Consider the following 55,521-nt stretch of genomic DNA (forward strand, 5'->3'; position numbering starts at 1 on the left):
TTGCTAGGCAAAGAAGCACTTGATATTTTAAGTCAAGAGATCTCAAAAAGTGAAGTAGATAACTACATTTCACAAATCAAATTTAGCGAAAAAGGCTCAAACTCTCAAAGAGTCGTTTTTATCGCTCCAAATGAGCTTATAGCTAAATTTATACAGACAAAATATGCAAATAAACTAGCTAACATATATGAGATTCATACTGGTTCAAAACCACAAATTCTCATCACTACACAAAAAGCAGATCTAAACAAAAAATCAAAAGAGGTAAATGTCAAAGAGATAAGAAGTCAAAGCTCTTTATTAAACCCTAGCTATACATTTGATAATTTTGTCGTTGGAGATTCAAATCAATTTGCATTTATTAGCTCTAAACAAGTAGCAAATAATCCTGGAAAAGCATATAATCCACTATTTATTTACGGTCCTACTGGACTTGGCAAAACGCATCTTTTGCAATCAATTGGCAATGAGTGTTTAGAAAATGGCAAAACTGTAATTTGTATCACAAGTGAGCAATTTACAAGTGATTTTATACGCCATCTTGAAAATCGCACAATGAATAAATTTAAAGAAAAATATCGTAATTGCGATGTTTTACTCATTGATGATGTGCAATTTTTTCATAAATCAGAAAAGACTCAAGAGGAGTTTTTTCACACCTTTAATGAAATTCACGCCAAAAAAGGTCAAATCGTAATGACCTCTGATAAACCACCAAAGATGTTAAAAGATTTTGAAGAGAGACTAAAGAGTCGATTTGAGTGGGGATTAATGGCTGATATTACGCCGCCTGAACTTGATACTAAAATCAGAATTATTAAAACAAAATGTGAATTTGATAAGATAGAACTAAGTGATGATATTATCGAATATATCGCCTCAAATATGGGTGATAACATAAGAGAGATAGAAAGTGCAATAATAAATATAAATGCATTTGCTAATATCATGCGTCAAGATATCACTTTAGAATTTGCTAAAAATGTAATAAAAGATCAAATAAAAGAGAAAAAAGAGGCAATAAGCCTAGAAAATATCATAAAATATGTATCTCATGAGATGAATATTAAACCAAGTGATATAAAGAGTAAAAACCGTACAAAAAATATTGTAGAAGCTCGTAGAATTTGTATATATCTAGCCAAAACTCTCACTCCAAACTCTATGCCTCAGCTTGCATCACACTTTGGATTAAAAGACCACAGTGCAGTAAGCCACAATATCAAAAAAATAAATAATTTAATGGAGAGTGATAGCTACTTTAAAGCTAGATTAGAAGAGTTAAAAAATAAAATATTATCAAAGGAATAGTGAATATGTGTGAAAATTCTCTTATGAGTTTTTCAATAAAATTTATCAGATATTACGGCGTTTTGTGTAGTTATTCACAAAATCAACTAAACAACTAAAAATAAAAAATAAAATTTAAAAATAAAGGCAAAAAATGAAAGTTTTAATCAAAAAAAATATTTTAGAAACAATAATAATAAATACAAATTCATATCTAGATAAAAAGGATCTAAGTTCTATAACATCTCATATATTTATTAGTGCTAAAGATTCACTTCTTACAATTAAAGCTACAGATAATGAAATAGGCTTAAGCTATAAAGCTTCTAATGTAAATATTATTGATGAAGGTATAGCTACTGCAAATGGTAAAAAACTTCTTGATATAATCAAAAGTCTAAAAGATGGCGAAGTAATGCTAGAGACAGTACAAAACCATCTATATATCAAACAAAATAACTCAAAATATAGATTACCAATGCAAAAAGCTGATGATTTTCCAGATTTTCCTACACTTGAAAATAAAAAAAGATTTAATATAAATGCAGCAAATTTAAGTAAAAGTCTAAAGAAAATTACAAATTCAATTGAAAATACAAACTCTAAAATAGAATTAACTGGTGCATTAATAGATATAAAAAATGATAGTATAAATTTAGTTGGAACAGATACCAAAAGACTTAGCTTATATACTTTAGATATAGAATCACAAAGTGAGCAATTTAGTATAATAATCCCTAAAAAAGCTATAGTTGAAATTCAAAAAATATTCTATGAAAATATTGAAATTTACTATGATGAAAATATCTTTATAGCTATTAGTCAAAATTTTGAATTCTTTACAAAATTAATAAATGGCCGCTATCCAGACTATACAAGAGTAATACCAAAAGAGTCTAAAATAAATATAAACCTAAATAGAGAAAAGATGATAGAAGGAATTAAAACTATCTCAATGTTATCTGAAATTATCAAAATTACTATAACTCCAGAAAATATAGCATTTGAAAGTATTAATAATGACAATAGCGAAGCAAAAACTGTAATAGAACAAAACTTCGATATAGATGAAAATATAGTCTTAGGTGTAAAAAATAGATTTATATTAGATTTCTTATCAAGTATTGAAGATAGTGAATTTACTTTATCTTATAATGATCAAGGTCTTCCATTTGTACTTAGCTGTGCAGAGTTAAAAACAGTAATAATGCCTATAAATGTTTAAGGATTAAAATGCAAACAAATCAAAATTTAGATGAGCAAATGAAAAAAGATTATGGTGCTGGAAATATTAAGGTTTTAAAAGGGCTTGAAGCTGTTAGAAAACGTCCAGGTATGTATATTGGTGATACTAATATAAATGGCCTTCATCATATGATCTATGAAGTAGTAGATAACTCTATAGATGAAGCTATGGCTGGACATTGTGATACAATTGATATTGAACTTACTACTGATGGTTCAGCTATTATTACTGATAATGGTAGAGGTATTCCAGTAGATATTCATCCAACTGAAAATATATCAGCAGCCACTGTTGTTTTGACAGTTTTACATGCTGGTGGTAAATTTGATAAAGATACATATAAAGTAAGTGGTGGTTTGCACGGTGTTGGTGTATCAGTTGTAAATGCTCTATCTAAAAAGCTTGTTTTAAATATCAAAAGAGATGGCAAACTTCATCGTCAAGAATTCGCTGCTGGTATTCCTCAAACTGATTTAGAGATTATAAAAACAACAAACCGCACAGGTACTAGCGTGGAATTTTGGCCTGATGAGACTATATTTGAAGTAACTCAATTTGATAAAGATATTTTAGCTAAAAGATTTAAAGAACTTGCATATTTAAATCCAAAAATTACTATAAATTTTAAAGACCAAAGAGATGGATTTAAAGAGTCATATCATTTTGAAGGCGGGCTTGAAAGTTTTGTAACTGATATGAATAAATCAAATCCAGTAAGCAAAGCTGTAAGCTTTAGCGGTGGTGAAGATGATGTTATAGTTGATTTTGCTCTTTTATATAATGAGACATATAGTGAAAATTTATTAAGCTTTGTAAATAACATTAAAACTCCAGATGGTGGTACTCATGAAGCTGGATTTAGAGCTGGGCTTACTAGAGCTATTACAAACTACATTGCAGCAAATGCTTCAGCACGTGAAAAAGATACTAAAATAACTGGAGATGATATTAGAGAAGGGCTTATTGCTGTTGTTAGTGTAAAAGTTCCTGAACCTCAGTTTGAAGGACAAACTAAAGGTAAGCTTGGTTCAAGTTATGTAAAACCAATTGTTCAAAAAATGAGTTTTGAAGTATTATGTAAATATTTTGAAGAAAATCCAAATGAAGCTAAAGCCATTATGAATAAAGCTTTAATGGCAGCTCGTGGTAGAGAAGCAGCTAAAAAAGCTAGAGATCTAACACGCAAAAAAGATAGCCTAAATAGCGTAGGTACTCTTCCTGGTAAATTAGCAGATTGTCAAAGTAAAGATCCAAGTGAGAGTGAAATTTATTTAGTTGAGGGCGATTCTGCTGGTGGTTCAGCCAAACAAGGTCGTGATAGAGTATTCCAAGCTATTCTTCCACTTCGCGGTAAAATTTTAAATGTAGAAAAATCAAGATTAGATAAGATTTTAAAATCTGAAGAGATTAAAAATATGATAACTGCATTTGGTTGTGGAATTGGTGATGAATTTGATGCTAGTAAGTTAAGATACCATAAGATTATTATTATGACCGATGCTGATGTAGATGGTAGCCATATTCAAACTCTACTTCTTACATTTTTCTTTAGATTCCTTACACCAATTATAGAAAATGGTAATGTTTATTTAGCTCAACCACCACTATATAGATATAAAAAAGGCAAAAAAGAGATCTATTTAAAAGATGAAAAAGCTTTAAATGAGTTTTTAATTGAAACTGGAATCGAAAGTGAAGATTTTGAAGGAATTGGTAATAATGATTTAATAGATTATCTAAAATTAATTAGTGCTTATAGAACAGTTTTAAATGAACTTAAAAAGCGTTTTAATGTATTAACTGCCATTAGATATATGATCGAAAATCCTGATATTATCAGCAAAGAATTTAAAGAGCTATTTGAAATTATCAAAAGTGAGCTTGAGAGTCAAAATTATAATATCTTAAATTCATATGTAAATGAAGATGAGATTAGAATATATGTCCAAACACCAAATGGACTTGAAGAGTTAATTATCAATGATAGTTTATTTGTTAATCCTTTATATATAGAGGCTGTGCATATATATTCTAAGATGAGAGAGCGCGATATAGATCTTGATGGAGATCCTTTAGAAGTTTTAGAAAATATAGAAAAAAGTGCTAAAAAAGGTGCTTATATACAGCGTTATAAAGGTTTAGGTGAGATGAATCCAGAGCAGTTATGGGAGACTACTATGAATCCAGAAAATCGCCGTTTGCTTAAAATTGATGTAAAAGATATACAAAGTGCAAGTGGTGTATTTGAATTATTTATGGGTGATGAGGTTGAACCAAGACGCGAATATATTCAAGCTCATGCTAAAGATGTTAAACATCTAGATGTTTAAGGATTAAAATGGAAAATTTAAAATACGGTGAAAAAATTATAGCTGAATTTGATCTTGATAAGGATTTTGAAATATGGCCAAATAGTGCAAATAAAGACTATGCAATCCATATTACTCTTCCTGAATTTGCTTGTTTTTGCCCAAGAAGTGGATATCCAGATTTTGCAACAATTTATGTAACATATGTTCCTGATAAATTCGTAGTAGAGTTAAAAGCACTAAAACTATATATCAATAGTTTTTTAAATCGTCATATTAGTCACGAATCAAGCGTAAATGAAATTTATGATACTTTAGATAGTAGATTAAAACCAAAATATTTAAGAGTTGTAGGTGATTTTAACCCAAGAGGCAATGTCCATACAGTAGTTGAAGTTGATAGCAATATGTCAAGAGAAGAAAAATATGATACAAGTTCTATCACCACTCAAAGTAGTAGGAAATTTAATTAATGATAAACTCAAAGCTTATTGAGCATATTTTTAAAGCAGCTAATATCTCAAGATGGAATGACTATCCTAAGATGGTTGATCTAGTAGAGTTAGATAAACAAGCTCATAAATTTATCATCGCATATTTTATCGCAAAGCTTGAAAATGATGTAGATATGCGTTATATAATTGAAGGTGGAGTTTTTGAGTTTTTAAGTAGAGTTATAGTAACTGATATTCGCCCAGATGTATTCCATTATATACAAAAGAATAAGGCTGATCAGATAAATAGCTGGATTTTGACAAATTTAGAGCCATTAATAGAAGATATTGATGAAGGTAAATTTTTAGAGAGATTTAAAAGCTTTCAAGAAGATAAAGATCATCAAAAAGAGAAATTAATCTTAAAAGCTGCAAGCTATTTAGCTACAAAATGGGAATTTAGTATAGTATATCAAACTAGCAAATTTTTAAATGATATAGATGAATTAAAACAAAAAGTAGATGAAGAATTAGAGGATTATTATGAGCTAATTGGCGTAAGGAAAATCGCTATGAATCAAAAATTAGCTCGTATAATTGATTTAAGTGGTCGTTTAAGATTTCAAAAGCGTTGGGCGCAAACTGAGCGAATTCCAAAGACCGCAGTTCTTGGTCATATGCTTGTAGTAGCAATATTTGGATATTTTTATTCATTAAAAGTTGGTGCAAATTCAAAAAGATTAGAAAATAATTTTTATTGTGCTTTATTTCATGATCTTCCTGAGAGTTTAACTCGTGATATCATTAGTCCTGTTAAATATGGTATAGATGGATTAAATGAGATAATTAGCGAGTATGAGATGAGACTCATTGAAGAGAGAATTCTTCCATATATACCACAAAGTTTTAGGGCAGAGTTTAGCTATATTTTAGGCGTTAGAGATGAAAACGGAGTATTAAAAAAAGATGAATTTGAAAATAGAATTTGTCGCACAACTTCGCAGCCATATCATGGAAGTATGAATAATGTAAATAGTGATGAGTATAATAGTATCGATGGCAAAGCACTTAAATATTGCGATAATTTAGCTGCTTTTGTAGAAGCTGGATTGTCTATTAGCTACGGGGTTAAAAGCAAAGATTTAGTTAAAGGGTTTAAAAATATAAGAGCTAAATTTAAGAAAAATCCAAAAATCGAAGGTGTAGATTTTGATAAAATTTGCATAGAATTTATGAAAGATTTAGATATAGAAAACCTCTCCCCAGATGACTGCGGCACACACCTGTAAAAAGTGCTCTGCTATGTTCCCATCCTGAAGCGGTGCTTTTTAAAAGCATTGCACAGGTCTAAGGAAAGGCAACTTGGATTATATCTATATTTTACTTAAAATAGGATTATGATGAGCTATAAATTACATTTTTTATCTATTTTTCGTGAGTTATTTGTCCCACATTATCGATCACTAGAGTTTAGAGCTAAGATTTTAGCAGCTATGTTAATTGCTAAAAAAAACCTTGTAGATAGTGATTATGAAGATGTAGCACAAATAGCAAAAGATATTTACGGTGATGATAAAAAGCGAATCCATATTCTAGTTCAAACGGTCAAAGAGTATGTAGATAAGGCTACTCAAGGCGGTGAGTTAAATTTAGATAGTTTATTAAAAGATATAGATTATGAGCTAAAAAATATCAAAAGATATGTAAAAAAGATTGATTTTGCAGACCTTAGAAGATTAATGATTAATAGCGATGAAGTTGATGCGCATTTCCAGCAGCAAGTTTATGAGTTTTTCTTAAATGAAGTTAAAATTTATTCGAATAATTAATTTTTAATTATTTAAATTTAAATCATATTATATTGCATAAGTTTATAAAATATAGCTTTGATATTAAAATTTATTATATAAAAATCCATAATCACTATTAATTTAGTAGATAGTAATCTTTATCTATTTTTACTTAAAATAATATTTGACTTTTAGTATCGTATTGGATTTGTAGTTAACTAAGCCCTACAGCCCACTGCCAAAATGGCATTACATTATATGTGATTTTTTCAAATTTAGCTGTTTGACTTTGTGAATTTGAGATTATATCTACTCTTTTTAGACCTAGTTCATTGCAGTGGTTGCTTAGTTTTTTAGCTTTTAGTATTGCAAGTTCAGATGGCAAAAATGGCAAAATCAAAATCCCATAACTCATATTAGGGATGATAAAATCAATTTGATTGCTATACTTTATCTCTTTTTTAAGCTTTAAAAGTTCGCAAAATACCATATTTGCTATTGTTGCTTTGGGATCTTTATGTAGGCTAAGAGCTGATTTTAAAGCAAAATCACTAAAATATACACGCTTTAGAGTGATACTATCATTGATATGCAAGATAGTTTTTATGAGATTTTGATCTTCTAAATCAGCTATATTTTGATAAAGTTTATCTTTGCTAAGCTTTATATGAGCTTTTAAATTTTTATAAATTTTAAATGAATTTAGTGGTTGATGCATAAAATTTGCGATATTTGCTAATATCTTGATATTTAAATCACCTTTTGATGCTTTTATATGCTTTTGTAAAAATGCTGTAGTTTCAAATTCGCTTAAAAATGGACTAAAAGCCAAATTCCCACGAATTAAAAAGTGACTAAAAAGCGTTCTAGCTTCATAATTTTTACGATAAAATAGTATAAACTCTTCATAATCTAGCCCGAATATTTTAAGCTGATTTAATCCATCTATATGCAAAGAATTTAGATCAGTAGAGATGATAATATTATCACAAATAGGCAGTTCTATTTTGGATTTTAGATTTTCAATTGCTAAGGCTTTGATATTTTTAGCCTTGATAAACTCATTTAAGTTATTAAGTTCTATACCAAAACTTCGTATATCATCTAAGTCTATATATAAAAAATTATCAAATTTACTTAAATGATTTAAAATTAATGAGCTTTTGCCACTTCCATTGGCCCCTTTTAGTAGAATTTTAGAGCCTTCTATGTGTATTTTTCGCTCTAAAAACTCTCTTGATTTTGGCGGGTTTTGATATAAATTTTCTAAGATATTCAAATTTCATCCCCAAATAGCGAAGCCTCAAGTGCTTTTGGTTTAAAACTTTGTCTAGTTAATTCATTTGGGCCATATTTTTGTAGTGCTTCTATATGAGCTTTGACTCCATAGCCTTTATGTTTTGCGTAGCCAAAGTATGGATAAAAGCTATCAAAACGGCACATTTGCAAATCTCTACTAACTTTAGCAATTATACTAGCAGCGCTAACTTGTGGAATTTTAGCATCAGCTTTAATAATTGTCTCAATCCCATCAATACCATAATTACAGTTTCCATCATATATTATTTGATATTCTCTAAAGTGAAATTTAATCACCCTTAAAGCTCGTCTTAGACAATTACTAAGCCCGATTTCATCTATAATTTTATTATTAAAATATATGGTTATAAAATCGCATTGTTGGATTAAGCTTGTATATATTTGTTCTCTTTTTTTAGGAGTTAGCTTTTTAGAATCAGTTAAATTTAACTTACTTACATCGCTATTAAAAGCACATCCACATACAACTAGCTCACCAGCTAAAGCGCCTCTACCGGCTTCATCTACACCACAAATATTAGCCATGAAATTTTCTTTTATACAAAGAGTGAATAAAAGCCAAAGCTATAAAAATCAAGCTAGTAGTCCCAGTAATAATCTCGCTAACTTCATGAAATACTTTTATAAACATTATTATCGCAAGAGCTAAAATTGCATAGTGAGCACCGTGTTCTAGGTATATAAAGCTCTCAAGAATCTTTTGCCTAACCATATAGATAGTAAGACTTCTTACAAACATAGCCCCAATACCAAGCCCGATCATAATAATAAAAATATCTTGACTCATAGCAAAAGCTCCAATAACTCCATCAAAGCTAAAGCTAGCATCTAAAACTTCAAGATATAAAAAACCCATTATCCCGCTTTTTACTCCACTAGTGCTAAACATCTCATCAAACATCTCTAACCCAAGATGAAGTAACACAGCGCTAAAATATGCTATAGCATAGGTTGGATTTTGAGTTAATGCAATAAGAACTATACCAGCTAAAATGGCAATAGATAAGATTATATTTTTAGATTTAGTAAGGATTTTGATTAGATAATTATCCTCTAATATTCCAATCCATTTAATCTCTTTTTCTTCAAAGAAAAATGAGAGAAAAACCATAAGCAAAAAAGCACCACCAAAGATATAAATTTGATTTTTATTATTAGAAAGAGCATTGTGATACTCATCTGGATTGTTAAGAGCTAAATTTAGCGTTTGAATCATCTGCATATCTGCAGCTATTGAGACTATTAATATAGGAAATAAAAATCGCATACCAAAGACAGCAATAGGAATTCCATATATGATAAATCTTCTTTGCCACGCAGCACTCATACCACGAAGAACCCTAGCATTTACTACAGCATTATCAAAGCTTAAACTCACTTCTAAAATAATAAGAAGTATGCATATATAAACAGCTATAAACCCGCCTAAAAAATATGCAGCTACAAGTCCTAAAAATGTCAAAATAAATGATGAATAAAAGTACTTCATATAAGCCTTTTGGGTAATTTAGCCTTAAGCTAAAGGCTAAATTTATCTAAGTGTTAATGTATATCCATTGCCACTTTGGCGAATAGCATAGTGGTAATTACCATCTAAAAATAAAACAACTCTATAATAGCCTTTGTGAGCTCCAATTGTTGCTTTTTTTAGTGGGCCTTTATTGACTTTTATAGTTTGTGTGCTAAATTCAACATTTTTCTTAAAATCAATTACAATTTTATCAGGTTTATTAATGATAAAATCTCTTATCATCTGATCTTTATTGATAATCTCAATTTTTGAATTAAATATATCAAATTTTATCAAATCCATAAATGCCACACTCTTTAGTGGTGGTTCTATCTTTGGCGGTATGCTAAGAGGCTTTGGCGCAGCTTGTTTGGCAGCAGCTTGTTTGGTCTGTTCATCAGTAGTTGTTACTGATACATCAAGAGCTGGAGTGGCTTCATCTGTTACTGGTGATTGTGATGAGATTACGATATCATCATGCCAGTCAAAGCTTGCATTAATATCAATACTTTTTTGTTTAATGCTACCATCTACTGATTTATAGCTAAAAGTCGCACTTACTAACTCTCTAGCATCACTTGGGAATTTAGCTATTACTTTATCTAGCTGTGGAGCGTTTTGGTTTATATTTGTTGAGTCTAATGTAGTGATATTGATATCATCAGGGACAAAAGGATTTTCTCTAGCTATTAAGGCTAGAGTACAGCTTGCTATTAAAATAATTTTTTTCATTTATACTCACTTATAGCTATCTGGATCAAGTCCAATTAGCTCAAAATACTCTTTTTGTAGAGCCGAATTTAGCTCTTGATATTTTTTTACCTCATTATTTAGGGTAGCTTTTTGCTTTTTTAAGTCGTATAACACAGTTGCTGAGCGACTCCCAAAAAAGACATTGCCAACATATATTGCAAATATTACTGTTGCAAGTACTAACAAAGAGTATGCCACAACCTTTCTAAGGGAGCTAGATTTTTTGCTATCTAGCTCAGCTAAGATTGGATTCAAATTTTATCGCCTAGATACTCGCTAGTTTCGCACTCGATTTCTAGTAAGCGATTGTATTTAGCATTTCTTTCGCTTCTACTAGTTGCGCCAGTTTTAATCTCGCCAGTATTTAAAGCCACAGCAAAATCAGCAATAAAGCTATCTTCGCTTTCTCCACTTCTATGGCTCATAATACAGCGATATCCGTTCCTTTGTGCTAATCTTACTGTTTGCATTGTTTGGCTTACTGTGCCTATTTGGTTTGGTTTGATTAGTATAGCGTTTGCGATTCCTTTTTCAATTCCCTCTTTTAGGATTTTTTCATTTGTTACAAATAGATCATCGCCTACTAGTTGAACTTTGTTACCTAGCTTATCAGTTAGAATTTTCCAGCCGTTCCAGTCATCTTCACTTAGACCATCTTCGATTGAGAATATAGGATATTTTTCACATAGTGCTGCGTATTTTTCTACCATTTGCTCACTTGTAAATTCTCTACCTTCAAGTTTATATACTTTACCATCATAAAGTTCGCTAGCAGCAACATCTAAAGCTAGTTTGATCTGTTCGTTTGGTTTATATCCAGCTTTTATTATAGCTTGCATAATTAATTCAAGTGGCTCTTCATTATCTTTTAAATTTGGAGCAAATCCACCCTCATCTCCAACTGCAGTGCTATGTCCAGCATCGTTTAGTAGTTTTTTGAGAGTTTGGTATATTTCAGCTGCAGCACGAAGCGCATCGCTAAATTTATCAAAACCAAATGGCATAATCATAAACTCTTGAAAATCAACGCTATTATTAGCATGTGCGCCACCATTTATGATGTTAAACATCGGAACTGGTAAAATAGTAGCATTAGCTCCACCAAGGTATCTATATAGTGGAAGTTTGCGTGAATTTGCTGCTGCTCTAGCTACTGCCATAGATACGCCTAAAGCTGCATTTGCACCGATTTTACTAAAATTTTCAGTACCATCTAGGGCAATTAGCGCATCATCAATTGCTTTTTGATTTAAAGCATCTTTACCACATAACTCTTCAGCTATCATTGAATTTACATTTTTAATTGCTTTTAAAACGCCTTTACCACCAAATGCATCACCGCCATCTCTAAGCTCTAAAGCTTCTCTTTTTCCTGTGCTTGCGCCACTTGGTACAATTGCTGAGCCAGTGCTTCCATCACATAGAGTTACAAAGGCTTTTATTGTTGGATTTCCACGACTATCTAAAACTTCAATTGCTTTTATATCTTTAATTACTGGCATTATTCTTCCTCGCTTTCATTTTCATCATCGCTTCCGCTACTCATAATGCTATCGCCCATATTTTCGCGAATTTTATTTGTTATCTCATCAGCAACATTTAAATTCTCTTTTAAAAAGGCCTTAGCATTTTCTCTACCTTGACCTAGTTTGGTGCTTTCATAGCTAAACCACGCACCGCTTTTATCGATTATATCTAGTTTTACACCATAATCTACGATTTCACCTTCTTTGCTAATTCCCTCACCAAACATTATATCAAATTCAGCTACTTTAAATGGCGGAGCTACCTTATTTTTTACTACTTTGACTTTAACTCTATTGCCAATTGGCTCATCGCTTTGTTTTAGAGTAGCTACCTTGCGTACATCTAAACGGACTGAAGCGTAAAATTTAAGTGCATTACCACCTGTAGTAGTCTCTGGAGTACCATATCCCATAGCACCGATTTTCATACGAATTTGGTTAATAAAAACAACCGTAGTTCCCATTTTATGGACGATACCAGTTAGTTTTCTTAGGGCTTGACTCATTAGTCTTGCTTGTAAGCCTACATGTTGATCACCCATATCGCCTTCTATCTCGCTTTTTGGCGTAAGAGCTGCGACACTATCTACTATGATTAAATCTACTGCGCCACTTCTAGCTAGAGTCTCTACAATATCAAGAGCTTGCTCACCAAAATCTGGCTGAGATATATAGAGATTATCAGTATCTATACCTAGATTTTTAGCATATTTGACATCTAGTGCGTGTTCTGCATCGACAAAGGCACAAACTCCGCCATTTTTTTGACATTCGGCGATTAGATGAAGAGTAAGAGTAGTTTTACCACTACTTTCAGGGCCATAAATCTCTATAATTCTACCTTTTGGCACTCCGCCGATACCAAGAGCAATATCAAGACCGATTGAGCCAGTACTAATTGCATCTATAGACTCTATCTCTTTATCTCCTAGTCTAAGCACAGTACCTTTACCAAAAGCTTTATCTATCTGCTTCAGAGCTAAATCAAGGCTTTTTTTCTTATTTTCGTCCATAATTTTCCTCATTGTTTTGGTTATGAAAATAGGGTTATTTTATCTTAAAAAAGCTAATAGGCTAATAAAATTTGATATTAAATTTAAATTTATAAAGAGTTTTTAGATTGAAGTGTTGATTTTGAATTTAATATTTTATAGCATTTGATTGAATTAAAAATTATTACAATAATAAATAAAATAAAATATTTAACCCCAAAGAGACTAGATTTAGTCTCTTTGGGTATTTAATTAGATTACTGAAGCAGTCTTAAGATGTTTTGTTGTACTGAGTTAGCTTGACTCATAGCATAGCTACCACTTTGAGCTAGGATATTAAATTTAGAGAAGTTTGCACTCTCACTAGCAAAGTCTACATCTCTTATTTGAGATTCAGCTGATTTTACATTTACTTGGGTAACTGTAATATTGTTTATAGTAGCTACAAGCTGATTTTGAACCGAACCTAGATCAGCTCTTAATTTATCTAGAGTTTTTCTAGCTGCTTCAGCTACATCTATCATAGCTTGAGCGCCACCATAGCTATTTACACCACCTACTTGATCTACCCAACCATCAACTGAAGCTCCACCATTAAAGAAGCCCATAGCTTTAGCCATAGCAGCACTAATCGTGCCAGAGTTCATATATTTAAGATTTACACTTGATTGATTATATGCATCAGAAGCATCAGAAGCATTTGTTATTGCTGCATTTCCACTAAAAATAGCTGAAGCAACAGTAGACATACCATTTAAACCCACTTTAATATCTCTAGCATCTTGGCGTATAAATGTAAGCTGCCCTAAATATAATGCTCCTCCGGCCGTATTTCCAGTTGGCTTTCCAGCAACTTGACTAAATCCACCAGTTGATTTTGTATCAATTCTAATAGCTCTACCATCTTTAGCTGCTAGAACTAATTTACCATTTTCTACGCTAGCTTCCACGCCAGTTTCATCTTTTTTAGCGTTGATTGCTCCGATTAGTACAGCGTCGCTATCGTTTGCTTTAACAGTTACATCGCCTATCATTACACCATTTATCTCTAAACCGTGCAATACACCACCAGTTATAGCACCAGACATAATTTGAGTATTATTAACTTTAACTTTTACACCAGTTTTATCTGAAACTCCGTTCATCATCTCAGCTACAGCTTTATAACCATCTGTTTTTAACACGCCATTGCTAATAGCTTGAAACACATAGCCATTAGGATATCCATCTATACCACTAAGTTTTACAGTTAAATCACCAACAGCAGCACTTACGGCTGATACATGAGTATTTAAAGTAGTCTCAAACCTAGTATGTCCAATAGTATTTGAGTTTGTAGCACCTATACTTACTTTAGCTGTTTCATTACTATAAGCACCAATTTGGAAGTTTTTATTTGAGAAATTTCCATTTAGTAGTTGTTGGCCATTAAAGCTTGTAGTAGTAGCTATCATATCTAGCTCTTCAAGTAGTCTGCTAATATCATTTTGAAGTGCTCTTCTAGAGTCACTATTTTGACCATCTTGTGCTGCTTGGATAGCTTTAGTTTTAATAGTATCAAGTATTTTAATCTGTTCATCCATAGCTTTATCTGCAGTTTGAACAATACCAATTGCATCATTACCATTAGCAATTGCTTGACCTAAAGAGTTAGCTTGGCTTTTTAATGAATCAGCAATAACAAGACCAGATGCATCATCAGCTGCTGTTTGAATTCTAAGACCTGAACTTAGGCGACCAAGTGAGCTAGTAAGCTCTCTATCAGTAATAAGTGAGTTAGCATGTGCATTCATAGCTGCAATGTTAGTGTTAATTCTAAAACTCATTGTATATCCTTTAAAGTAAAATATTTGGCTTAAACTTAATCCTTTGTTTAAGCATATACCATTATATCGCACACAATATTAATTTATTTATATGGGGGGGGGGGGGAATTTGATATATTTTTCATAAAATTTGCAAATTTCTTTATAAATTTAATAGAATTTGAGTTAAATTTGATAAATGTAACTATTTTATCATAAGATGAAATTTGAGAAATTTTAAAGAATTTAGCCAAATAGTTAAAATGTAATGCAAGTGTAATTAAATTTAAGAGATTTGAGGTTTTAGTTGAGAATAAGGGGAGAGATGGGTGGTTATTGTTTGGTAATTAGTGATTATTTGAGTTGGGATTACTACTAAATATTATAGTGGCAATGGTTTTGCAATGATTGGAGTTTGGGCTATCATTGCAAAAATAAGGATAATTATAATTTTAAAGTTATAATATTAATGCATTATAATATTAGCAGATATCACCAAGTAAATCTATCACCGATTTTTATCTTATCATCATATTTAAATTCTGTAATCTCTAAGGCTTTATCTTTGCACTTGACCAAAATCCACTTGAAGTAAGCCCTACAATAGCGCCATTTATACACTTATAATTTGGAGCATCTAAGTGATATATAGCACGCGATATCTTCATCTCTTTGTCTTTTAGTGTTGTTCTAGCAATTGGGCCAGGATGAGTTATAGCGCGTATTAGATTGAAGATTTCTCTAGCAGTTTGATCCCAGTTAATAATCTCATCGCCAATTTTTCGCTGAGTGCAATAAAAGCCATATTTATCAATGCTTGATTGTTTAGTAGTTTTAAAATCTTTAGATAACATCATCTCTAATGCTTGGCATAGAAGATTAGCGCACTCTGTATGAGCTGTTTGAAGTAGAGTATTATAGTCATCGTTATCGCTGATTTGGTAGAACTTTTGTAAGATTATATCGCCTGTATCTATGCCTTCATCTATATAATGCACTGTGATACCAAAGCTTTTTTCATCATTTATTAACGCCCAGTTTAAAATATTTCTACCACGGTAAAATGGCAAAGCTCCAGCGTGGCAGTTGATCGCCTTTAGTGGAGTAAGGTTTATTAATTGCTTTTTAAATATCTGATCAAAAGACATAGATACCAATATATCGCAGTTAAATTTAGTAATTTTAGCGATGAATTTAGGCGAGTTTATATCTTTATCTTCTAAAAGTTCTATGCCATAATCTTTAGCAAATTTAGCTAGAATTTTATCATTTGAGCCATATCTAGTGCAGATAAAGCTAATTTGCATATTTGGATTTTGTATAATCTTTTTAAAAGCATTATGCGCCCAAATTCCATCAGCAAAGTAGCCAATTTTTAGTATTTTATTAGGGCTAGAACCCCCCCCTATAATCATAACAACCTCCTAAATTAAATTAATTTACAAAATTTCTAAGCATTTGAATTTCATCAGCCCAGATACTCTCATCTATGGTTTCTAAAATTAATGGAATCTCATCTATATTAGGATCATTCATTATGCATTTAAAAGCCTCTTTGCCAATAAGTCCTAATCCTAGGCTATCGTGGCGATCTTTGCGTGAGCCAAGTGCGCCTTTGCTATCATTAATATGCATTCCACTAAGATATTTATATCCTACTATTTTATCAAATTGAGCCATTGTTTGAGCATAGCTATTGCTATCTCTAATATCATATCCACTAGCAAAAAGATGGCAAGTATCTATACAGACTCCTACACGGCTACTATCTTTACTCATAGCAATTAAAGCTGCAAGGTGTTCGAATTTATATCCTAAGTTGCTGCCTTGACCGGCAGTATTTTCGATAACTAGCTTAATATTAGATGATCTTTCTAGTAAGGAATTCATCTGTGAGGCGATGAGTTCTAGACACTTATCTTCGCTAATTTGCTTAAGATGTGAGCCTGGATGAAAGTTAATAAGTTCAATGCCTAGCTCTTGACATCTATTTATCTCATCTAAAAATGCATTAAAACTCTTAGCTCTAGCTTCCTCATCTGGATGGCCTAAATTTATTAAATAGCTATTATGTGCTAAAATATGCTTAGGTTTAATGTTGGCTTTGGCTAAATTTGATTTAAAATCATTTATATCTTTTTGGGTTAGTGGTTTTGCGCTCCATTGTCTTTGATTTTTGACAAACAGAGCAAAGGCGTCAGCCTTGATATTTGCGGCATTTTGTGGAGCGTTTGCTACGCCACCACTTGCGCTGACATGCGCTCCGATTCTTTTCATTGTAGCTCTCTTATTATGATTTTTACTCTATTTTTGTTATCTATAAATTTTATCAAATTATCACAAACTTCGTATTTTATCATTTTATTAATTATATTTTGTTCAAACCCGCAACTTGTCTGCTTAAGAGTATTGCTATCATAAATTGGGCGTTTGGAGATTATATCATCCATAATTTCATCATAGTGAGTAGATTTTAGGTATTTGGTATTAAATATTTGGCGATTATAGCAAACGCTATTAATGCATATATTTTGGGCTAATTTTAAATTTAAAATCACAGCACCGCTGCTATAAATTTGAATTTGGCTTTCATTTGCGTAGTGATGGATAAATCCAGCATCACTAATGCGAAAATCAGGAGTAATAAAACTAAATAAAATACTATTAGAACGCTGTGGCTGATGTGAAAAACAACCTAAAAATAGTATAGAAAATAGCAATAAAATAGCAAATTTAAAACCAAATTTATAGATACTCAAAGCCAAACCTTTTAATAAAGTTGGTAAATTATACATCTTTTTTGTAAATCGCTATGATATTTAAGTCTTATTTAAGTCTTATTCTTGTATAATTCCACTCACACAACCGCAGTGGCCCCTTCGTCTAGCGGTTAGGACATCGCCCTTTCACGGCGGTAACACGAGTTCGAGTCTCGTAGGGGTCACCACTTCATTTTTTTAATCTCGTTTTTTTATTACTTTCTTATTTATTTTTATTAAGTTATCATTTAATTTTATTAATTTTAAATTTATTTTCTATTTATTCTTTAAATTAAGCCAAATTTGACTACAATAAAGCCTAGAAAATCCGATATAAAAGCTAAATTTAAAAGGAAAATTATGCAAAATGGTGAAAAAAAAGATATTAATGAGTTAAAAAACGACATCTCAAAAAAAGATGAACGAGATCTAACAGAAGATGAGAAAAAGTTCAAAGAACTAGATGCCAAAATAGCTCAAAAAATCCAAAATGAAGAAGAGATAACAACCCTTGATAAAAACATAACTGCAATGATGCCGTATGCTATTGATACATCTCTTACGCTTTTTGGTCTAGAAGAAAATAAAAAATTTGGCGTATATATGGGTAAGGATCCGCTAGATTTAAATATCATAAATCTTGAAACTAAAGAGTATCTATATAATAGTCCAGCTAAAGATGTAGAAAAGAAGATAATCGAGTTTGAAGAGGAGTATGCCAGACATAGAGCATTATTTATCTATGGAATTGGCAATGGTGTATTTTTAAAATCGATTTTGGCTAATCCAAGCCATAAAAAGATCTTTGTATTTGAACCTGAGATTGAAATATTATATGCTGCACTTAGCTTGATTGACTTTTCTAGGGATATTTTTACCGATAGGCTTGTTATTCTTGATTCGCATAAGGTTACATTTTTGCAATTTTATATTATATGTAAAATGCCTGATGTATTTCATAGTTTTAGGCTGTATAATATGCATATTATAGATGATTATTATAATAATGAAAAATATCAAGAAAATATCTTAGAGTTAAATAAAACAATGCAAAAAGCAATTGTTCAAACCTTATATGAACGTGGTAATGATTCTAAAGATTGTCTATTAGGTATGATTCAAACAACTCAGCACCTACCAGATGTATTTGGCGCTATACCTCTTAGAGATATTATCAATAAACGCAAAGGCAAGATTGATTCAGCTGTAGTTGTATCTACTGGTCCATCACTGCACAAGCAGCTTCCAATCCTTAAAAAGCTAGCTCCATATACTGTAATAGTAGCAGTAGATGCAAGCTATCCAATTTTAAAAGAGTATGGGATTAAGCCTGATTATGTTACTTCGATTGAGAGAATTCAGCCTACTCCAGATTTTTTCAAACCTGCTAGAACTAAATTTGATGATGGAATAATTTTTGTCGTAGCGTCTCTTACTCATCATGAATCAGTAGAAAATTTACATGATAAAGATGTTTGTTATGCTATGAGACCGCTTAATTATGAGATGAGTTTTAAAGATTTTAAATTTGGCTATATCGGTGGCGGACAAAGTGCTGCGCATATGGCATGGAATATAACTCAAGCTTTAGATTGTAAAGATGTAATGCTAATAGGCCAAGACTTAGCATATGGAGAAGATGGCACTAGCCACTCTAAAGGGCATATATTTAAAGAGACAGAGATTCCAGTAGAAGAAGTGCCTATAATGACTACAAAATATGGCGGACAAGGCGAAATTCAAACTACTTTTGTGTGGAATTTATTTAGGCAGTATTTTGAGCATAATATCGCAATGCTACAAAGAAGCAATCCGGACTATAAGCTATATAATTGTACAGAAGGTGGCGCAAGGATAGAAGGAACAACTGAGGTGCCATTTAAAGAGATGGCTGAAAAGATTATCGCAAAAGGTAAAAAGAAAAACTTTAAGCCTATTATGCCAATAAGCAAAGAAAAACAAGAACAGCACCTTAAAAAAGCGATTAAAAACATAACTGGAATTTTCAAAACTGGCCATAAAATTCAAAAAAAATGCGAACGCCTATATCTAAAAATTGCCAAAGAGATAGAAAAAGGCAAAAAGCTAAAAGAGCAAGATAAAGCAGATAAAATCAACTATGATAAGTTACAAAAACTCTCATTTGAGATTGATAGCCTAAAAGAATATGTCTTTAAAGATAAAATTTTTATGTCTTCATTTTATGGAATTTGTGGTGCGATGCTAAATAGCCAAGAGTTAGAATTGGCTGTAATTTCAGCTCGTAGAGCCGATACTGATGAAGAAAAAAACGATAAATTGTTTGAGTGGGTTTCATGCCAAAGCTACTGGATATTTAGTTTAGCTGGAAGTATAGATGCGACTTTAGGCAAACTAGCTGATGCGGCTAGTGGATTTATGGATAGCCATAAATTATTAGAACAATGATAAATAAAGATATTAAATCTACTTATGATGAGCATACTTATGACTCATACTCATATGGTCAGACATGGATAGATTATCTATATGCTGTAGCTAGATTACATGGCCTAGCTGCTAGTGATCCATATAGCTCTAATATACTTGAGATAGGGTGTGCTATGGGTGGCAATATTATTGGCCAAGCTATAAATCACCCAAACTCAAATTTTATAGGAATCGATCTAAGTAGCGAACAAATTGCTATAGGTAAGCGTGCTATTGATGGTATAGGATGTACAAATATTAAGCTAATTGAGATGGATATTTGTAATTTAGTGAGCGAATTTAAAGGCAAGATTGAATTTGATTATATCATCTGTCATGGGATTTATAGCTGGGTGCCTGATTTTGTGCGAAGTGCGATTCTTGATAGTTGCAAGGAGCTATTAAGCAAAAATGGTGTAGCGTTTATTAGCTATAACTGTTATCCAGGGTGGAAATATGTAGAGCCATTACGCGATTTTATGCGATTTAGTGCTGTAAAAAGTAGTGGAAATGTGGCTGATTTAGAACCTGGATTAAACGCTATAAAATTCCAAAAAGCTTTTTACGCTAAATATATGCCAAATGAATCAAGTGCAACGCATATTAAAAGTTTAAATTTAGAGTATATAAATCATATTCAAAGCTATCCAAAAAGCTATGTAGCTCATGAATATATGGAGATTTGCAATCAGCCATTTTATTTTTTAGATTTTGTAGCTGATGCAAATGATCATGGGCTTTGCTATATAGCAGATGCGACATATCATTTTGATCCTTCGTTTTTACCTGATGGTGCTATAAGTCAGTATTTTAAGCTATCTTTTGATGATTATATATCTGCAAATCAAGCTTATGATTTTTTATATTCTATTAGATTTAGAAGCTCAATCATCACTAAAGCGCAAAACCAAAATACTCTAATAACAAGTGATGAGCATAAGGCAGAGTTTATAAAAGATCTACATTTTAAACTCACAAAACCAACCCCACAGCTCATAAATTCAGCTAAAAATACATATATCGAGCCACTAGCAAAGGCTTTAAATGATCTATTTCCTGCTACTTTAAGTTATGATGATGTAAAAGCAGTTTATCCAAAAGATGATATTGTATTTAGATATTATGATATTAGAACTGTAACAAATAATGCTCTTACTATCACCTATAAGCCTTGTAAAAAGCTTTTGTATATTCCAGGTAAAACTAGGTTAAAAAGTGCTTATATACCATATCTAAAATATTTTTTAGAAAATGATTGCGCAATTGGAGTGGCAACTCCATTAAATGATAGATTAAATGCAGATAAGCATACGCTTGAACTTGCTTTAATGTTTGATGGAAACCATACTACAAAAGATATCTATAATCATATAAAAGCTAAATTTGAACAAGAGAAGTTAATCCCAACTATCCAAAAAGATGGTAAAAATATTCCACTCCAAAGCCCAAAAGAGCAAAGCCAATACTTCAAAGATGCAGTAGAGACTATCAAGCTATCACTAATTAATGGCCTAATGTTAGAAGAGTACTAAACTCTTCTATAAGGCATTTGCGATTAACTCTATTGGATTAGCGCATTTTGTGCTGCTACCATGAATATGCAAGGCGTTGTTTAGCTGCATTTTACATGCGCTACATTCACTTCCTACGCAGCTAGCATCTACGGCGTTTATCTGCGCGGCTCTGCTTTGACCAGCTTGGCGACTTAGGTGATATTTTTCACTTTGCATTGTTACACCACCAAACCCACAACAGCTATGATTATCACTCATCTCATTTAATATATATGCACGCTTTAAAAGCTCTCTTGGCTCTTTCCACACGCCTTGCATTTTTCTTGCGTGACAAGGGTCGTGATATGTTATTTTAGTTTTTTGTTTGTTTTTATTTTTTTCATCTAGAATTTGAGCTAAATTTGTAAATTTGACAAAATATTCAGTAGCTAGATATATCTTTTTACTTATATTTATCGCTCTTTGTCTCCACTGCTCATCATTGTGAAAATAGTGTTCATAATCAACCTTTATCATCGCTGAACAGGTCGCTTCAGGAATTATAATGGCTTCTATTTTGGAGCTATTAATTAAGCTTTCAAAATACTCAATATTTTTTTTAGCTAGATAATCAACTGTGTTAAAATCTCCTGTAAAATATGCTGGAGCCGAGCAGCACCCTTGCGATTTCATCAAGTGAGCATTTATTTTTAACTCTTTTAAGATTTTTAACAATCCTTTTCCGATATCGGTATAAGCGTAGTTTCCCATACAGCCAATAAATATCCCAATAGTTTTATCTCCGCCATTATCTATAAATTCAGGGTTTGAGTTTAAAAAGCTCTTTTTAGATGCAGTTGGCAAAAGGCGTTCTTTTTTCATCATTGGAAAGCTAAATCTTGGGCTCATATTGCCATCTTTAATCTTAAATCCACAGCTTTGAAATACATAGCCAAGTCGTGCTGCAATATCCATAATCTTTCTATTTCTAAGCAACCAAAAAAATGCTCTTTTATACCATGCAATTCCAAATTTAGCTGCTATATCGGCTCTTACATTTTCTATCATAGTATCAGTTGGCAGTGATGCTGGGCAGTCTTGAACGCAATTAGTACATAAAAAACAGCTCTCAAAAACATCTTTTAAATCCTTATCAAGCTCAATCTCACCCCTATGATATGCGCCTAAAAGATCTAAAAACCCTCTAGGACTTCTAACCTCATCGCCGCTAATTTTATATATCGTGCAGTTTGGTTTGCACTTTCCACATTTGACACACGCATCGCTTACTGCGCTAAAATTATAATTTCCCATTTATCCTCTTTGTTTTGTCAAACTTGAATTTACTGCTTGCATAAAAGCACTTCTAACTCCAGCTTTTTCAAGCTCATACACGCCCTCAATTGTCGTTCCAGCTGGCGAGCAAATGCTATCTTTTATCAAAGCCGGATGAGTATCATTAATTAAAGTAGCAAAACTAGTAAATAATCCACTTGTCATCGCCTTAGCGTCATTAGTTTTAAGTCCTGAGCGAACAGCAGCATTGCTAATAGCTTCAGCTACTAAGGCTAGATATGCTGGAGCACATCCGCTAATTATACTTGCAGCATCAAATTCAGCCTTAGAGTCAAATTTAACCGCCTTGCCAAAACCATTTAAAATATACTCTATATTATCTGTTTGTGCATTTGCCATATATGGATTAATGCTAGCTCTATTTTTGGCTGCTATATTTGGTAGGCAAATGGCGTGAGCGTCTGAATTTAATGTTTGAATTTGCTCTAGATCAGTGCGTGCTAGAACGCTAATTATTAAATTTGCTTTACCGTTTATAATATTGGCAAACCATTTAAACGCATTTGGTTTAATGGCTAAGATAATATTTTTGCCATCTATATTGTAATTATCATCAATAATCTCAATTTCAAATTCACTACTTAAACTTTGTAGTTTAGGGTTAGCTCTACTAGCTAAAGTAACGCTAAATCCAGAAGACTTTAGCCCTTTAGCCATTGCTAGACCCATATTCCCAGCACCAACTATTACAACTTTCATCTTACTTCCTGTCTTAGTAGTGAGACATCGTTTGGTAGTTTTGAGCCGTTTTTAATAGCATTTGTGATAGTATCTAGATCAAATTTAGTATGATCAAATGCTACTACATAGCAGATATCTCCAGATTTTAGATATCTGTTTTTGCCAGCTTCTTCATATCTTGTAGCTCCAATTGTGATTAACATCTCTTTTGGATAGTTGGCATTTTTTAAGATATTTGATAAATTTTCTAATACAGCATAATCTTGTTGAGTATTTAATTTATCTTTTATCCACTCAAGAAGCTTTTGATAAAAGTATGAATATCCACTTAGTTTAGCACATTCTCCATATCTGATAAACTCATCTTTATTTTGCAAAAATGATACTAGACTATAATTATCGCATACTCCTCCTATGCTAAATTTATCTATATCAATCTCATTGCCAAAACCTTTTGAGCCAGTGCTAAAGTTTTTCTTTTGTGAAATTTTAGTAGCTGTTGTATCGTTTCTTACTGAGGCATCATTAAAAGCACAAAATTTAATTGGTTTTATATTTAAAACCTTGTTATTTTCATATTCTAAAAGACATCTTAATGCTATTTCTGGTTCCATCTGTACATTTAAATTTATATCTTTAGGTAGATGTAAAATATTATTATCAATGCAATACCTACTCAAAAAGCTATCATGCCCATTTACATAAAAAGGAAAAATTCCCTTAGGTGCGTACTCATCATCGGTTTTAACTAGTGCAAAATCATCGGCCTCACCAGCTTGTTCTAGATGTAAAGCAAAATTTCCAGCTATACCAAATCCTATAATCTCTTTCATTTAATCCCTTTAAACAGTCTTTGAAAAGCTATTATTAACACCTTTAAATTTAGCCATATATTCATCAAAACACATTGCAATATTGCGTATTAATAGCGTTCCAGTTGGATTTATCTCTATTTTATCATTATTAATATTCATAAATTGCACTAAATCCCCAAGCTCATCAAGTTCAGCTTTAAAATGCTCAAAGAAGTTAATGCTAAATTCGCTTTCAACTCTTTTAATATCAAGAGCAAAATTTGCCATTAGCTCCATGATTACAGATTTTCTAAGTCTATCTTCGCTGTTTAGATATATACCTTTTGCATTTGGTAGTTTGCCAGCATCAATTGCAGCTTCATAGCTAGCCATATCTTTGTAGTTTTGAGCATAATAGTCATCACCTTCTCCAATACTTGTAAGGCCAATACCAATTAACTGAGCTCCACCTTTTGTAGTATATCCTTGGAAGTTTCTATGTAGCGAGCCATTTTCAAGAGCTTTAAATAGCTCATCTCCAGGCTTGGCATAGTGATCCATACCAATCATCTTATAGCCATGGTTTGGCAGATATTCCATTGTGTATTTTAAAATTTCAAGCTTAGTTTTTGGTGAAGGTAGAGTAGTTTCATCAAATTTTCTCATACTCTTTTTTATCCATGGTACATGGGCGTAATTAAATATAGCAAATCTATCTGGATTTAGGCTAACTCCTAGCTCAAGAGTGCGCTTAAAACTCTCTAAACTTTGATACGGCAAGCCATAAATTAAATCTGTATTTACGCTTATCATACCATATTTTCTAGCTAAATTTACTGCATTTTGGGTGATATCATATGGTTGAATTCTATGTATCTCTTTTTGGACTTGCTCATCAAAATCTTGAACGCCAAAACTAACTCTATTAAATCCATGCGAGCTAAGGACTTGTAACTGCTCTTCATTTAAAAATCTTGGATCTATCTCACAGCTAATCTCAGCATCACTTGCAAAGTTTTTAAAGTGCTTTTTGATAGCTTTTATAATCCTATCAAGCTCGCTTGCGCTATAAAATGTTGGCGTGCCACCACCAAAGTGCATCTGGACAACACTTCTATTTGTATCTACTATGCTAGATAAAATCTCAAGCTCACGCTCTAAATAGTCTAAGTATCTACTCATCTTATCGCTTTTGCTGGTATATATAACATTACACCCACAAAAGTAGCAAGCCGAACGACAAAATGGCAAGTGAAAATATAAAGAAAGTGGCTTATCGCACTCTTTTAGACGCTTGATATACTCATCATAACTAAACTCATCGCTAAACTCTAAAGCAGTTGGATAGCTTGTATATCTTGGTCCTGGTTTTGAGTATTTTACAAATGCTTCAAAATCTACCATAATTACTCCTTGCCTACAATTGAACGCATATCTAAAAAGAGATTTGGATGCTCTTTTTTAATCTTTGCGATTACTCGATCTAAATTTGGCTCTTTTTTATAATTTGCTTTTTTTATCTCTTCAATAGCTACAGTCCAGACATCACCAAAATCAATTGGTAAATTTTGCAAAATGGATCTTTCTAGCTTTAATTCAAAATTCTCTTTTTGTGCATTTTTGAGTGCATTTATTACCGCTTCAAATAGTTCTGCTGGCACAAGCGCACATGGCTTATCTCCATACATACCAAACCACGGCGTATTGAAATTTGGCTTACCTTTATAGCTTAGCTTCATCTCATTATTTTCAAGTGGCTCTAGTTCAAAAGTAGTACGACGCCTTTTGCTAATGCCTAGAGTTTGGCTAATGCTTTCTAAATGTCTATTCATTTCTCATCCTATCGCACCAAACCATTACTCCTTTTTGTGCGTGAAGTCTATTGTGAGCCTCAGCAAATATCTCATCAGCGTGCAACTCAAAGATATCTTCGCTAACTTCATAACCTCTATATGCTGGTAGGCAGTGGAGGAATTTTGCCTTAGGAGCTGCTAGATTCATCATATCTTTATCAACGCAAAATCCATTAAATTCAGCTACTCTTTTAGCTTTTTCATCTTCTTGACCCATAGAAACCCAAGTATCTGTAGTTACTACATCGGCGCTATTTATAGCCTCTTTTGGATCATTTCCTATTTTGATAATTGCTCCGCTTTGTTTAGCATTTTGCAAGGCTATATCTACTACCCATTTTGGTGCTTCATATCCTTTTGGCGTAGCAACTCTTAGCTCAAATCCAAGCTTAGAAGCAGCCATCAGCCATGAGTTTGTCATATTGTTTCCATCGCCTACATATGCAACTTTCATAGAGGTAATATCTACTCCAAGCTCATCAAGAGTGAGTAAATCAGCCATTAATTGAACTGGATGGAAGTCATCGCTTAGCCCATTTATAACTGGTAGATTGCTAAATTTAGCTAACTCTTCAAGGTCGCTTTGCTTATAAACTCTAGCCATAATCATATCAACCATTCCACCAAGAACTCTAGCTGTATCTTTAATAGGCTCACCACGACCTAATTGGATATCTTTATTGCTTAAAAATAGAGCCTTTCCGCCTAGTTGTTGCATTCCAACCTCAAAGCTTACTCTAGTTCTTGTAGAGCTTTTTTCAAATATCATGGCTAAAAATTGATCTTTTAAATATGGTTTATACTCTTTATTTAATGCTTCTTTTTTGATATCTTTAGCAATCTGTAAAATATCTAAAATTTCATCTTTGCTTATATCATTTAGAGTTAAAAAATGTCTCATAGCTATCCCTTGTTTGAATTTAAAATCTTAGCAACCTCTTTAGCGTGGTAACTGATAATAAGATTAGCACCTGCTCTTTTAAAAGATATCATAGTCTCCATCATTACACGCTCATAATCTATAACTCCAGCTTTTTGTCCAGCTTTTAATAGGGCATACTCTCCACTTACATTATAAACACATAGTGGCAATCTGCTACGCTCTTTAATATCTCTTATTATATCTAAATAGGCAAGAGCTGGTTTGACCATTAAAATATCTGCACCTTGAGATTCATCTTCTAAACTTTCGCTAATTGCTTCTAATCTATTGGCTGGATCCATTTGATAGCTCTTTCTATCGCCAAAACTTGGAGCGCTTTGGGCTACATCGCGAAATGGACCATAGTAGGCAGAAGCAAATTTTGTCGAATAGGACATAATAGGCAGATTTTCATATCCATTTTCATCTAATGCTTTGCGTAAAGTATAGATTATGCCATCCATCATTCCGCTTGGCGCTATCATATCAGCTCCAGCTTTAGCGTGGATTAGGGCTTGTTTGGCTGAGATCTCAAGAGTAGCATCATTATCTACGCTTTTGCATACATGATCTAAAATTCCACAATGCCCATGATCTGTGTATTCACAAAAACATAGATCGGTGATTACAAAAAGGGTTGGAAATTTCTCTTTAATAGCTCTTAATGAGCGAGCAATTATCCCATTTTCATCAAGGGCGTCGCTACCAATGCTATCTTTTAAATTTGGAATTCCAAATAAAATTATAGATTTTATGCCTAGATTTATTATCTCTTGGCACTCTTTTAAAATTTCATCTAAACTCATCTGAAATACACCAGGCATTGAGCTTATCTCATTTTTAATTCCTTGACCTTCAACCACAAAAAGTGGATATATAAAATCATTAACAGATATATTATTCTCTCTTACCATATCACGCAAGGATTCATTTAAGCGTAATCTTCTATATCTTTTAAACATTATTATTCTCCTGCAAATTTAGTGATTATAGCAGAATTTAATTTAATCAAAAATAATTGATTTTGTTTAGATTTAATTGCAAATGATACAATTAAAAGAAAAACTAAGGACAAAAAGTGCATATAGAGATATCTAAAGTTGCAAATTTACCAACTAAATTTGGAAATTTTAAAATTAAAGCATATAAGGAAAATGATAAAGAGCATTTAGTAATTTTTAGTTCAAATTTAAGCGATCCATTAAATCTTAGAATTCACTCAGAGTGCCTTACAGGTGATGCGTTAGGAAGCAGAAAATGCGACTGCGGAGAACAGCTAGAAGCTGCGCTTAAGTATATATCAGATAATGGTGGAATGGTGATATATCTTCGTCAAGAAGGTAGAAACATCGGTCTATTAAATAAAGTAAATGCTTATAATCTTCAAGATTTAGGTCTAGATACCATAGAGGCTAATCATCAATTAGGATTTAAAGCTGATGAGAGAACATATGAGATGGTGGATTTTATCTTAGATGATTTTGGGATAAAAAGTGTGAATTTATTAACCAATAATCCGCTTAAACTCTCAAGCATAAAAGCTCAAATAGTAAGCCGAATTCCGATACAAATAGAGGCAAATAAATACAATAAAGATTATTTAAATATTAAAAAAGAGCAGATGGGGCATATGCTATGAGTTTGAAATTTTGGGAGAGTGTGGCTAAGTTTGATGAGGTCTTAAAAAAATTCAATAAAATCCATAGCCTAACAAACTATAAAGATATAAAGCCAGTAGCTCTTGATAGTATAGAAGCGATAAAGCTTTTAGATTTTAAGCCAAAGATTTGTGTAGATGTAGGTAGTGGGGCTGGGTTTCCAGCAATATTTTTAGCTATGGTTTTAGATGAATGCGAGTTTCATCTATATGAACCAATAGCTAAAAAATCAAGCTTTTTATCTTATGCAGCTTTGAGTTTAAATTTGCAAAATATCACCGTCCATAGTGGTAAAATTGAAAATTGCGATAAGATAAAAGCAGATTTGATAACCTCTAGAGCGTTGATGAATACAGCAGATTTGATTAAAATTTGTCAAGGTTTTTATGATGAAGAGACTACATTTTTGCTCTATAAGGGCTCAAATGCTAAATTTGAGATAGAAGAGCTTAAATGTTATAAGAAAATTTATCAAGAAAATGAGCGAAATTATGTGATATTAAAGGGTGTAAAATGATAGCTAAAGTCATAATATTTGTATTAATTATAGCGATAATTTACTTTTTTATACTACCTAAATTTAGATCTAAAAAGCCTAGCGGTGAAGAGCAAAGCTTTGTTGAGTGTAGTAAATGCGATACATTTGTAGAGTTAAAAGATAGCACACTAAGAAATGGTAAATATATATGCAAGGAGTGTCTAAAATGATTATAATTGGTAGTGATTTAATAGCTTATGAGCCGGTGTTTTTATCTAAATTTGAGCCAAAAAATTTAAACCCAAAGTGTAATTTTATTGTAGTTTCTAATATTAAAGAGGCGTTAATTGCTAATGCTAATGGAGTTAAATTTATCGTATGCGATACTATAAAACTAGCTAAAAAACTACAAAAATTAGCCAATAATTATCTATTTGATAGCAAAATCGCCTTAATAATTAATAGCGATAATGAGCTAGAAAAAGCAGCTAAAAAACAGATTGACGCAGTTATATACCTAGGAGCAATAAGGGGATAAGATGGAGATTTTTAAGACTGTATTTTTTATGGTAGCTCTTATGTTGCTTTTTATTGTTGTTGGCGGTATGATAGGTGGGACTAGCGGTATGATAATAGCATTTTGTATTGCACTGGCTATGAATTTTTTTAGCTACTTTTATAGCGATAAGCTTATTTTAAAGCGATATAACGCTCAAGAGCTTAATAGCTCACATCCATTATATCATATGACTAAAAGGCTATGTTTTAAGGCAGGATTAGAACTACCAAAGCTATATATAATTAGCGACTCTGTTCCTAATGCATTTGCTACTGGTAGAAATCCAGCCAATGCTGCTGTGGCTCTAACTACTGGATTGCTCGATACGCTAAATGATGATGAGATAGCAGCGGTTATAGCTCATGAATTAGGCCATGTAAGACACTATGATATTTTAACTGGCTCTATTGCAGCAGTATTTGCAGGTGGAATTGCGATTTTGGCAAATTTTGCTCAATTTGGTGCAATGCTAGGTAATAATCAAAATCGCCAAAATCCACTTTTAATAATAGCTTTATCTATTATAATGCCTCTAGCTGCTACTATTATTCAGATGAGTATATCACGCTCAAGAGAGTTTGAAGCTGATAGATTCTCAGCCTCTATTACAAACCCAAATGATTTAGCAAATGCTCTATTAAAGCTAGAAGGAAGTAATGCTCATACTATGGTAAAAAATGCCAATGAACAGACTGCACATATGTTTATAATAAGTCCATTTAGTGGCAAAAATATTGCTAGTGGTATATCAAATTTATTTCGCACTCATCCTACAACTAGGCAAAGAGTAGAGCGATTAAATGAGTTAAGCCGTCATAATAAAAATTATCAAAGCCCAGCTAGAAAGTATTTTAATAGCTAATGAATAATATTGAAATTTTAGAACAAAATCGTAAGAATATACGCTTAAAACTTATAGGTATTTTAGCACTTTGTGCAATAGTTGATTTTATTGTTACTCTTGGGCTTTGGATATTTGATTTAACAGCAGCTATAGTTGGGGGATTGCTTGCTGGACTTAGTTTATATTTTTATCTTAAATTTAGATATTTTTCTGGTTTTGAAGAGAGTTTAAAAGAGCTTATTAGAGATGAGATCTTAAAAAATCTAGACTTAAAAGCTCTTACAAAATCTTTGCAAGTTGATGATATAAATAGCCATTTTAATAATATGGTAAAAAATATTGGAGAATTTGGATTATTTAAATTTGATGAATTTGAGGTGCGTGATATCTGTGTAAGAGATAAGAGTGAGATTTTATTTTATGGGATATTAATTAGGGGCAAAGATATAAAATTGGAGCTTAAAAAAGATTTATTAAATTTGCCTACTTCATACTTTAATGATGATGAAATAATAAGTATATATATCGCTACTCAAAGCGATACAGTAGTAGCAAATCTCAAGACTCCATTAAAACAGAGTTTTGAGATTGCTAAAGATAATATACAAAGTATTATTAAAGAGATTAAGCAACTAAAAGCTGCTTAAATTTTATAGATATCCAGCCATTCCAGTAAAGATATAGCCAAACACACAAGATACACCAACACCTAAAAGACCTGGGATTATGAAGCTATGATTGACTACATATTTGCCAATTTTAGTTGTGCCTGATCGGTCAAATTGAATTGTTGCTAGATCGCTAGGATATGTAGGTAAGATATAATAACCATAGCATGCTGGAGCAAAGGCTACTATAATGGCTGGATCAACCCCAATGCCAAGTGCAAGAGGAACAAATGCTGCAAGTGCTGCTGCTTGAGAATTTACAAATTTAGAAATTAAAAGTAGCATTATTGCATAAGTCCATGGATATAGCTGAACTACGCCACCAAGAGCAGTTTTAAGCATAGGAGTATGCACGCTAAACATAGTATTAGCCATCCAAGAGATACCAAATACAGCCACAATAGCTATCATACCAGAGCGGAATATCGCATTTTGTGCTATATCATTTACTTTAACTTTTGTACAAACGATTAAAATTGAACCAGTAATAAGCATAAACATTTGAATAACAGCTACCATACTCATTGGTTTCATTACGCCTTTGCCATTATCAAATGCAGGACGAAGCTCAGGGAAGGCACCAAGAATAGCTACAATAGCAATCGCACCTAAGAATATCCACATAGCAGCCCACTGAGAAGCTGGAAGTTTCACATCTAAAAGTGTCTTAGAATCGCCATAAACATATTTTTTAAATTCAGGATCATTTGCGATTTTTTCTTGGAATTCACTATCTTTATCAAGATCTTTACCTCTAAACCAGCTAAAAATACCTACAGCTAAAACACCAATTAAAGTAGCAGGAATAGTAATAGCAAGTAAATTTAAATACCCATCAAACCCTTCTAAATGCTTAACTCCTGGAGCTAAAAGCATTGCAGTTAGTGAAACTACAGCCACACTTACTGGGCTTGCTATAATACCCATTTGTGAGCTTACAGATGCTGCTGCCATTGGGCGTTCTGGACGGATTCCATTTTTGATAGCGATATCGTAGATGATTGGCATCATAGTATAAACAACATGGCCAGTACCGCATAAAATTGTTAAAAATGCAGTTACAAATGGAGCTAGAATTGTTAAGAATTTAGGATTTTTTCTTAATATTCTCTCAGCAATTTGTAGCATTACATCAAGACCACCGCTTGCAAGCAATGTGGCACTAGCTACAACCACACATAAAATAGTAAAGATTACATCAATTGCTGGCTTACCAGGACTTACGCCAAATCCAAAGGTAAGCACAAACATACCTATGCCACCAAGTAAGCCAAGAGCAATACCACCCTTTCTAGCCCCATAAAATAGACAAATTAAAACGATTAAAAGCTGAATGGTAAATTGCTTGCCATCGCTTAAGTTCATTAAAAACTCCATCTATTCTCCTTTCAATTCTAAAATATTTTAATATAATTTTATATGCATTTAAATTATATTAAACTTAAATTTGATTATAAAAATATAAAAATTAAAAAATCTCTAGTATAATCAGCAAATTTTTTATAAGGTTAATTATGTTTTCTACATTTTTTAAGAGCAAAAAGTGGGCCATATGGGCATATGGTGGATTATTTGTTATTATTGTTTCTCTTATATTTCAAACTAGATTGAATGTTGCTATAAATGATTGGTATAAGGACTTTTATGATATTATGCAAAATGTACAAAATCACAGCGTAGATGAGTTTTGGGAGCAGATTTATAGATTTTTGCTTATTGCTATGCCTTATGTGATTATTGCTACGCTTACTACTTTTTTTGCTAGCCACTGGGTTTTTAGGTGGAGAGAGGCTATGACATTTGGCTATCTTGGCAAATGGAGAGAGTGCGAGCATGATATAGAAGGCTCAAGTCAAAGGATGCAAGAAGATGTATATAGGTTTGCTAAGATTACTGAGACTTTGGGTTTGCAGGTTTTAAAAGCTATTATGATATTAATTGCTTTTATCCCAGTTTTATGGGGGCTTAGTAGCGGAGTTGATCTGCCATATCTTAAAGATATTCCAGGTTCGCTTGTTTGGGTGGCTTTGGCTGTGAGTATAGGAGGACTTGTGGTTTCGTGGTTTGTAGGTATTAAGCTACCAAAGCTAGAGTATAATATTCAAAAAAGCGAAGCTGCTTTTAGAAAAGAGCTAGTTTATGCAGAAGATGACAAGATAAATTATGCTAGTAATGAGAGCGTAATAGCTCTATTTAGTGGTCTTAGATTTAATTTTTATAGATTATTTTTACATTATGGTTATTTTAATATTTGGCTTATCTCATTTTCTCAATTTATGGTAATTGTTCCATTTATTATTATGGGAGGTGGGCTTTTTACCGGAGTGATTACTCTTGGAATTTTGATACAAGTTAGCAATGCTTTTGATCAGGTTCGTAGTAGTTTTAGTGTATTTATAGATAATTGGACGACTATTACAGAGCTTAGAAGTATTCATAAAAGGCTTGATGAATTTGAGAAAAATATCAAATTTAATTAGTTTTATATAGTTTTAAATTCAAATTTGGTATAATCCTCGCTCATTTTAGAGTAAAGGAAAAGCGCATGCCAAAGATGAAATCTGTTCGCGGTGCAGCTAAACGCTTTAAAGTTGGCAAAAACAAGATTAAAAGAGGCTCAGCATTTAGAAGCCATATCTTGACTAAAATGTCGCCTAAGCGTAAAAGAGACCTAAGACAATCTCAATATGTAGATAGTACAAATGTCTCAGCTGTTAAAAAAATGCTTTGTATATAAGTTTTTGACGATTTAAAGTCATTCTAACCTCCCTATAATGGGACAAGTTCCAGCTTATTGGACGCCAATTTGTAAAGGATAAATATGGCAAGAGTTAAAACTGGTGTTGTAAGACGCCGCAGACATAAAAAGGTTCTAAAACTAGCTCGTGGTTTTTATAGTGCTAGACACAAACACTTTAGAAAAGCTAAAGAGCAATTAGAAAGAAGTTTAGTATATGCGTATCGTGATAGACGCGCTAAAAAACGCGACTTCCGCAGATTGTGGATTATCCGTATTAATGCAGCTTGCAGACTAAACGATATTAGCTATTCAAGATTTATAAACGGCCTTAAAAAAGCAAACATCGAACTAGACAGAAAAGTCTTGGCAAATTTAGCTATGAATGACGCAGCAGCATTTGCTAGCATTGTAGCAGAAGTTAAAAAAGCTTTATAATAACTCGCCTAGCTTTTGCTAGGCTACTTTTATGTATTCAAATTTAATATCATATTTAGATCCAGACTGGCAAGAGTTTTTAAAAGATGAGCTTAATAGTTTAAATTTTGCTAAGATAATTTCATTTTTAAATTCTCAAACTGCTACGATTTATCCACCAAAAGAGCTTATTTTTAATGCTTTTAATCTATGCAAGCCAAGTAATTTAAAGGTTATAATTATCGGTCAAGATCCATATCATAATGCTGGTGAAGCAATGGGATTAGCCTTTAGCACTCCAAATAATATAAAAACACCGCCAAGTTTGAAAAATATCTTTAAAGAGCTTTTTGATGATTTAGATTGTGATATATTTACTAGTAGAAGCAGTGATCTAACTAGCTGGGCAAATCAAGGAGTTTTGTTATTAAATAGTGCTTTAACAGTAGAGCATAATCGCCCTGCTTCGCACTCTAAAATTGGTTGGCAAATCTTTACTGCTGGCGTTATCCGCACTATAAATGCTAAATTTGAACATTGTGTATTTATGCTTTGGGGAAATCACGCAAGAGCGTTATCAAGTCTTATCAATCCAACTTCTCATTTAGTATTAGAAGCAGCTCATCCTAGCCCGTTGGCACGTGGGGCATTTTTTGGCTCAAGGCACTTTAGTAAGTGTAATGAGTATTTGCTTTTTCATAATAAAAAAGCAATCCAATGGCTCATATAAATAAATCAGCAAGATAAAATATATTTTATTATTTTCGATAATTTTACTCTTATTTAAAATCTTTAGTTATAATTTAGGCTTGTGAATTTAATTTAAAGGATATGATATGTTAGAGTTAAGAACGCTTCCATTTGATGCAAATAGTAATGCAGTTGTAAGCAAAGAGGCCTGTGATTACCACCATGGCAAACATCACCAAACATATGTAAATAATTACAATAATTTAACAAAAGATAGCGAGCTTGCAAAAGCTAGTTTATTTGATGTGCTTTTAAACTCAGAAGGCGGATTATTTAATAACGCTGCTCAAGTGTATAATCACGACTTTTACTGGGATTGTATAGCTAAAAAAAGCGATAAGAGTAGCGAATTAGAAGCAGCATTACAAAGTGATTTTAATGATTTTAAAGCAGAATTTATCAGCTCTGCTACAACTCTTTTTGGTTCAGGTTGGACATGGTTAGTTTATAATCCAGCTACTAGCAAACTAGAGATCAAAAACACTTCAAATGCTGCTACACCAGTAACTGATGGTCTAGTCCCACTATTAGTAGTAGATGTATGGGAGCATGCATATTATATAGATAGTCGCAATGCTCGTCCTGCTTATTTAGAGAAATTTTATGAAAATATTAACTGGGATTTTGTAAGTACAGCTTATGAATGGGCTAAAAAAGAGGGAATTAACTCTGTAAAATTCTATATCGATGAGCTTCACCCAGTAGCTAGCTGCTGTGGTCACTGCGGTTGTAATTAATACCCAATATCTTAGCCCTTTTAGGGGCTAAGCTTTAACCTAAATTTATATATTCTTATCTATTGTCATATATCTGACAAACTCGAACTCCATTTTAGTTTATAATTGTCTTGTTATTTCTAATTTAAAGGATTCAGCATGAAAAAGCTAATCTTAGCCGGCTTGCTCGTCTCTAGTGCGCTTAATGCTAGTACGTTATATCCTACAGATGTCAAGTCAGTCTATTTAACACAAGATTCTAAAGATGTAGCCGGAAAGTTGCTACCTACAAATGCTATAGAGGTATTAAAACAATCAGCCGGTAAAATTAAATTTAGTCTAAAAGGCTATGTAAATCCAGCTGCTCCAAATGTAATATACTATAGCAATCAAGATCGTATTATAGCCCTATCATTTGCTAAAACTAAAACGCCAAAATATGAGATAATCAAAAAAGGCGAGACTGGCAAGTGGGACGAGGTTAAAGTAATAGCCTATACAACAAAAGATAACCTAGAAAAAGATCTAAAACCTATGCTAGATAGAGCTAAACAAACATATCAAGAGAGCTGTTCGATCTGCCATCATTTACACAAAGAGAGTCAATATAATCCAAATCAGTGGCCATCACTATTTAAATCAATGCTATCTCGTACCCCAATTGATAAAAAAGATGAGTGGCTAATAATTCAATATCTACAAAAAGCTTCAAAAGGAGATATCAAATGAAAACCAATAGAAGAGAATTTTTAAAACTAGGCGCAGCTTTAAGTCTTGCTCCAATGCTTCCTAGCAATCTATTTGCTGGAGCAAATACACAAGTGGTTAAAAATGGAGAAATATTCACAGCGGCTCACTGGGGTATGCTAAAAGCCACAGTAAAAGATGGCAAAATCATAAGTTCTAAACCATATCAAACGCTATCAAAAATCCCAAATCCACTTCAAGATACAATGGCGGATTTAGTATATAAAACTAGAATTACTGCTCCAATGGTAAGAAAAAGCTACCTAGAAAATCCAGATAGTCCAAAACCAGAATTAAGAGGTATAGATGAGTGGGTAGAGGTAAAATACGAAGATGCTATTAAGCTAGTAGCAAGAGAGCTTAAAAAGACAAGAGAACAAAAAGGTATGCAAAGTATATTTGCAGGAAGTTATGGATGGTATAGTAGTGGTAAATTACACAATCCTAGAATTTTGTTGCATAGATTTATGAATTTAAGTGGTGGTTTTGTGGGAACTTTGGGTGATTATTCAACTGGCGCTAGTCAAGTTATTATGCCTCATGTGGTTGGAAGCATTGAAGTTTATGAGCAACAAACTAGTTGGCCAGTAGTGCTAGAACACTCAAAAGTTGTAGTTCTATGGGGTATGAATCCGATCTCAACTCTAAGAATCGCATGGAGTGCTACAGATGATCAAGGGTTTAAATATTTTGAGCAGTTAAAAGATAGCGGTAAAGAGATTATTATAATTGATCCTCTTTGGAGTGAAACTGGTAAATTCTTTGGCGATAAAGCCAAATGGATTGCTCCAAGACCAAATACAGATACAGCTATGATGCTTGGTATGGCACATCACCTATATACTACAGGTAAATATGATAAAGAATTTATAGCTAATTATACAACTGGATTTGATAAATTCTTGCCATATTTACTAGGCAAAAGTGATAAAACTCCAAAATCAGCCAAATGGGCATCAAAAATTTGTGGCATAAAAGAGAGTGTGATTAAAAATTTAGCTGAAACAATATATGCTAATCGCACAATGCTAATGAGTGGCTGGGCTATGCAAAGAGCTCATCACGGCGAACAGCCTCACTGGATGCTTGTAACTTTAGCTTCTATGTTGGGTCAAATTGGCTTACCAGGCGGTGGGTTTGGTCTTAGCTATCATTACAGCAATGGTGGTGCTCCAACATGTGCTGGTGGTGTTTTAGGCGGTATAAATGCTGCAAGCGTAGGTATAGTAGAAAATGGAAAATATAAAGGTCTAGCCAGTCAAGCAAAAGGTGGTGAATCAGCTCAAAGCTGGTTAAATGCTGGTACGGATTATGCATTTCCAGTAGCAAGAGTAGCTGAGGCTATTTTAAATCCAGGTAAAACTTTAGAGCATAATGGTACAAAAATAACATATCCAGATATTGATTTTATCTACTGGGCAGGCGGAAACCCTATAACTCAGCATCAAGATGTTAATACAAATATAAAAGCATGGCGTCGCCCAAGAACTGTTGTAGTAAATGAAATTTATTGGACTCCAACGGCTAAAATGGCTGATATTGTATTCCCAGTAACTACTCAATATGAAAGAAATGATTTGACAATGACTGGGGATTATTCAAATCAAAATATTGCTCCAATGAAACAAGTAGTAGAAAAACAACATGGGGCAAAAGATGACTATCAAATCTTTAGCGATCTATCTAAAGCCTATGCAGATGGCCTTGTAGAGGCATTTACAGAAGGTGGCAAAACTGAGATGGATTGGCTAGAAGAGTTTTATAATGTAGCTGCTAATGCAGTTAATGCCAACACAGCATTAGGTATTACTATGCCTAAATTTGATGAGTGGTGGAATAAAAATGAGCCAACTACATTTGCTCCAACTTTAGAGAGTGAAAGCTGGGTAAGGATGGCTGAATTTAGAGAGGATCCAATCTTAAATGCGCTAGGTACGCCATCTGGTCTTATAGAGATTTATAGCGATACAATAGCAGCTATGAATTATGATGATTGTGCTGCGCATCCTAAGTGGTTTGAACCAGTTGAGTGGCTAGGAATGAAAAATAAACCAGCTAAATTCCATCTAATCACAGTTCATCCAACTGATAGGTTGCACTCTCAACAAAATAATACATCTTTAAGAGATAACTATGCTATTGCAAATCGCGAACCATTACTTATTAACACTAAAGACGCTGCTAAGCTAGGTATTAAAAATGGCGACCTTGTAAGAGTATATAATGCTCGTGGTGAGGTGTTAGCTGGTGCTGAGGTTAGTGATGATATTATCCCTGGTGTTGTAAGACTTAGAGAGGGTGCGTGGTATGATGGATTTGGCGATGGTCTATGTAAAAATGGATGTGCAAATACCTTAACAATCGATATCCCAACAAGTAAATTAGCCAATGGTAATATTTCTCATACTGGTCTTGTAAATGTAGAAAAATACAAAGGCGCAGCTCCAGAACTCACAGCATTTAAAGCTCCAAAAGGTGCAAAAAATAGCTAATAATCTTAATCTCTCTCTTACAAAGAGGGAGATTAAATATTAAAATTTAATTAATCTAAAGATGCAGATTGAGTTTGCAATTTTAGATTAATTAAATTTATGCTAAATTCAAAAAATTTAAATGGTGGCTGCGATGAATATTAGTAGATTTGATCAAGATAATTATGCTGATTTTGAGCTGCTTAGCAGTGAAGATTTGGCATTATTTCGTCAAATAAAATATAATAAATCTGAATTAGTATATGCGCAAAATATCAAATTTATAATTCTCAAAAGTGGCCAAGCAAAGTTAAGCTATATAAGTGGAATAAATGAATTTATCATAAATTTTATAAGCAAAGGCTCTATAGTTTTGGTGGATAAAGATAGTGTTTTGGAGTTTTTGAGTGATTCTGAGACAATGGAGCTAAATCTTTGCGATATAAAAGAGCTTTTTGAAAATGAGAAATTTAGTATGGCAATGATAAATTCTCTCATACGCACTACAATAATGACTAGACAGATTGTCACTGATATAGTTTTTGGTAGTTTAGAGAGTCGTATTATTAACTTTTTAGATAATCTTGCTAATGAACAGCATACAATGGTGCGGGATAAAAAGCTAGTTGAGATTCCATTTTCTATTGCTACACTATCTAATCTTTTAGGCGCACAAAGACAGAGTGTCTCTACTATATTTAATAAACTTATTAAATCAGGTAAGCTTAGCAAATATGGCAAAAATAGCTATATTATAAGCTAAATTTAGCCTATAAATATCTTAAATTTAATTAAATTACGATACAAAATTTAATAATAAATCTATATTTTAAATTTAAATTCGCATTGCCAAATTTAGAAAATATTCCTTATAAAAAGGAAAAAAATAAAACAAAATTTGCAAAAATAGCGGTAAAATTTGATTTTAAAACTTTATTTGGGTATAATTCGCGTCTTTTGATGAGAAGCGTAAGCTTTGCTTGCATGCTTGAGAGATTGATAATAAGCCTCTGCAAGAGCATTATATCAAAAGGTCGCAAGTTGGCGACAAGTTATTTTTAAAGGAAAAAACATGGAAAGAATTAGGCTTAAGCTAAAAGCTTATGACCACAGAGTTCTAGACCGCACAGTTGCAGCCATAGTAGAAGCTGTCAAACGTACTGGTGCTGATGTACGCGGACCAGTGCCAATGCCTACAAAGATTAAACGCTATACAGTGTTAAAATCTCCACATGTCAATAAAGATTCTCGTGAGCAATTTGAGATGAGAATTCATGCTCGTATGCTAGATATCGTAGCAGCTACACCTGATACAGTTGATAGCCTAACAAAACTTGACCTTGCCCCTGAGGTAAATGTCGAAGTTCGTGCTATGGGCAAGTAAGCATAAAAGGAAGAAATGATGGAATATATCGTAGAAAAAATAGGTATGAGCAGAACTGTCTCAAACCCAAGTACTCCTGTTACATTGCTTAGACTTTTACCAGCTAAAGTGTGCGAAGTAGGTGAAAATAGCAGAGCTATCGTGGCTTATGCTCATACAAAAGCAAATAATAAAGCTATTAAAGGTCAGCAAAAAAAATATGGCTTAAGTAGCGAATTTAACCAATTTGCAACTCTAAGTGTAGCAAATAGCGAAGCTGGTGATTTGGATACAACCCCACTAAATGAAGCAAAAGTTTTAAAAGTTAGCTTCAATACAAAAGGTAGAGGCTTCCAAGGTGTTATAAAAAGACATGGCTTCTCAGGCGGCCCTGCAAGTCATGGTTCAAGATTTCACCGCAGACCAGGTTCTATAGGTAACTGCGAATGGCCAGGTCGTGTTCAACCAGGTAGAAAAATGGCAGGACACTATGGTAATGAAAAAACTACTGTTAAAAACGAAGTTGTAAGCTTTGATAGTGCTAATGGAATTTTAGTATTAAAAGGCTCAGTTCCAGGATTTAACGGTGCTATGGGTAGAGTAAGGATAGTTAAATGAGTAAAATAGCAGTTTTAAATGATAAATTTGAAAAAACAAGCGAACTAGAACTTCCAGCAAGTTATGCTGAGGTAAATTCGCACAATTTATATCTGTATGTTAAAAGCTACCTTGCTAGTATGAGAGCAAACTCAGCCCACACAAAAGGTCGCTCAGATGTAAGCGGTGGTGGTAAAAAGCCTTGGCGTCAAAAAGGACGTGGCGGTGCAAGAGCTGGTTCAACTAGAACTAACGTTTGGGTTGGCGGTGCTGTGGCATTTGGTCCTAAAAATAATAGAAATTACAACCAAAAAGTTAATAAAAAACAAAAAAGATTAGCGCTTGAATTTGCCCTAAACGAAAAAGTTGCAAATGGTAAATTCTATGCAGTAGATAGTATTGCTATTGAAAGTGGTAAAACAAAAGATGCAGCAGCTATTATCAAAAAACTTGGTATTAGAGATGCGTTAATCATCAAAAACGAACTTGATGCTAAGACTCTTTTAGCATTTAGAAACCTAGCAAACTGCTATGTAGTAGACGCTAGCGAAGTAAATGCATATTTAGTCTCAGTCTATAGTGCAGTTATAGCTGAAAAATCAGCACTACAATCAATAGTAAAAGAGGGCTAAAAATGGCAGATATAACAGATATCAAAACTATAGTATATACAGAAAAAACTCTTGGCCTTCAAGAACAAGGTGTAGTAGTAATCCAAACTTCACCAAAAATGACTAAAAATGGTCTAAAAGAGGTATTAAGAGAATATTTTGGTGTAACGCCACTTAGAGTAAATTCACTTAGAATGGATGGCAAAGTTAAGCGTTTTAGAGGTAGAGTTGGCGTAAGAAATGACTTCAAAAAATTCTATGTCAAATTACCAGATGGCGTAAGCCTAGCAAGTCAGGAGGCATAAGATGGCAATAAGAAGTTTTAAACCTTATACTCCAAGTAGAAGATTTATGACTGGTCTAAGCAGTGAGGATATCACAGCAAAAGCTAGTGTAAGAAGCCTACTTGTTAAAATTCCTGCCGCAGCTGGTAGAAACAATAATGGTAGAATTACAAGTCGCCATAAAGAAGCTGGTGCTAAAAAACTATATCGTATTATAGATTTTAAACGCCGCAAATTTGGAATTCCTGGTAAAGTTGAAGCGATTGAATACGATCCAAACAGAAATTGCCGTATCGCTTTAATCTCATACGCAGATGGTGAGAAAAGATATATCATTCGCCCTAGTGGTTTAAATGTAGGTGATGTAATTAGTGCTGCTGAAGCTGGCCTAGATATTAAACCAGGCAATGCGATGAAATTAAAAAATATCCCAGTTGGTACAATCGTACATAACATTGAGTTAAAACCAGGCAAAGGCGCTCAAATGGCTAGAAGTGCTGGTGGCTATGCTCAACTTATGGGTAAAGAAGAAAAGTATGTAATCTTAAGACTTCCAAGTGGTGAGATGAGACAAGTTCTAGCTGAGTGTATGGCTACTGTAGGTGTAGTTGGCAATGAAGATTGGGCAAATGTTACAATTGGTAAAGCTGGCCGTAACCGCCATAGAGGTATTCGCCCTCAAACTAGAGGTAGTGCGATGAACCCAGTAGATCACCCACACGGTGGTGGTGAAGGTAAGAAAAACTCAGGTCGTCACCCAGTTACTCCATGGGGTAAACCAACTAAAGGTGCTAAAACTCGCCGTAAAAAAGCTAGTGATAGACTTATAATTTCTAGAAGAAAGGGTAAATAACGATGGCTAGATCGCTAAAAAAAGGTCCTTTTGTAGATGACCACGTAATGAAAAAAGTCATCGCTGCAAAAGCTGCTAACGATAATAAACCAATTAAAACTTGGTCAAGAAGAAGCACAATCACTCCTGAAATGATAGGTTTGACATTTAATGTGCATAATGGCAAAAGCTTTATCCCTGTATATGTAACAGAAAACCATATAGGCTATAAGCTAGGCGAATTTGCACCAACAAGAACATTTAAGGGTCACAAAGGCTCTGTTCAGAAAAAAATCGGTAAATAAGGGGAAGTTATGAGTAGAGCAATTATTAAATTCATCAGACTATCTCCAACAAAAGCTAGATTAATAGCTAATGAAGTTCAAGGTATGAATGCTGAATTAGCATTAGCAAGCCTTAGCTTTATGCCAAATCGTGGTGCAAAATATATCGCAAATGCAATCAGTTCTGCTGTTGCAAATGGCGGTTTTGAGCCTGAAGAGGTAGTTGTGAAAAGTTGTAGAGTAGATGCAGGTCCTGTATTAAAAAGATTCCGCCCAAGAGCAAGAGGAAGCGCAAGTAGAATTCGCAAACCTACTAGTCATATCTTAGTAGAAGTAGCTAAACCAGCAAAAACAGAGAAGGAAGCATAAAATGGGACAAAAAGTTAATCCAATAGGTCTTAGACTAGGTATAAATAGAAACTGGGAGTCTAGATGGTTTCCATCAAAAGCAACTCTTCCAGAAAACATAGGCGAAGACTATAAAATAAGAAAATTCCTAAAAGCTAAGCTATATTATGCTGGTGTTAGCCAAATTTTAGTTGAAAGAACAGCTAAAAAATTAAGAGTAACAGTAGTGGCTGCTCGTCCTGGTATTATCATCGGTAAAAAAGGTGGCGAAGTAGAAAATTTAAGATTAGAAGTTGCTAAACTAGTCAATAAAGATGTAGCTATTAACATTAAAGAAGAACGTAAAGCAGGTAGCTCAGCTCAATTAGCAGCTGAAAATGTTGCTATGCAACTAGAGCGTCGTGTGGCGTTCCGCCGTGCTATGAAAAAAGTAATCCAAGGTGCTCAAAAAGCTGGTGCCAAAGGTATTAAAGTAAGCGTAGCAGGTCGTTTAGGTGGTGCTGAAATGGCTAGAACTGAGTGGTATCTAGAAGGCCGTGTACCTCTACACACTTTAAGAGCTAGAATAGATTATGGTTTTGCTGAAGCTCACACAACTTATGGTAACATAGGTGTAAAAGTATGGATATTTAAAGGTGAAGTACTTCAAAAAGGTATCCAAGAGCAAAAGAGCGAAGAGACAGCTCCTAAAAAAGCAAAACGCGCTAGAAGGGGTAAATAATGTTATTACCAAAAAGAACGAAATATCGTAAAATGATGAAAGGCCGCAATCGTGGCTATGCAACTCGTGGTACAGCTCTAGCACTTGGCGAATTCGGTTTAAAAGCTGTAGAAGCTGGCAGAATAAACTCTCGCCAAATAGAGTCAGCTCGTCAAGCATATACTCGTCATGTTAAAAGACAAGCTAAAACTTGGATTAGAGTATTCCCAGATAAGCCTATTACTAAAAAACCTTTAGAAACTCGTATGGGTAAAGGTAAAGGTGGCGTTGAAGAGTGGGTAATGAATATCAAACCTGGTAGAATAATTTTCGAAATGGCTGGAGTATCTGAAGAGCTTGCTAGAGAGGCTCTAACATTGGCTATGCACAAACTACCATTTAAAACTAAGTTTGTAACAAGAGAGAGCGAAAATGAAATATACTGATATAAGTGGAAAAAATTTAAGCGAACTTAACGCTTTATTAAAAGAGAAAAAGGTGCTTTTATTTACACTTAGACAAAAGCTAAAAACTATGCAGCTAACTAACCCTAATGAGATCAGAGAAACTAAAAAAGATATCGCTAGGATTAATACTGCAATTAGCGCTGCGAAGTAAGGGGTAAATGATGGCAGTAGAAATGAAAAGAGAAATTCAAGGTGTCGTAGTAGCGATAGCTGGGAATAAAACTGCAACTATATTAGTTGAAAGAAGAGTTATGCACCCAAGATATCACAAATTTGTAAAACGCTTTAAAAAGTATCTAGTCCATGATGAAAAAAATGTACTAAAAGTTGGAGATACTATATCAGCTGTTGAGTGCAGACCGCTAAGCGCTAGAAAAAATTTCCGCTTACAATCAGTTTTGAAAACAGGAGTTGAATAATGATACAAAGTTTTACAAGACTAGCAGTAGCAGATAACAGTGGCGCAAAAGAGCTAATGTGTATAAAAGTTTTAGGTGGTAGCAAAAGACGATATGCAAGCCTTGGCGATGTTATCGTTTGCTCAGTTAAGAAAGCTCTACCAAATGGCAAAATTAAAAAAGGTCAGGTAGTAAAAGCAGTAGTTGTAAGAACAAAAAAAGAGGTTCAAAGAGACAATGGTTCTTTAATCCGTTTTGATGAAAATGCTGCTGTTATTCTTGATAATAAAAGAGAACCAGTAGGTACTCGTATATTTGGCCCAGTGGGTAGAGAAGTAAGATATGCGAATTTTATGAAAATCGTATCTCTTGCACCGGAGGTTCTATAATGGCAGTAAAATATAAAATCAAAAAAGGCGATGAAGTAAAAGTAATCGCAGGCGATGACAAAGGTAAAGTTGCTAAAGTTTTAGCAGTACTTCCTAAAAAAGGTCAAGTAATAGTAGAAGGTGTAAAAGTTGCTAAAAAAGCTGTAAAACCAAGCGAAAAAAATCCTAATGGTGGCTTTATAAGCAAAGAGATGCCTATTGATATTTCAAATGTAAGCAAAGTTGAGGGCTAAGTATGAGATTAAAAACTAAATACGCAGAGAGTATTAAACCAGCTTTAGTTAAAGAATTTGATATTAAAAACCCTATGCTTATACCAGCAATTGAAAAAATCGTAATTAGCGTTGGTGCTGGCGAAGGAGCAAAAGATCAAAAATTGCTTCAAAATATGGCTGATACTATATCTTTGATAGCTGGTCAAAAAGCAGTTGTTACAAATGCTAAAAAGTCAGTAGCTGGTTTTAAAGTACGTGAAGGCTTCCCAGTAGGTATCAAAGTAACTCTAAGAAAAGAGCAAATGTATGCATTCTTAGATAAGCTAATCAGCGTTGCACTTCCTAGGGTAAAAGACTTCCGCGGTCTTCCTAGAGATGGATTTGATGGTCGTGGTAATTATAACTTTGGTTTAAATGAACAACTAATGTTCCCAGAAGTTGTATATGATCAAATTCTAAGAACACATGGTATGAATATAACTATAGTTACAACAGCACCAGATGACAAGCAAGCGTTCAAACTACTTGAACTATTTGGCATTCCATTTGCAAAAGGAAAGTAATATGGCAAAAAAATCAATGATAGCAAAAGCAGCACGCAAACCTAAATTTAGCGTGCGTGGATACACTAGATGTCAAATTTGTGGTCGCCCACACTCTGTTTATAAAGATTTTGGAATTTGCCGTGTGTGCCTAAGAAAAATGGCTAACGAAGGACTAATACCAGGTCTTAAAAAAGCAAGTTGGTAAGGGAAGCAATATGATAAATGATTTAATTTCAGATGGATTAACACGCATTAGAAATGCAGCTATGAGAAGATTAGATACAACTCAACTTTTACACTCAAATGTTGTTGAGGCTACTCTAAAAATTCTAGCGCAAAAAGGTTATATCGAGAGCTATAATGTAATTGAAGAGAATAATAAAAAATTCATTAATGTAGTTCTAAAATATGATGAGCGTGGCAGAAGCGTGATAAATGAGCTAAAAAGAGTTTCAAAACCAGGAAGAAGAGTTTATCAAGGTAAAGATGAAATTAAAAGATTCAAAAATGGTTATGGAACAATCATCGTTAGTACTAGCAAGGGCGTTTTAAGCAATGATGAAGCGCATAAAGCTGGTGTTGGCGGCGAAGTACTTTGCAGCGTTTGGTAATAGTTGAATTGGCTTTTGAGTTTAAATTTAAAACTCAAGGCTAATCTTTTTATGGCATTGGGTATCCATTCGCACAGCGTAGAAATACCCTAGACAAGTAAAAAGGAAAAATATGTCAAGAATTGGAAAACAGCCAATATCTATTCCAAGTGGTTTAGATGTTAGTTTAAATGGTTCAGTTTTAGTGTTTAAAAAGGGCAATGCTACTAAAGAATTAGACACTAAAGGTAATGTTAATGTAGAAGTTAAAGATGGTAATATCACATTTGCTAGCAAAGGTGATGATAGACAAAGTAGAGCATACTGGGGTACATACCGTGCGTTAGCTAATAATATAGTAATTGGCTTAACAGCTGGATTTACTAGACAATTAGAGATTAATGGTGTTGGTTATAAAGCTGCAGCAAAAGATAAAGTACTAGAACTAGCTCTAGGTTTTTCACATCCTATTAACTACGAACTTCCTGAAGGTGTTGAAGTAAGCGTTGAGAAAAACATTATCACTATTAAAGGTAGCGATAAACAAGTAGTTGGCCAAGTAGCAGCTGAAGTAAGAGGCTTTAGACCGCCAGAGCCATATAAAGGCAAAGGTGTTAAATATGTCGAAGAGCGCATAATCCGTAAAGCCGGTAAAACATCTAAGAAATAAGGGTAAGCAATGGTAGCAAACGTATTAAAAAGAAAATTATCTCTAAGAATTAAGAGAAAAAGAAGAATTAGAGCTAAAATTAGCGGTACTCCAACTTGCCCTAGAATTTCTATATTCAAATCTAATAGAACTCTATACGTCCAAGCGATAGAAGATATCAACGCTACAACACTTTGTGCTAGCGATGGTAGAAAACTAGGCATCAAAGCAAATAAAGCTGGCGCAGCAGTATTAGCTAAAGATATTGCTAGCAAGCTAGATAAAGCTGGAATCAAAGAAGCGGTATTTGATAGAAATGGCTATCTATATCATGGTGTAGTTGCAGCATTTGCTGAAGCTCTAAGAGAAAATGGCATTAAGCTATAACGCAAGGATTGTTGATGGAAAAGTATAATAGAGAAGAATTCGAAGAAGTAATCGTCGATATTGGTCGCGTTACTAAGGTTGTTAAAGGCGGTAGAAGATTTAGATTTACAGCTCTTGTTGTTGTAGGTGATAAAAAAGGACGCGTAGGCTTTGGTTTTGGTAAAGCTAAAGAGGTTCCAGATGCTATGAGAAAAGCAACTGATGATGCGTTTAAAAATATCGTTGAAGTTAAATTAAAAGGAAGTACTATTCCTCACGATATCGAAGTTAAATACAACGCAAGTAGAATTCTACTAAAACCAGCTAGCGAAGGTACCGGAGTTATCGCTGGTGGTGGCGCTCGTCCAGTTGTAGAGTTAGCAGGTATTAAAAACATACTTACTAAATCTCTTGGTTCAAACAACTCTGCAAATGTTGTTCGTGCTACAATTAAAGCGTTAAGTATGCTAAAAGGTTAAGGAGAGAGCATGGGATTAGAAAATTTACAAAAAGCCGCAGGCTCAACTCGCAATACTAAAAGAATTGGTCGTGGACAAGGTAGTGGCTGGGGTAAAACAGCTACAAAAGGTGGTAAAGGTCAAACAGCTAGAAAAGGTTATAATGAAAAAAGAGGTTTTGAAGGCGGTCAGCAACCACTTCAAAGAAGACTACCAAAAGTAGGCTTTACTTCTAAATTTGAAAAACCATATGCAATTAGCATTGACAAAAACCCTGCTATTAAAGAGTTAAGCGAGATCACACTAGATACTCTTAAAACAGTACATAAATTCTCAAATAGCATCAAAAAAGTTAAACTAATTGGTGCTGGAGCTAAAGATTTAGCTTCTAAAATTAAAGATGAGAATATAAAGGTAACTGGAAATAACTAATGAACAGAGCATTAATCAACAAGATATTAATTACGCTTGGATTTTTGTTTGCTTATCGGGTGCTGGCTTATGTGCCAGTACCTGGTGTAAATATTGATGTTATTAGGGAATTTTTCACTTCAAATAGTTCAAATGCACTTGGTATGTTTAATATGTTTAGCGGTGGCGCTGCTGAGCGTTTAAGCATTATCTCACTAGGTATTATGCCTTATATTACAGCTTCTATTATTATGGAGCTTTTGGCAGCTACATTTCCAAATTTAGGTAAAATGAAAAAAGAGCGTGATGGTATGCAAAAATATATGCAAATTATCCGCTATGCTACTATAGTAATCACTGTTATACAAGCTATTGGTGTAAGTATTGGCTTGCAAAGTTTAACTGGTAGAGACGGTGCAAGTGCTATAATGATAGATATGAATTTATTTATTGGTATTAGCTGTGTTTCTATGCTAACTGGTACAATGCTGCTTATGTGGATAGGTGAGCAAATTACTCAAAGAGGCATTGGAAATGGTATAAGTCTTATCATTTTTGCTGGTATAGTAAGCGGTATTCCAAGTGCTATTGGTGGTACGATTGATTTAGTAAATACTGGCGAGTTAAATTTCTTAGTAGTTATCGCAATTGCTTTAGTGATATTAGCTACTGTAGGCGTGGTAATTTATGTAGAAATGGGCGAGAGAAGAGTGCCAATTTCATATTCTCGTAAGACTGTTATGCAAAATCAAAATAAGAGAATAATGAACTATATTCCAATTAAAGTAAATCTTAGTGGTGTTATTCCACCAATTTTTGCTAGTGCTATTTTAATGTTCCCTGGGACAATTTTGCAGGCAAGTACAAATGAGTTTATAGTAGCTATCAATGATTTTTTAAATCCAAATAGTTACTTTTTTAATATTTTAACATTTTTGTTTATTCTATTTTTTGCATATTTTTACGCTTCGATTACATTTAATGCAAAAGATATAAGCGAAAATTTAAAAAGACAAGGTGGATTTATCCCTGGTGTTAGACCTGGTGAAAGTACAGCTAATTTCTTAAATGAAGTAGCAAGTAGGCTTACATTAACTGGTTCTATATATTTAGGTCTTATCTCGACTCTGCCTTGGGTTTTAGTTAAATTTATGGGCGTACCATTTTATTTTGGTGGTACATCTGTGCTAATCGTAGTTCAAGTAGCGCTTGATACAATGAGAAAGATAGAAGCTCAAGTATATATGAGCAAGTATCAAACTCTAAGTGCAGTTGGACTATAATATGGCTATAGGTATTAAAACTTTAAAAGAGATAGATAGTATGCGCGCGGCTAATAAAATAGTCGCGGCTACTTTAGATCATCTTCACACAATCATTCAGCCTGGAATTTCGCTACTTGAAATTGATAAAATTTGCGAAGATATGATAATTGCTGCTGGAGCTAAACCTGCGTTTAAAGGGCTTTATGGATTTCCTAATACTGCTTGTATTAGCGTAAATGAAGTAGTAATACATGGGATTCCAAATAACTATATTTTGCAAGATGGTGATATAGTTTCAGTAGATATTGGTTCAAATTTAAATGGTTTTTTTGGCGATAGTGCTAGAACATATCCAGTAGGTAATATCTCAAAAAGCGATGAAGATCTCATAGCTTGTAGTAAAGACGCTCTATATTATGCTATTGATGAAATTAAAGTTGGTATGCATTTTAAAGAGCTATGTTATAAACTTGAGCAGTTTATCTTGGGTCGCGGATATGTGCCTTTAAGGGGATTTTGTGGGCATGGTATAGGTCGCAGACCTCACGAAGAACCTGAAATTCCAAACTATTTAGAAGGAACAACTCCAAAAGCTGGTCCAAAAATTAAAAATGGTATGGTGTTTTGCATTGAGCCGATGATCTGTCAAAAAGATGGAACACCAAAGATTGCAGCAGACAAATGGACAGTTACTAGCGTAGATGGATTGCGAACAAGTCACTATGAACACTGCGTAGCTGTAATAAATGGTAGGGCTGAGATACTTAGCGTAGCTGATTGAAATTTATTTAAATTTAAGAGTTTATTTAAGGAGATAAATTTGGCAAAAGATGATGTAATAGAGATAGATGGTAATGTAGTAGAGGCTTTACCTAATGCTACATTTAAAGTAGAACTTGATAATAAGCATATAATTTTATGCCATATAGCTGGTAAGATGAGAATGCACTATATCAAGATTATGCCAGGCGACAGGGTTAAGGTAGAATTAACTCCATATAGCTTAGATAAAGGTAGAATCACATATCGTTATAAATAATGCATGATAAATGATTTAAAAGATAAACTCAAAAGACTTGGTGTAGTTTCGCAGGATTTAGATAGAATAGAAGAATTTTTGCAAATTAGAAAATTTAACGATGGTGAGCTACTTACAAAGAGTCATTATGGACTTTTGATAATTGGTTCTGGGCGTCTTAGAGTTTATACTATTTTTGGCAGTCAAGAAAAGACAATTCTCACCCTTGAAAAGGGTGATGAGTGGGTAATATGCCAAATTTGCACTCAAAAATCACTTCAGTTAGAGTTAAATCTTCAAGCGCTCGGTGATTTAGAAATTATTACAATTCCAGATAATATTTTTAGAGGTTTAAGGGAGAAATATCCTAAGCTTAGTGAGTATATTTTAACTATTTTTGCTAAGCAATTTGCTAAGAGTATAGAGGTGGCTTCAAAAAGTAAAACTATACCGTTTCGTGATAGGCTGGTTGAATTTATCAAAAATAATGCTATAAATGGCAGCATAGATATTACTCATCAGCAAATAGCAAATCATCTAGGCGTAACAAGAGAGAGCGTATCTAAAAATCTTAAACAGCTAGAAAAAAATGGATTTTTAACTCTGTTAAGAGGTAAAATTTTTTTAAAAAATGTGAAGTGATTACATACAAAAATATAAAAATTCTATAAAATCTAAATTTAATTTATTTTTAAAGGATTTTTATGGATTTAGAGATGTTTTGTCATCAGTGCGAGATGAGTGCAAATGATGGCTGTGGCTCTAAGGGGCAAAGTATGGGAACCTGTGGTAAAGATGCTACGCTAGCAAGACTACAAGATATGATGATATTTGCCCTAAAGGGCTTAAGTGCGTACCGCCATCATGCAAATGAATTAGGGGCCAATACAAAAAATGTAGATGATATAATGGCTCAAACTCTATATTTTACACTTACAAATATGAATTTCAATTTCGATCAGCACATTGAACAGCTACTAAAAGTAGGCAAGGCTGGTGTAGAAGTTATGGATATTTTAAGCAATGCTCATACTAACAAATTTGGTATTCCAGCTCCTGTGAAAATCAGTCAAAACAAAGCAGAAGGCAAAGCTATTTTAGTAAGCGGACATAATCTTCATGCGTTAAAAGAGTTGCTAGAACAGACTAAAGATAAAGGAATTAATATCTATACTCACTCTGAAATGCTTCCAGCACATGGTTATCCAGAGCTTAAAAAGTATCCACACTTAAAAGGAAATTTAGGTAAGGCATGGTTTGATCAAACTGATCTTTTTAATAAATTTGGTGGAGCTATCTTAATGACTACAAACTGCATTGTTCCACTTCGTAAAAGTGCTACATATAGCGATAGATTGTTTGGATATGATATTGCAAGTACTAAAGGCATAGCTCATATTAATGGTGATGATTTTACTCCGCTAATTAATAAGGCTTTAGAGCTTGATGATGTCAAAGGCTTTGATAGTGATGAAGTAATCAGCACAGGTCATCACTATAAGGCTATTTTGCCTATGGCTGGTGAGATTTTAGAAGCGATTAAAAGTGGTAAAATTCGTAGATTTTTTGTTATAGCAGGATGCGATGCACCAGGCAAAGGTAGAGAGTATTATAGAGAGCTAGCTCTTAGTGTGCCAAAAGATTGCGTGATATTAACTTCAAGCTGTGGTAAATTCAGATTTAATGATATAGATTTTGGTCTAATTGAAGGGACAAATATCCCAAGATATTTAGATTTAGGTCAGTGCAATGATAGTAATGGTGGAGTAAAAATAGCTATGGCTTTAAGCGAAGCTACTGGAATTGCTATAAATGATTTACCACTTTCAATAGTGCTAATGTGGATGGAGCAAAAAGCTATAATAATCTTAGTAGCGCTCTTATATTTGGGTGTAAAAAATATACATATAGGACCTAGTTTGCCACAATTTTTAAATAGCGAAATACTAAATTTCTTAGTAGAAAAATATAATTTATCGCTAATTGGCAAAGATCCAAAAGCGGATTTAGAGAAGTTTTTAAACTCTTAAGTTTTCAACAGGGCTACGGCTCTGTTAAATTTAAAAATTATTTTGATTATTTTTAGCTTTTAAATTCAAATTTATAAATTTTAAAGTATATTTTAGATACAATTCGGAGCTTTGCATCCAAACTGGATAAAGAAGTGTTTTCAAAGCATGCCACTGTTTTGAAAATAGTTGGTTTAGGCGTGTTCTTAGACCTAAGTGCAGTCTAGTAAAAGTGGTAATAAATTTTTAGGAGACTAAAATGAAAGTTCGTCCTTCTGTAAAGAAGATGTGTGACAAATGTAAAATTGTCAAACGCAAAGGCATAGTGCATGTAATTTGCGAAAATCCAAAACATAAACAAAGACAAGGATAAGGTATGGCTCGTATTGCAGGTGTTGATTTACCAAAGAAAAAAAGAGTTGAGTATGGCCTTACATATATCTATGGTATAGGTCTATATACTTCAAGAAAAATTCTTGATGCTGTAGGTATCTCTTATGATAAGAGAGTTTACGAGCTTAGCGAAGATGAAGCTGCTGCTATAAGAAAAGAGATCCAAGAAAACTATATGGTTGAAGGTGATCTAAGAAAAAGCGTAGCTATGGATATCAAAGCTTTAATGGATTTAGGTAGCTTTAGAGGCTTAAGACACAGAAAAGGTCTGCCAGTGCGTGGTCAAAAAACAAAAACTAACGCAAGAACAAGAAAAGGCAGAAGAAAAACTGTTGGTGCTGCTACTAAATAAGGATAAAATATGGCAAAAAGAAAAGTAATTAAGAAAAAAGTAGTTAAAAAAAATATAGCTAGAGGTATCGTATATGTCTCTGCTACATTTAATAATACAATGGTTACAGTTACTGATGAAATGGGCAATGCTATTGCATGGAGCAGTGCGGGTGGTTTAGGCTTTAAAGGTAGCAAAAAATCAACTCCGTATGCAGCTCAACAAGCCGTAGAAGATGCACTATCAAAAGCTAAAGAACACGGCATTAAAGAAGTTGGTATCAAAGTTCAAGGCCCAGGTAGCGGTAGAGAAACAGCAGTAAAAAGTATCGGTGCAGTAGAAGGAATTAAGGTGCTATATCTAAAAGATATAACTCCACTAGCTCACAATGGCTGCAGACCACCAAAACGCCGCCGCGTGTAATTGTAGATAGAATTTAGGAGAAATTATAATGGCAAGATATAGAGGACCAGTTGAAAAATTAGAAAGACGCCTAGGTGTATCTCTTGCACTTAAGGGCGAAAGAAGACTAGCTGGCAAGAGCGCAGTAGAAAAAAGACCATACGCTCCAGGCCAACACGGACAAAGAAAAGCAAAAATTAGCGAATATGGTTTGCAACTAAGAGAAAAACAAAAAGCTAAATTTATGTATGGTGTAAGCGAAAAGCAATTTAGAAGATTATTTGCCGAAGCTGCAAGAAGAGAAGGGAATACTGGTGCGCTTCTTATCTCTTTACTAGAACAAAGATTAGATAATGTAGTTTATAGAATGGGTTTTGCATCTACTCGTAGATTTGCAAGACAACTAGTAACTCACGGTCATATCCTTGTAAATGGTAAAAGAGTTGATATCCCATCATACAGAGTAAGAGCTGGTGAAAAGATAGAAATTATTGAAAAAAGCAAAGAAAATCCACAAATCGTTCGCGCTATTGAACTTACTAATCAAACAGGTATGGTAGCTTGGGTTGATGTAGAAAAAGATAAAAAATATGGAATTTTCACTAGAATTCCAGAACGTGAAGAGGTTATCATTCCAGTTGAGGAAAGATATATAGTCGAGCTTTACTCTAAATAATAAGGATAGTATGATGAGAAAGATAACAACATCAGCTTACATGCCTACTGATATAGAGGTTATCCCAGTAAGTGAAAATGTAGCTAAAATAGTAGCATATCCGTTTGAAACTGGTTATGCAGTTACTCTAGCTCATCCGCTTCGCAGACTACTTTATACAAGTACAGTTGGATTTGCTCCAACTGCTGTTAAAATCGAGGGTGTATCTCACGAATTTGATAGTATGCGTGGTATGCTAGAAGATGTAACGCTATTTATCATAAATCTTAAAAATTTACGTTTTAAGCTTAAAAACGATTCAGAGCATGAAGTTATAGAGTATAGCTTTAAAGGACCAAAAGAGATTACAGGCGCAGATCTATGCAATGATATAGTTGAGATAGTAAATCCTGAATCATATCTAGCTACGATCAATGAAGATGCTGAATTAACTTTTTCTTTGGTAATAGAAAAAGGTATTGGCTATGTGCCTAGTGAAGAGATTAGAGAGAGCGTAGAGAGTGGCTATATTGCACTTGATGCATTCTTTACTCCTGTTAAGCATGCGGTCTATGAGATTGAAAATGTTTTGGTTGAAGATAATCCAGACTATGA

At 33.5% G+C, this 55,521-nt stretch carries 69 protein-coding genes, 1 tRNA gene, 1 other RNA gene and 2 pseudogenes (1 of these 73 only partly in view); 53 read left to right on the forward strand and 20 right to left on the reverse strand.

Going from position 1 to position 55,521, the window contains the following annotated elements:
* The 5 genes and pseudogenes from dnaA to CVIC12175_RS00025 form a co-directional block, all read left to right on the forward strand.
* A complete protein-coding gene (dnaA, locus tag CVIC12175_RS00005) occupies nt 1–1,311 on the forward strand; it encodes a chromosomal replication initiator protein DnaA (protein WP_086247437.1) in 1,311 nt (436 codons plus the stop codon).
* Between the two features lie 133 nt (nt 1,312–1,444).
* On the forward strand, nt 1,445–2,515 hold the full coding sequence (gene dnaN, locus CVIC12175_RS00010) for a DNA polymerase III subunit beta (protein ID WP_086247436.1): 1,071 nt from the start codon (nt 1,445–1,447) through the stop codon (nt 2,513–2,515).
* Nucleotides 2,516–2,553: 38 nt separating this feature from the next.
* Nucleotides 2,554–4,866, forward strand: coding sequence for a DNA topoisomerase (ATP-hydrolyzing) subunit B (gyrB, locus tag CVIC12175_RS00015; protein WP_086303056.1), 2,313 nt, complete (start codon nt 2,554–2,556; stop codon nt 4,864–4,866).
* Between the two features lie 8 nt (nt 4,867–4,874).
* Nucleotides 4,875–5,318 (forward strand): preQ(1) synthase, encoded by a 444-nt coding sequence (gene queF, locus CVIC12175_RS00020; RefSeq protein ID WP_086257282.1) that lies wholly within the window; start codon nt 4,875–4,877, stop codon nt 5,316–5,318.
* Nucleotides 5,318–6,502, forward strand: a pseudogene (locus tag CVIC12175_RS00025) (HD domain-containing protein); the annotation flags it as partial. The gene queF and the pseudogene CVIC12175_RS00025, both read left to right, overlap by 1 nt.
* Nucleotides 6,503–6,535: 33 nt before the next feature.
* Here the strand turns inward: CVIC12175_RS00025 and ffs are convergent.
* An RNA gene (gene ffs, locus CVIC12175_RS00030) (signal recognition particle sRNA small type) lies at nt 6,536–6,633 on the reverse strand.
* A 46-nt stretch (nt 6,634–6,679) separates the two neighbouring features.
* Between ffs and CVIC12175_RS00035 the strand changes: the two genes are divergently transcribed.
* Nucleotides 6,680–7,108, forward strand: coding sequence for a hypothetical protein (locus tag CVIC12175_RS00035; protein WP_086247434.1), 429 nt, complete (start codon nt 6,680–6,682; stop codon nt 7,106–7,108).
* Between the two features lie 175 nt (nt 7,109–7,283).
* On the opposite strand, the gene CVIC12175_RS00040 is transcribed toward CVIC12175_RS00035, so the two are convergent.
* From CVIC12175_RS00040 to CVIC12175_RS00090, 11 genes are all read right to left on the reverse strand, one after another.
* Nucleotides 7,284–8,348: an ATP-binding protein gene (locus CVIC12175_RS00040; RefSeq protein WP_086315731.1), complete on the reverse strand. Its 1,065-nt coding sequence runs from the start codon at nt 8,346–8,348 to the stop codon at nt 7,284–7,286.
* Complete coding sequence (locus CVIC12175_RS00045; RefSeq protein ID WP_086257280.1) at nt 8,345–8,914, reverse strand: ribonuclease HII; 570 nt, start codon at nt 8,912–8,914, stop codon at nt 8,345–8,347. The genes CVIC12175_RS00040 and CVIC12175_RS00045 overlap by 4 nt, the downstream gene beginning before the upstream one ends.
* Entirely contained in the window at nt 8,907–9,878 is a 972-nt protein-coding gene (locus CVIC12175_RS00050; protein WP_086315732.1) for a DUF475 domain-containing protein, read from the reverse strand. Before CVIC12175_RS00050 ends, CVIC12175_RS00045 begins: the two co-directional genes overlap by 8 nt.
* A gap of 42 nt (nt 9,879–9,920) precedes the next feature.
* Entirely contained in the window at nt 9,921–10,631 is a 711-nt protein-coding gene (locus tag CVIC12175_RS00055) for an AMIN domain-containing protein (protein WP_086249406.1), read from the reverse strand.
* 6 nt (nt 10,632–10,637) lie between these two features.
* On the reverse strand, nt 10,638–10,907 hold the full coding sequence (locus CVIC12175_RS00060; RefSeq protein ID WP_086315733.1) for a hypothetical protein: 270 nt from the start codon (nt 10,905–10,907) through the stop codon (nt 10,638–10,640).
* A complete protein-coding gene (eno, locus tag CVIC12175_RS00065; protein ID WP_086257278.1) occupies nt 10,904–12,154 on the reverse strand; it encodes a phosphopyruvate hydratase in 1,251 nt (416 codons plus the stop codon). The genes CVIC12175_RS00060 and eno overlap by 4 nt, the downstream gene beginning before the upstream one ends.
* Nucleotides 12,154–13,191: a recombinase RecA gene (recA, locus tag CVIC12175_RS00070; protein WP_086247427.1), complete on the reverse strand. Its 1,038-nt coding sequence runs from the start codon at nt 13,189–13,191 to the stop codon at nt 12,154–12,156. The genes eno and recA overlap by 1 nt, the downstream gene beginning before the upstream one ends.
* A 236-nt stretch (nt 13,192–13,427) precedes the next feature.
* The gene (locus CVIC12175_RS00075) at nt 13,428–14,996 is read right to left on the reverse strand and encodes a flagellin B (protein ID WP_086315734.1); all 1,569 of its coding nucleotides are present in this window, start codon (nt 14,994–14,996) and stop codon (nt 13,428–13,430) included.
* Nucleotides 14,997–15,526: 530 nt separating this feature from the next.
* A complete protein-coding gene (locus tag CVIC12175_RS00080) occupies nt 15,527–16,390 on the reverse strand; it encodes a methionyl-tRNA formyltransferase (RefSeq protein WP_202819651.1) in 864 nt (287 codons plus the stop codon).
* Between the two features lie 19 nt (nt 16,391–16,409).
* Nucleotides 16,410–17,252 carry a deoxyribonuclease IV gene (gene nfo / locus CVIC12175_RS00085; RefSeq protein ID WP_086315735.1) on the reverse strand — a complete coding sequence of 281 codons (843 nt, stop codon included), beginning with the start codon at nt 17,250–17,252 and terminating at the stop codon, nt 16,410–16,412.
* Nucleotides 17,249–17,734, reverse strand: coding sequence for a hypothetical protein (locus CVIC12175_RS00090; protein ID WP_086315736.1), 486 nt, complete (start codon nt 17,732–17,734; stop codon nt 17,249–17,251). The genes nfo and CVIC12175_RS00090 overlap by 4 nt, the downstream gene beginning before the upstream one ends.
* 113 nt (nt 17,735–17,847) lie before the next feature.
* Between CVIC12175_RS00090 and CVIC12175_RS00095 the strand changes: the two genes are divergently transcribed.
* The 3 genes from CVIC12175_RS00095 (at nt 17,848) to CVIC12175_RS00105 (ending at nt 21,714) form a co-directional block, all read left to right on the forward strand.
* A tRNA-Glu gene (locus tag CVIC12175_RS00095) sits at nt 17,848–17,922 on the forward strand.
* 172 nt (nt 17,923–18,094) lie between these two features.
* Nucleotides 18,095–20,161: a motility associated factor glycosyltransferase family protein gene (locus tag CVIC12175_RS00100; RefSeq protein WP_086257167.1), complete on the forward strand. Its 2,067-nt coding sequence runs from the start codon at nt 18,095–18,097 to the stop codon at nt 20,159–20,161.
* Nucleotides 20,158–21,714 (forward strand): methyltransferase regulatory domain-containing protein, encoded by a 1,557-nt coding sequence (locus CVIC12175_RS00105; RefSeq protein ID WP_086256380.1) that lies wholly within the window; start codon nt 20,158–20,160, stop codon nt 21,712–21,714. Before CVIC12175_RS00100 ends, CVIC12175_RS00105 begins: the two co-directional genes overlap by 4 nt.
* Before the next feature lie 6 nt (nt 21,715–21,720).
* On the opposite strand, the gene CVIC12175_RS00110 is transcribed toward CVIC12175_RS00105, so the two are convergent.
* Genes CVIC12175_RS00110 through hemB form a run of 7 tightly spaced genes read right to left on the reverse strand, consistent with a single transcriptional unit; the run spans nt 21,721 to nt 28,243 of the window.
* Nucleotides 21,721–22,989 carry a (Fe-S)-binding protein gene (locus CVIC12175_RS00110; protein ID WP_086247668.1) on the reverse strand — a complete coding sequence of 423 codons (1,269 nt, stop codon included), beginning with the start codon at nt 22,987–22,989 and terminating at the stop codon, nt 21,721–21,723.
* Entirely contained in the window at nt 22,990–23,730 is a 741-nt protein-coding gene (locus tag CVIC12175_RS00115) for a pyrroline-5-carboxylate reductase (protein ID WP_086257166.1), read from the reverse strand.
* Complete coding sequence (locus CVIC12175_RS00120) at nt 23,727–24,545, reverse strand: DUF5718 family protein (protein WP_086257165.1); 819 nt, start codon at nt 24,543–24,545, stop codon at nt 23,727–23,729. Before CVIC12175_RS00120 ends, CVIC12175_RS00115 begins: the two co-directional genes overlap by 4 nt.
* 9 nt (nt 24,546–24,554) lie before the next feature.
* Nucleotides 24,555–25,910 carry an oxygen-independent coproporphyrinogen III oxidase gene (gene hemN / locus CVIC12175_RS00125; RefSeq protein ID WP_086257164.1) on the reverse strand — a complete coding sequence of 452 codons (1,356 nt, stop codon included), beginning with the start codon at nt 25,908–25,910 and terminating at the stop codon, nt 24,555–24,557.
* Nucleotides 25,911–25,912: 2 nt separating this feature from the next.
* Nucleotides 25,913–26,338, reverse strand: a complete 426-nt coding sequence (locus CVIC12175_RS00130; protein ID WP_086247664.1) for a DUF2603 domain-containing protein — start codon at nt 26,336–26,338, stop codon at nt 25,913–25,915.
* Entirely contained in the window at nt 26,331–27,260 is a 930-nt protein-coding gene (gene argF / locus CVIC12175_RS00135) for an ornithine carbamoyltransferase (protein WP_086249216.1), read from the reverse strand. Before argF ends, CVIC12175_RS00130 begins: the two co-directional genes overlap by 8 nt.
* Before the next feature lie 2 nt (nt 27,261–27,262).
* Nucleotides 27,263–28,243, reverse strand: a complete 981-nt coding sequence (hemB, locus tag CVIC12175_RS00140; RefSeq protein WP_086247662.1) for a porphobilinogen synthase — start codon at nt 28,241–28,243, stop codon at nt 27,263–27,265.
* A gap of 116 nt (nt 28,244–28,359) precedes the next feature.
* Here hemB and ribA point away from each other — a divergent pair, with 116 nt between their 5' ends.
* From ribA to CVIC12175_RS00170, 6 genes are read left to right on the forward strand one after another with little or no spacing between them, the layout of a single operon-like run.
* A complete protein-coding gene (ribA, locus tag CVIC12175_RS00145) occupies nt 28,360–28,920 on the forward strand; it encodes a GTP cyclohydrolase II (RefSeq protein WP_086247661.1) in 561 nt (186 codons plus the stop codon).
* The gene (gene rsmG / locus CVIC12175_RS00150; protein WP_086302981.1) at nt 28,917–29,456 is read left to right on the forward strand and encodes a 16S rRNA (guanine(527)-N(7))-methyltransferase RsmG; all 540 of its coding nucleotides are present in this window, start codon (nt 28,917–28,919) and stop codon (nt 29,454–29,456) included. Before ribA ends, rsmG begins: the two co-directional genes overlap by 4 nt.
* Entirely contained in the window at nt 29,453–29,647 is a 195-nt protein-coding gene (locus CVIC12175_RS00155; protein WP_086244332.1) for a hypothetical protein, read from the forward strand. Before rsmG ends, CVIC12175_RS00155 begins: the two co-directional genes overlap by 4 nt.
* Nucleotides 29,644–29,955 carry a hypothetical protein gene (locus tag CVIC12175_RS00160; RefSeq protein WP_086256372.1) on the forward strand — a complete coding sequence of 104 codons (312 nt, stop codon included), beginning with the start codon at nt 29,644–29,646 and terminating at the stop codon, nt 29,953–29,955. Before CVIC12175_RS00155 ends, CVIC12175_RS00160 begins: the two co-directional genes overlap by 4 nt.
* A gap of 1 nt (nt 29,956) precedes the next feature.
* The gene (gene htpX, locus CVIC12175_RS00165) at nt 29,957–30,838 is read left to right on the forward strand and encodes a zinc metalloprotease HtpX (RefSeq protein ID WP_086256371.1); all 882 of its coding nucleotides are present in this window, start codon (nt 29,957–29,959) and stop codon (nt 30,836–30,838) included.
* A complete protein-coding gene (locus CVIC12175_RS00170; RefSeq protein WP_086302980.1) occupies nt 30,838–31,467 on the forward strand; it encodes a hypothetical protein in 630 nt (209 codons plus the stop codon). The genes htpX and CVIC12175_RS00170 overlap by 1 nt, the downstream gene beginning before the upstream one ends.
* A gap of 3 nt (nt 31,468–31,470) precedes the next feature.
* Here the strand turns inward: CVIC12175_RS00170 and CVIC12175_RS00175 are convergent, their stop codons facing one another.
* Nucleotides 31,471–32,865 carry an anaerobic C4-dicarboxylate transporter gene (locus CVIC12175_RS00175; protein ID WP_086302979.1) on the reverse strand — a complete coding sequence of 465 codons (1,395 nt, stop codon included), beginning with the start codon at nt 32,863–32,865 and terminating at the stop codon, nt 31,471–31,473.
* Between the two features lie 137 nt (nt 32,866–33,002).
* Between CVIC12175_RS00175 and CVIC12175_RS00180 the strand changes: the two genes are divergently transcribed.
* From CVIC12175_RS00180 to CVIC12175_RS00365, 38 genes and pseudogenes are all read left to right on the forward strand, one after another.
* Nucleotides 33,003–33,968: a putative transporter gene (locus CVIC12175_RS00180; RefSeq protein WP_086249210.1), complete on the forward strand. Its 966-nt coding sequence runs from the start codon at nt 33,003–33,005 to the stop codon at nt 33,966–33,968.
* Between the two features lie 65 nt (nt 33,969–34,033).
* Nucleotides 34,034–34,225 carry a 50S ribosomal protein L35 gene (gene rpmI, locus CVIC12175_RS00185; RefSeq protein ID WP_086225205.1) on the forward strand — a complete coding sequence of 64 codons (192 nt, stop codon included), beginning with the start codon at nt 34,034–34,036 and terminating at the stop codon, nt 34,223–34,225.
* An 84-nt stretch (nt 34,226–34,309) separates the two neighbouring features.
* Nucleotides 34,310–34,663, forward strand: coding sequence for a 50S ribosomal protein L20 (rplT, locus tag CVIC12175_RS00190; protein WP_086225204.1), 354 nt, complete (start codon nt 34,310–34,312; stop codon nt 34,661–34,663).
* Between the two features lie 31 nt (nt 34,664–34,694).
* A complete protein-coding gene (ung, locus tag CVIC12175_RS00195; RefSeq protein ID WP_086302978.1) occupies nt 34,695–35,372 on the forward strand; it encodes a uracil-DNA glycosylase in 678 nt (225 codons plus the stop codon).
* 106 nt (nt 35,373–35,478) lie between these two features.
* Nucleotides 35,479–36,129: a superoxide dismutase [Fe] gene (gene sodB, locus CVIC12175_RS00200; RefSeq protein ID WP_086249208.1), complete on the forward strand. Its 651-nt coding sequence runs from the start codon at nt 35,479–35,481 to the stop codon at nt 36,127–36,129.
* Nucleotides 36,130–36,267: 138 nt separating this feature from the next.
* The gene (locus CVIC12175_RS00205) at nt 36,268–36,837 is read left to right on the forward strand and encodes a cytochrome C (protein ID WP_086302977.1); all 570 of its coding nucleotides are present in this window, start codon (nt 36,268–36,270) and stop codon (nt 36,835–36,837) included.
* Nucleotides 36,834–39,347, forward strand: coding sequence for a molybdopterin guanine dinucleotide-containing S/N-oxide reductase (locus tag CVIC12175_RS00210; RefSeq protein ID WP_086302976.1), 2,514 nt, complete (start codon nt 36,834–36,836; stop codon nt 39,345–39,347). The genes CVIC12175_RS00205 and CVIC12175_RS00210 overlap by 4 nt, the downstream gene beginning before the upstream one ends.
* Before the next feature lie 133 nt (nt 39,348–39,480).
* Nucleotides 39,481–40,089: a Crp/Fnr family transcriptional regulator gene (locus CVIC12175_RS00215; RefSeq protein ID WP_180380688.1), complete on the forward strand. Its 609-nt coding sequence runs from the start codon at nt 39,481–39,483 to the stop codon at nt 40,087–40,089.
* Between the two features lie 309 nt (nt 40,090–40,398).
* Nucleotides 40,399–40,710 (forward strand): 30S ribosomal protein S10, encoded by a 312-nt coding sequence (rpsJ, locus tag CVIC12175_RS00220; protein ID WP_002847957.1) that lies wholly within the window; start codon nt 40,399–40,401, stop codon nt 40,708–40,710.
* 18 nt (nt 40,711–40,728) lie between these two features.
* Nucleotides 40,729–41,307, forward strand: a complete 579-nt coding sequence (gene rplC, locus CVIC12175_RS00225; RefSeq protein WP_086247647.1) for a 50S ribosomal protein L3 — start codon at nt 40,729–40,731, stop codon at nt 41,305–41,307.
* Entirely contained in the window at nt 41,304–41,918 is a 615-nt protein-coding gene (gene rplD / locus CVIC12175_RS00230) for a 50S ribosomal protein L4 (protein WP_086247646.1), read from the forward strand. The genes rplC and rplD overlap by 4 nt, the downstream gene beginning before the upstream one ends.
* Nucleotides 41,919–41,920: 2 nt before the next feature.
* Nucleotides 41,921–42,202, forward strand: a complete 282-nt coding sequence (locus CVIC12175_RS00235) for a 50S ribosomal protein L23 (protein WP_086247645.1) — start codon at nt 41,921–41,923, stop codon at nt 42,200–42,202.
* 1 nt (nt 42,203) lies between these two features.
* Nucleotides 42,204–43,034 (forward strand): 50S ribosomal protein L2, encoded by an 831-nt coding sequence (gene rplB, locus CVIC12175_RS00240; RefSeq protein WP_086247644.1) that lies wholly within the window; start codon nt 42,204–42,206, stop codon nt 43,032–43,034.
* 2 nt (nt 43,035–43,036) lie between these two features.
* Complete coding sequence (rpsS, locus tag CVIC12175_RS00245) at nt 43,037–43,318, forward strand: 30S ribosomal protein S19 (RefSeq protein ID WP_063997500.1); 282 nt, start codon at nt 43,037–43,039, stop codon at nt 43,316–43,318.
* Between the two features lie 9 nt (nt 43,319–43,327).
* Nucleotides 43,328–43,660, forward strand: a pseudogene (gene rplV, locus CVIC12175_RS00250) (50S ribosomal protein L22); the annotation flags it as partial.
* Between the two features lie 7 nt (nt 43,661–43,667).
* The gene (rpsC, locus tag CVIC12175_RS00255; RefSeq protein WP_086241536.1) at nt 43,668–44,366 is read left to right on the forward strand and encodes a 30S ribosomal protein S3; all 699 of its coding nucleotides are present in this window, start codon (nt 43,668–43,670) and stop codon (nt 44,364–44,366) included.
* Nucleotides 44,366–44,791 carry a 50S ribosomal protein L16 gene (gene rplP, locus CVIC12175_RS00260; RefSeq protein WP_086225391.1) on the forward strand — a complete coding sequence of 142 codons (426 nt, stop codon included), beginning with the start codon at nt 44,366–44,368 and terminating at the stop codon, nt 44,789–44,791. The genes rpsC and rplP overlap by 1 nt, the downstream gene beginning before the upstream one ends.
* Nucleotides 44,778–44,963: a 50S ribosomal protein L29 gene (gene rpmC, locus CVIC12175_RS00265; RefSeq protein WP_086247642.1), complete on the forward strand. Its 186-nt coding sequence runs from the start codon at nt 44,778–44,780 to the stop codon at nt 44,961–44,963. Before rplP ends, rpmC begins: the two co-directional genes overlap by 14 nt.
* Nucleotides 44,964–44,985: 22 nt before the next feature.
* Entirely contained in the window at nt 44,986–45,231 is a 246-nt protein-coding gene (gene rpsQ / locus CVIC12175_RS00270; RefSeq protein ID WP_407932392.1) for a 30S ribosomal protein S17, read from the forward strand.
* Nucleotides 45,231–45,599 (forward strand): 50S ribosomal protein L14, encoded by a 369-nt coding sequence (rplN, locus tag CVIC12175_RS00275; protein ID WP_086225394.1) that lies wholly within the window; start codon nt 45,231–45,233, stop codon nt 45,597–45,599. The genes rpsQ and rplN overlap by 1 nt, the downstream gene beginning before the upstream one ends.
* Entirely contained in the window at nt 45,599–45,832 is a 234-nt protein-coding gene (gene rplX, locus CVIC12175_RS00280) for a 50S ribosomal protein L24 (RefSeq protein WP_086225395.1), read from the forward strand. The genes rplN and rplX overlap by 1 nt, the downstream gene beginning before the upstream one ends.
* Before the next feature lie 2 nt (nt 45,833–45,834).
* The gene (gene rplE, locus CVIC12175_RS00285; protein WP_086247640.1) at nt 45,835–46,377 is read left to right on the forward strand and encodes a 50S ribosomal protein L5; all 543 of its coding nucleotides are present in this window, start codon (nt 45,835–45,837) and stop codon (nt 46,375–46,377) included.
* Nucleotide 46,378: 1 nt separating this feature from the next.
* The gene (locus CVIC12175_RS00290) at nt 46,379–46,564 is read left to right on the forward strand and encodes a type Z 30S ribosomal protein S14 (protein ID WP_038452543.1); all 186 of its coding nucleotides are present in this window, start codon (nt 46,379–46,381) and stop codon (nt 46,562–46,564) included.
* 10 nt (nt 46,565–46,574) lie between these two features.
* Nucleotides 46,575–46,970: a 30S ribosomal protein S8 gene (gene rpsH / locus CVIC12175_RS00295; protein ID WP_086247639.1), complete on the forward strand. Its 396-nt coding sequence runs from the start codon at nt 46,575–46,577 to the stop codon at nt 46,968–46,970.
* A gap of 112 nt (nt 46,971–47,082) precedes the next feature.
* A complete protein-coding gene (rplF, locus tag CVIC12175_RS00300) occupies nt 47,083–47,619 on the forward strand; it encodes a 50S ribosomal protein L6 (protein WP_086257158.1) in 537 nt (178 codons plus the stop codon).
* 9 nt (nt 47,620–47,628) lie between these two features.
* Entirely contained in the window at nt 47,629–47,985 is a 357-nt protein-coding gene (gene rplR / locus CVIC12175_RS00305; RefSeq protein WP_086247637.1) for a 50S ribosomal protein L18, read from the forward strand.
* A gap of 14 nt (nt 47,986–47,999) precedes the next feature.
* Nucleotides 48,000–48,443: a 30S ribosomal protein S5 gene (gene rpsE / locus CVIC12175_RS00310; protein WP_086247636.1), complete on the forward strand. Its 444-nt coding sequence runs from the start codon at nt 48,000–48,002 to the stop codon at nt 48,441–48,443.
* 9 nt (nt 48,444–48,452) lie between these two features.
* Nucleotides 48,453–48,854, forward strand: a complete 402-nt coding sequence (gene rplO / locus CVIC12175_RS00315; RefSeq protein ID WP_086249201.1) for a 50S ribosomal protein L15 — start codon at nt 48,453–48,455, stop codon at nt 48,852–48,854.
* On the forward strand, nt 48,854–50,116 hold the full coding sequence (gene secY, locus CVIC12175_RS00320; protein WP_086254748.1) for a preprotein translocase subunit SecY: 1,263 nt from the start codon (nt 48,854–48,856) through the stop codon (nt 50,114–50,116). The genes rplO and secY overlap by 1 nt, the downstream gene beginning before the upstream one ends.
* Nucleotide 50,117: 1 nt before the next feature.
* Nucleotides 50,118–50,879, forward strand: a complete 762-nt coding sequence (gene map, locus CVIC12175_RS00325; protein ID WP_086256362.1) for a type I methionyl aminopeptidase — start codon at nt 50,118–50,120, stop codon at nt 50,877–50,879.
* 39 nt (nt 50,880–50,918) lie between these two features.
* Nucleotides 50,919–51,137 carry a translation initiation factor IF-1 gene (gene infA / locus CVIC12175_RS00330; RefSeq protein ID WP_002848031.1) on the forward strand — a complete coding sequence of 73 codons (219 nt, stop codon included), beginning with the start codon at nt 50,919–50,921 and terminating at the stop codon, nt 51,135–51,137.
* Nucleotides 51,138–51,140: 3 nt separating this feature from the next.
* Nucleotides 51,141–51,758 carry a Crp/Fnr family transcriptional regulator gene (locus CVIC12175_RS00335; RefSeq protein WP_086302973.1) on the forward strand — a complete coding sequence of 206 codons (618 nt, stop codon included), beginning with the start codon at nt 51,141–51,143 and terminating at the stop codon, nt 51,756–51,758.
* Nucleotides 51,759–51,820: 62 nt separating this feature from the next.
* Nucleotides 51,821–53,146: a hydroxylamine reductase gene (hcp, locus tag CVIC12175_RS00340; RefSeq protein WP_086256360.1), complete on the forward strand. Its 1,326-nt coding sequence runs from the start codon at nt 51,821–51,823 to the stop codon at nt 53,144–53,146.
* A gap of 238 nt (nt 53,147–53,384) precedes the next feature.
* Entirely contained in the window at nt 53,385–53,498 is a 114-nt protein-coding gene (rpmJ, locus tag CVIC12175_RS00345; RefSeq protein ID WP_002848032.1) for a 50S ribosomal protein L36, read from the forward strand.
* A gap of 3 nt (nt 53,499–53,501) precedes the next feature.
* Nucleotides 53,502–53,870 (forward strand): 30S ribosomal protein S13, encoded by a 369-nt coding sequence (rpsM, locus tag CVIC12175_RS00350; protein ID WP_086247630.1) that lies wholly within the window; start codon nt 53,502–53,504, stop codon nt 53,868–53,870.
* A 9-nt stretch (nt 53,871–53,879) separates the two neighbouring features.
* On the forward strand, nt 53,880–54,272 hold the full coding sequence (gene rpsK, locus CVIC12175_RS00355; RefSeq protein WP_086247629.1) for a 30S ribosomal protein S11: 393 nt from the start codon (nt 53,880–53,882) through the stop codon (nt 54,270–54,272).
* A gap of 28 nt (nt 54,273–54,300) precedes the next feature.
* Entirely contained in the window at nt 54,301–54,927 is a 627-nt protein-coding gene (gene rpsD / locus CVIC12175_RS00360; RefSeq protein WP_086247628.1) for a 30S ribosomal protein S4, read from the forward strand.
* Between the two features lie 13 nt (nt 54,928–54,940).
* On the forward strand, nt 54,941–55,521 hold the 5' portion of the coding sequence (locus CVIC12175_RS00365; protein ID WP_086256359.1) for a DNA-directed RNA polymerase subunit alpha. The gene runs 418 nt beyond the window's last position; only the first 581 of its 999 coding nucleotides appear in the window; the start codon lies at nt 54,941–54,943; the stop codon falls past the right edge of the window.

The sequence above is a fragment of the Campylobacter vicugnae genome (assembly GCF_002139875.1).
In the GTDB taxonomy this organism is placed as follows: domain Bacteria; phylum Campylobacterota; class Campylobacteria; order Campylobacterales; family Campylobacteraceae; genus Campylobacter; species Campylobacter vicugnae.

Excerpts from the sequence above, each read along its gene's own strand:
- dnaN (WP_086247436.1), top strand. The coding sequence starts at position 1,445 with ATGAAAGTTTTAATCAAAAAAAATATTTTAGAAACAATAATAATAAAT.
- gyrB (WP_086303056.1), top strand. The coding sequence starts at position 2,554 with ATGAAAAAAGATTATGGTGCTGGAAATATTAAGGTTTTAAAAGGGCTT.
- queF (WP_086257282.1), top strand. The coding sequence starts at position 4,875 with ATGGAAAATTTAAAATACGGTGAAAAAATTATAGCTGAATTTGATCTT.
- CVIC12175_RS00035 (WP_086247434.1), top strand. The coding sequence starts at position 6,680 with ATGAGCTATAAATTACATTTTTTATCTATTTTTCGTGAGTTATTTGTC.
- CVIC12175_RS00045 (WP_086257280.1), bottom strand. The coding sequence starts at position 8,914 with ATGGCTAATATTTGTGGTGTAGATGAAGCCGGTAGAGGCGCTTTAGCT.
- CVIC12175_RS00050 (WP_086315732.1), bottom strand. The coding sequence starts at position 9,878 with ATGAAGTACTTTTATTCATCATTTATTTTGACATTTTTAGGACTTGTA.
- CVIC12175_RS00055 (WP_086249406.1), bottom strand. The coding sequence starts at position 10,631 with ATGAAAAAAATTATTTTAATAGCAAGCTGTACTCTAGCCTTAATAGCT.
- eno (WP_086257278.1), bottom strand. The coding sequence starts at position 12,154 with ATGCCAGTAATTAAAGATATAAAAGCAATTGAAGTTTTAGATAGTCGT.
- recA (WP_086247427.1), bottom strand. The coding sequence starts at position 13,191 with ATGGACGAAAATAAGAAAAAAAGCCTTGATTTAGCTCTGAAGCAGATA.
- CVIC12175_RS00075 (WP_086315734.1), bottom strand. The coding sequence starts at position 14,996 with ATGAGTTTTAGAATTAACACTAACATTGCAGCTATGAATGCACATGCT.
- CVIC12175_RS00080 (WP_202819651.1), bottom strand. The coding sequence starts at position 16,390 with ATGATTATAGGGGGGGGTTCTAGCCCTAATAAAATACTAAAAATTGGC.
- nfo (WP_086315735.1), bottom strand. The coding sequence starts at position 17,252 with ATGAAAAGAATCGGAGCGCATGTCAGCGCAAGTGGTGGCGTAGCAAAC.
- CVIC12175_RS00100 (WP_086257167.1), top strand. The coding sequence starts at position 18,095 with ATGCAAAATGGTGAAAAAAAAGATATTAATGAGTTAAAAAACGACATC.
- CVIC12175_RS00105 (WP_086256380.1), top strand. The coding sequence starts at position 20,158 with ATGATAAATAAAGATATTAAATCTACTTATGATGAGCATACTTATGAC.
- CVIC12175_RS00110 (WP_086247668.1), bottom strand. The coding sequence starts at position 22,989 with ATGGGAAATTATAATTTTAGCGCAGTAAGCGATGCGTGTGTCAAATGT.
- CVIC12175_RS00115 (WP_086257166.1), bottom strand. The coding sequence starts at position 23,730 with ATGAAAGTTGTAATAGTTGGTGCTGGGAATATGGGTCTAGCAATGGCT.
- CVIC12175_RS00120 (WP_086257165.1), bottom strand. The coding sequence starts at position 24,545 with ATGAAAGAGATTATAGGATTTGGTATAGCTGGAAATTTTGCTTTACAT.
- hemN (WP_086257164.1), bottom strand. The coding sequence starts at position 25,910 with ATGGTAGATTTTGAAGCATTTGTAAAATACTCAAAACCAGGACCAAGA.
- CVIC12175_RS00130 (WP_086247664.1), bottom strand. The coding sequence starts at position 26,338 with ATGAATAGACATTTAGAAAGCATTAGCCAAACTCTAGGCATTAGCAAA.
- argF (WP_086249216.1), bottom strand. The coding sequence starts at position 27,260 with ATGAGACATTTTTTAACTCTAAATGATATAAGCAAAGATGAAATTTTA.
- hemB (WP_086247662.1), bottom strand. The coding sequence starts at position 28,243 with ATGTTTAAAAGATATAGAAGATTACGCTTAAATGAATCCTTGCGTGAT.
- rsmG (WP_086302981.1), top strand. The coding sequence starts at position 28,917 with ATGAGTTTGAAATTTTGGGAGAGTGTGGCTAAGTTTGATGAGGTCTTA.
- CVIC12175_RS00155 (WP_086244332.1), top strand. The coding sequence starts at position 29,453 with ATGATAGCTAAAGTCATAATATTTGTATTAATTATAGCGATAATTTAC.
- CVIC12175_RS00160 (WP_086256372.1), top strand. The coding sequence starts at position 29,644 with ATGATTATAATTGGTAGTGATTTAATAGCTTATGAGCCGGTGTTTTTA.
- htpX (WP_086256371.1), top strand. The coding sequence starts at position 29,957 with ATGGAGATTTTTAAGACTGTATTTTTTATGGTAGCTCTTATGTTGCTT.
- CVIC12175_RS00170 (WP_086302980.1), top strand. The coding sequence starts at position 30,838 with ATGAATAATATTGAAATTTTAGAACAAAATCGTAAGAATATACGCTTA.
- CVIC12175_RS00175 (WP_086302979.1), bottom strand. The coding sequence starts at position 32,865 with ATGGAGTTTTTAATGAACTTAAGCGATGGCAAGCAATTTACCATTCAG.
- CVIC12175_RS00180 (WP_086249210.1), top strand. The coding sequence starts at position 33,003 with ATGTTTTCTACATTTTTTAAGAGCAAAAAGTGGGCCATATGGGCATAT.
- rpmI (WP_086225205.1), top strand. The coding sequence starts at position 34,034 with ATGCCAAAGATGAAATCTGTTCGCGGTGCAGCTAAACGCTTTAAAGTT.
- rplT (WP_086225204.1), top strand. The coding sequence starts at position 34,310 with ATGGCAAGAGTTAAAACTGGTGTTGTAAGACGCCGCAGACATAAAAAG.
- ung (WP_086302978.1), top strand. The coding sequence starts at position 34,695 with ATGTATTCAAATTTAATATCATATTTAGATCCAGACTGGCAAGAGTTT.
- sodB (WP_086249208.1), top strand. The coding sequence starts at position 35,479 with ATGTTAGAGTTAAGAACGCTTCCATTTGATGCAAATAGTAATGCAGTT.
- CVIC12175_RS00205 (WP_086302977.1), top strand. The coding sequence starts at position 36,268 with ATGAAAAAGCTAATCTTAGCCGGCTTGCTCGTCTCTAGTGCGCTTAAT.
- CVIC12175_RS00210 (WP_086302976.1), top strand. The coding sequence starts at position 36,834 with ATGAAAACCAATAGAAGAGAATTTTTAAAACTAGGCGCAGCTTTAAGT.
- CVIC12175_RS00215 (WP_180380688.1), top strand. The coding sequence starts at position 39,481 with ATGAATATTAGTAGATTTGATCAAGATAATTATGCTGATTTTGAGCTG.
- rpsJ (WP_002847957.1), top strand. The coding sequence starts at position 40,399 with ATGGAAAGAATTAGGCTTAAGCTAAAAGCTTATGACCACAGAGTTCTA.
- rplC (WP_086247647.1), top strand. The coding sequence starts at position 40,729 with ATGGAATATATCGTAGAAAAAATAGGTATGAGCAGAACTGTCTCAAAC.
- rplD (WP_086247646.1), top strand. The coding sequence starts at position 41,304 with ATGAGTAAAATAGCAGTTTTAAATGATAAATTTGAAAAAACAAGCGAA.
- CVIC12175_RS00235 (WP_086247645.1), top strand. The coding sequence starts at position 41,921 with ATGGCAGATATAACAGATATCAAAACTATAGTATATACAGAAAAAACT.
- rplB (WP_086247644.1), top strand. The coding sequence starts at position 42,204 with ATGGCAATAAGAAGTTTTAAACCTTATACTCCAAGTAGAAGATTTATG.
- rpsS (WP_063997500.1), top strand. The coding sequence starts at position 43,037 with ATGGCTAGATCGCTAAAAAAAGGTCCTTTTGTAGATGACCACGTAATG.
- rpsC (WP_086241536.1), top strand. The coding sequence starts at position 43,668 with ATGGGACAAAAAGTTAATCCAATAGGTCTTAGACTAGGTATAAATAGA.
- rplP (WP_086225391.1), top strand. The coding sequence starts at position 44,366 with ATGTTATTACCAAAAAGAACGAAATATCGTAAAATGATGAAAGGCCGC.
- rpmC (WP_086247642.1), top strand. The coding sequence starts at position 44,778 with ATGAAATATACTGATATAAGTGGAAAAAATTTAAGCGAACTTAACGCT.
- rpsQ (WP_407932392.1), top strand. The coding sequence starts at position 44,986 with ATGAAAAGAGAAATTCAAGGTGTCGTAGTAGCGATAGCTGGGAATAAA.
- rplN (WP_086225394.1), top strand. The coding sequence starts at position 45,231 with ATGATACAAAGTTTTACAAGACTAGCAGTAGCAGATAACAGTGGCGCA.
- rplX (WP_086225395.1), top strand. The coding sequence starts at position 45,599 with ATGGCAGTAAAATATAAAATCAAAAAAGGCGATGAAGTAAAAGTAATC.
- rplE (WP_086247640.1), top strand. The coding sequence starts at position 45,835 with ATGAGATTAAAAACTAAATACGCAGAGAGTATTAAACCAGCTTTAGTT.
- CVIC12175_RS00290 (WP_038452543.1), top strand. The coding sequence starts at position 46,379 with ATGGCAAAAAAATCAATGATAGCAAAAGCAGCACGCAAACCTAAATTT.
- rpsH (WP_086247639.1), top strand. The coding sequence starts at position 46,575 with ATGATAAATGATTTAATTTCAGATGGATTAACACGCATTAGAAATGCA.
- rplF (WP_086257158.1), top strand. The coding sequence starts at position 47,083 with ATGTCAAGAATTGGAAAACAGCCAATATCTATTCCAAGTGGTTTAGAT.
- rplR (WP_086247637.1), top strand. The coding sequence starts at position 47,629 with ATGGTAGCAAACGTATTAAAAAGAAAATTATCTCTAAGAATTAAGAGA.
- rpsE (WP_086247636.1), top strand. The coding sequence starts at position 48,000 with ATGGAAAAGTATAATAGAGAAGAATTCGAAGAAGTAATCGTCGATATT.
- rplO (WP_086249201.1), top strand. The coding sequence starts at position 48,453 with ATGGGATTAGAAAATTTACAAAAAGCCGCAGGCTCAACTCGCAATACT.
- secY (WP_086254748.1), top strand. The coding sequence starts at position 48,854 with ATGAACAGAGCATTAATCAACAAGATATTAATTACGCTTGGATTTTTG.
- map (WP_086256362.1), top strand. The coding sequence starts at position 50,118 with ATGGCTATAGGTATTAAAACTTTAAAAGAGATAGATAGTATGCGCGCG.
- CVIC12175_RS00335 (WP_086302973.1), top strand. The coding sequence starts at position 51,141 with ATGATAAATGATTTAAAAGATAAACTCAAAAGACTTGGTGTAGTTTCG.
- hcp (WP_086256360.1), top strand. The coding sequence starts at position 51,821 with ATGGATTTAGAGATGTTTTGTCATCAGTGCGAGATGAGTGCAAATGAT.
- rpmJ (WP_002848032.1), top strand. The coding sequence starts at position 53,385 with ATGAAAGTTCGTCCTTCTGTAAAGAAGATGTGTGACAAATGTAAAATT.
- rpsM (WP_086247630.1), top strand. The coding sequence starts at position 53,502 with ATGGCTCGTATTGCAGGTGTTGATTTACCAAAGAAAAAAAGAGTTGAG.
- rpsK (WP_086247629.1), top strand. The coding sequence starts at position 53,880 with ATGGCAAAAAGAAAAGTAATTAAGAAAAAAGTAGTTAAAAAAAATATA.
- rpsD (WP_086247628.1), top strand. The coding sequence starts at position 54,301 with ATGGCAAGATATAGAGGACCAGTTGAAAAATTAGAAAGACGCCTAGGT.